Here is a 45,082-nt window from a genome sequence, read left to right on the forward strand (position 1 = left end):
CCAGTGGCCGCCACCATGCCAGCCGCCGCCACCATGCCAGCCGCCACCACCATGCCAACCGCTACCACCATGCCAACCGCTACCACCATGCCAACCGGTGGTACGCCAGCCACGACCATACCAATTGTTGCCCCATCCACCACCCCATCCTGAGTAGTAGTAGTTTGGATAATAACCCGAATAACCACTATAGTAGTAGCCTCCTGGATAGGAGCTGACATAGCAACCATTTAAGAGTAGAGTGGGTACAAGTACTAAAACTGCGATTATCGTTTTTTTCATGCTCGTTCCCTCGGTCAATTATTGTACTTTAATTATAAGGCATGAATTAAAAATGTACAAAAAGATTATTTTTTGTCGATCTGTGGATTGGGAACTAAGGAATCATATACGATGGAGGGTTGCTAGAGAGGGGTTTTCTGCAATAGGATAACCAAGGAAATAGTAATTTTGAATTACTGTAAAACTCGAAGTTTGAAGTTTATTAGGTATGGGTTTATAATTTATAAAAAATTTACAAAGCCCCAGAAATGAAAAGGATTTTCTGTATTCTCTTAATTTTTTTTACCATTCATCTTCCTGTGAAGGCTGCCGTTATAATTGGTACGCCTATTTATGATCCACCTTATGCAGTTGATGATAAAATTGTTGGTGTTACAGGCCTTGATGTTGATGTAATGAATATTATCTGTAGCCGTCTCAAATGGGATTGTCGTTATGTGTCCATGCACTATTATGATTTATTTTCGGCCTTAGATGCAGGAAAAATTGATTTTGCAATCGGTGCCTTAGTTATTACTCCGGACAGAGAAGGAAAATATCTTTTTACTTTACCTTACATGATTTCTGAGGGTGGGTTTATACTGAAAATTGATAATCCAATTAACAGTATCAATGAATTAGAGGATAAACGCATTGGAGTATTACAAGGAAGAGAGTATCTTAATTATTTGTCTCAAAATGAGTTAGGTAAATATACTATTGTTGGTTATAAACGACCTGTTGAATTAGTAAATGCCTTATATAATAACGAAATAGATGCCCTATTTGGAAACTATTTGACAGTGCTGTATCTCCATTCTCAATATCCAGAATATACCAAGGTATTAAAAAACCACTTTAAAATAGGTAATGGGCTGGGCATTGCTACACTTCCTGCTAATAAATCGAAGGTGGCGCAAATCAATACAGTAATATTGCAGTTTTGGTCAGATGGTACATTTAATAAATTATATAAATATAATTTTCAATTTATTTCTTATTAGATAACGTCCTTAATTTTTTGTGGATTCTCTTCGTATCTGATTTCCAATTTTCCTAGAGAACGTATTTAGTTATTGACTCAAAGAGTTGAAAATTAGAATTGATTTTATCAGAATATCTATTTTGTCAGATTTGATGTAGCATTAAGTGTTTCGATGAAATTTGAAGTTAAAATGTTGTGATGGACATTACAATCAGCCTGCGTTCACAAAAGTGGATAAAAAAATATTTACTTGCCAGCGGCGTACGACGAAATGAAATCTTGCCTCCTACTGCTATAAAGTTCAAAACTTTAATTTCTTGGTTAAGTACCGATCCCAGCAAATTTTTTGAAAAGTCTAAAAAGAGTCAAAAGATAAAATTTATCCTTGTTTCTTTACAAACAGCGCTCTTGCGGGATTTAGGCCTTTCTATGAAAGGCGAGTATGAAAAAATAGAGAAAAAAAACAATAGCGATTCTTCAGGAATGAGCAAGATCAAATTTCTTTTTCTTACGTCTGCCGGAATTTTAGTTACTGCGTGCCAAGGATTCGATGGTGTTGTAACAATGTTAAGTGTGTTTGCTTTATCACCTTCAATTATGCTTGGGGTAGGATTTGCTTTTATTTTGCTTTCCGTTATTGTTTTTTTTGGAGTTGATTTAGTTAAAGTATCTAATGCTTTAGGCGTTAAATTAAGTGAATATAAATTATTAGATGCTTATCTATTGCAATTACAAAATATCAAGACGATTAGGAAGAAAATCAATGATTATACTCTTGTCACTATGTCAAAAGAAGATTTGCAACGGTTGGAATTGATACTTTCCATGTTGCAGAAACGTTTTATGTTTCTTGCAGTAGCCAGTAAGCAATTTGATGAGGCCTTAAATAGCAAGAATATGCAAATGATCAAGACTGCTATTTCTGGAGTATCCGCACTGTTTTTTTTTGGTGGCGGTTTTTTTGCAGGCCAATCTGTTGCTCTTTTTATTTCAAGCCTTGTTTTGGATTCAGTACTCCCCACTTTTTGGCCAATAATTGTTTTTAGTGCGCTTGTGGGATTATCAGCACTCAGTATTTATTGGTATGTTGAGCGTCCTGGATTAGAAAAATTAGTGGCTAATTGGTTTGGATTGAATGAGGAAAATGTACAACAATTATGTGATAAAAATTCATTAGATAAAGAGACAAAAAAATTAGCAAGTTTAAAAGAAAAAGTGATTAGCACCACAAGACTTACTAAAAAACTTGTTCAATTAGAGTATGAAATCAATGGAAACGAACAATCACTGACTTCAGAGACAATTCGTAACGTTATGGCTGATCTACGCGTAAGTACCAATTTTTATTCCTTCCTTAAATCGCCTGTTTCAGCAATTGCTCGTGAAAATCAAGAGTTGAATAAAGCGATGACTTGTGGTGTTATGTAGTTTGAAAATTCATCTTATGAGCAAATTCATTAAATATTTAACGTATCCTTTACAAAGGGAATCGTTATTTTTCGCTGTGCGACAAGAGAGGCATCATCCAGACGATTAAGTATGTGATGTAGATCATGCATGTTTCTCGAGCATCTATTAAGCAAAAATTGGCCAACACTATCTGGTAAATCAAATCCTCGTTTTAATGCATGATGTTTTAACGTATTAATTTTATCTTCATCATTAAGCTCCATTAATTGAATGACTAAGCCCCAACTTAATCTGGAACGTAAGTCCGCGAGTGTAATAGGAATGGTTGTTGGTGATTGGTTTCCAGAAATAATTAAAATACTTCTCTCTGTATCTTTGATTTTATTATATAAATGAAATAAAGCTTCCTCCCAAATCGGATCTGTAGCAATAATATTAATGTCATCAATACAGATTAATGTTTGCTCTTCGATACCTTCTATAGTTTGTGGTCCCCACTCTTTAAGGAGCGTCAAGGGGAGATAGATTGCTGATTGCGTTGAGTTGACTTCTTGACAGCATGCTTGTAGTAAATGTGATTTTCCACTTCCAGAAACACCCCAGAGATAAAGTAATCGATTTTCTCTGTAATTTAGTATGTTTTCTAATTGTTGTTGCAACAGCTTATTATTTCCCCAATTAAAATCTTCTAGGCTTGCTTGAGTGTTTAATTTTATAGCTAAAGCTAACTGCTTATTCATTTTGACAGTTCTTTTTTGGGCCATGCTTTTCTGCCCCAGGTCCAAAGATAATCAATATAGGTAATTACTGTGGTTATTGTTGTCAAACAGATTAATGTGGTCAATAGATAAGTAGGAAAAGCAAAGTAAGCCAATTCAAAGAGGCATGATGTCACTAAAGTGAGTTGCAATGCAGTATTGATTTTGCTCAAAACTGTAGGCTGAAAATCTAGTTTTTGGCGAATAAATTGGTACCATGCTACGACCCCTAGAGAAATCGTTAAATCTCTGAGAAAAACTAATGCAACTAACCACCAAGGCAATACGCCTATTAAAGCTAATGAAATAAAGCTGGAAGCGATTAATAATTTATCGGCTAAGGGATCGACAAAGGATCCAAAAAAACTTTGCCAGTTAAAGCTTCTTGCTAAAAAACCATCTAAACCGTCACTAAGACCAGCCAGAATAAATAAGTAAAAAGCGGTAACATATTCATGACTGTATAAATAGAATAAAAAAGGAACGATTAATATTAAGCGCAATAATGTGAGCGCATTTGGTATGTATTTTAATATCATAGGCCATACGATAATTTAATTATCCCTTATGTCGTCTAGTACCTGTTCCTAAATAAATAAAAGGATTGACTCTTGAAGGGAATATGTTATTTGCCAAATAGTAAGGTCTAGTGTATACAATACTTAGAGTCCTGTCACTTATGTTTCTCTTCATTTTTACGATACATAATGACCGTGTTACCGATCATCTGTATGAGTTCGGCTTGCAATTGATGACATAGTTCATGAGCCATGACAAGTCGGTCTTCTTTTTCTGCGCCATTTATTTTTACTTTGATGAGCTCATGTGAAAGTAAGGCAACATTCGTTTCCGCAATTACTGCTTCAGTTAAACCCTTGGCACCAAGAAGGACAACTGGTTTTAGATGATGAGCTTTGGCTTTAAGTGATTTTTTATGTGAAATATCCACTGTAATAATCCTAAATAATCTCCCAATTAACCTAAGTTATTTGGAGGTTAAATGATAAAATGGCAAATTATTGCACGTTTTGCTGGGAAAAGGTAGTGAAATTCAGTATGATAAGACATATTGAAATCGATATAAAAATTTATGAAGCGTACTAAAAGCAGTAAACGCTGGCTGCAAGAACACTTTGATGATGTTTATGTGAAGAAAGCACAAGCAGAGGGTTATCGCAGTCGTGCTGTGTATAAGTTAAAAGAAGTAGATGATAAGGAGTCATTACTTAAACCGGGAATGACTGTAGTTGATCTTGGCGCTGCTCCAGGAGGATGGACTCAATATATTTCTGAGCAATTGAAAGGTTGTGGACATATTATCGCTTTAGATATCTTACCTATGGATGCTCTGCCTGATGTGGATTTTATTCTTGGTGATTTTCGAGAAGAAGAGGTATTGCAAAAGTTAATAAATTTGATTCCTGAACATAGCGTGGACTTGTTATTATCGGATATGGCCCCAAATATGAGTGGAAGTAAAGCGATTGATATTCCGCGTGCAATGTATTTGGTTGAGCTTGCTTTTGATTTTGCTGAAAAAATGTTAAAACCCGGTGGTGCTATGTTAATTAAAGTTTTTCATGGTTCAGGTTTTGATGATTTAGTCAAACAAGCGAGATCTTCTTTTGAAAAAGTAGTTATTCGTAAGCCATCGGCTTCACGTGCGCGTTCAAAAGAAACCTATTTGCTGGCAAAGGGATACAATTTATAGTAACTTTATGATCTAATAATTTCGATTGCAGAATATAAAGCAGTTCGTCACTAACGAGGTTAATACTTTGAACGACATGGTTAAGAATTTATTTTTATGGCTGATTATAGCAATAGTGCTTGTTTCAGTTTTCAGTAATTTCGGCCCTCGAAACTCAGTTGCTGAGAAGCTTTCTTACAGCCAGTTTTTGAAAGAAGTTGATCAAGGTATGGTCAATTCAGTCACAATTGAAGATGATAAAATCATCAAAGGAATCACTAAAAATAATAAGCGTTTTGTAACTTATATGCCTATGCAAGATAACGCGCTGCTTGGTGAGCTGTTAAAAAGTAAAGTGGATGTAAGTGGCCAGGAAAAGCAGCAAGAAAGCTTCCTTCTGCATTTATTTATCAACTGGTTTCCGATGTTGCTTCTCATTGGTGTTTGGGTCTTTTTTATGCGCCAAATGCAAGGAGGCGGGGGCCGAGGCGCCATGTCTTTTGGGCGATCGCGCGCGCGCCTGCTTGGTGAAGATCAAGTTAAAGTCACTTTTGCAGATGTTGCGGGAGTTGATGAAGCAAAAGAAGAAGTTAAAGAATTGGTTGATTTTTTGCGTGACCCTACCAAATTTCAAAATCTTGGTGGACGTATTCCACGTGGCGTACTACTGGTTGGTTCTCCCGGAACTGGTAAAACGCTCTTAGCGAGGGCCGTTGCGGGTGAAGCCAAAGTTCCTTTTTTCACTATTTCAGGTTCTGATTTTGTCGAGATGTTTGTTGGGGTAGGGGCTTCTCGTGTTCGCGATATGTTTGAGCAAGCAAAAAAACATGCTCCTTGTATTATTTTCATCGATGAAATCGACGCCGTAGGGCGTCATAGAGGAGCAGGGCTCGGTGGGGGGCATGATGAGCGTGAGCAAACACTGAACCAATTGCTTGTTGAAATGGATGGTTTTGAAGGCAATGAAGGTGTGATTGTTGTTGCTGCTACTAACCGTCCGGATGTTTTGGACCCTGCGCTATTGCGTCCAGGTCGTTTTGACCGCCAAGTGGTAGTCCCTTTGCCTGATATACGAGGACGAGAGCAAATATTAAGAGTACATTTGCAAAAAACTCCCGTAGACACCAATGTTGATGTAATGGCCATTGCCCGAGGAACTCCTGGATTTTCTGGTGCTGATCTAGCAAATCTTGTCAATGAAGCCGCTTTATTTGCTGCACGAGCTAATAAGCGTAAAGTCAGTATGGTGCAGTTGGATAAAGCTAAAGATAAAATCATGATGGGAGCTGAACGACGTTCCATGGTGATGGATGATAATGAGAAAAAGTTAACTGCATACCACGAAGCAGGACATGCAATTGTAGGTCTATGTGTACCAGAACATGACCCTGTTTATAAGGTATCTATTATTCCTCGTGGACGTGCACTGGGTGTGACTATGTTTCTACCAGAGCAAGACAGATACAGTCATAGTAAACGTCGACTGGAAAGCCAATTATCTAGCCTATTTGGCGGACGAATTGCTGAAGAACTTATTTTTGGTCCAGAGAGTGTGACTACAGGTGCTTCAAATGACATTATGCGTTCTACTGAAATAGCACGTAAAATGGTTACTACATGGGGGTTATCGACTTTGGGACCGCTCACTTTTGGTGAAGAGGAAGAAGAAGTATTCTTAGGTCGCTCTATGAATAAACATAAAGAAATGTCAGATAGGACAGCGCAACAGATTGATGATGAAGTACGGGCAATTATTGATAGAAACTATAAGCGAGCCAAGGAAATTCTGGTTACTAATATGGATAAACTTCATTTAATGGCTCAAAGCTTAATAAAATATGAAACTATAGATTTTCAACAAATCCAAGAAATTATGTCGGGTAAAGAGCCTTCACCACCACAAGACTGGGATTCATCAAAACCCTTAGATGGTTCTGAGGTAACGAATAATAATAAATTATCCGAAAAACCAACCGATCCGGAAGTAATAGTAAATCCTGCGGAAGAACACTGAAATTACTAATCATAGGTGAGAAAAGCAGGTGAATTCAAAGCAATTTATGAGTTGGCTTCAGCATCAACGCCAACTCATACCAGATAGCCCTCCTGAAGATCCATTAATTATGGGTATATTAAATGTCACGCCAGATTCTTTTTCTGACGGAGGTCAGTTTTTATCAGTGAACCATGCATGTGAACATGCATTTCAATTAATTACCCAAGGGGTAGATATAATTGATATTGGAGGACAATCTACGCGGCCTGGTGCACAGCAAGTTTCAGTAGATGTTGAATTAAAGAGAGTTATTCCTGTAATTGAACAAATTCGTTTGGGTTCAGACATTTGTATTTCTATTGATACAAATAAGCCAGAAGTGATGGAAGCCGCTGTAAATGCTGGTGCTAATCTGATTAATGATGTTTATGCGCTACGTACCGATGGTGCACTTTCAATGGCAGCTAAACTCGCAGTTCCTGTTTGCTTAATGCATATGCAGGGAGAACCACAAAATATGCAGAATGAGCCTTATTATTCAGAGGGAGTACTTACTGCAATACTGCATTTTTTTAAAGAGCGTATCACCGAGTGTGAACGTCAAGGGATTAATCGCCAAAATATCATTTTGGATCCTGGTTTTGGTTTCGGAAAGAGTGTACAAGATAATTTGCTCTTAGTTAAAAAGCTTGATATTTTTGCTCCATTTGGATTGCCGTTGCTTTTAGGTGCATCGCGTAAAAGTACTATTGGGGCGATACTTGGAAAAGAGGTAAATGATCGTTTAATAGGTAGCATTACAGTAGCTGTTTATGCTGCATTGAAAGGCGTTGGAATTATAAGAACGCATGATGTCGATGAAACAAAACAAGCGTTACATATGATCAATATGATCTGTCGTGCGGATATTACATTCCCTGGCAGTATCGATTAAATGAGAGGTAAGTAAGGATGAATCAGCGGAAATATTTTGGTACGGATGGTATTCGTGGACATGTGGGACTATCAAATATTAATCCTGAATTCGTATTAAAGTTAGGTTGGGCAATTGGACAGGTATTGGTCAATGGTCATCGTAAAAAAGTAGTTATAGGAAAAGACACTAGAGTGTCTGGCTATATGCTGGAGTCCGCTTTAGAAGCTGGTTTATCCGCAGCTGGAGTTGATGTAGCTTTATTAGGTCCGATGCCAACTCCAGGCATTGCTTATTTAACACAAACACTAAGAGCTAACGCCGGTATTGTGATCAGCGCTTCACATAATCTTTTTGAAGATAATGGAATTAAATTTTTTTCTGCGGAAGGTGGAAAATTACCTGATAGCGTTGAATTAGCTATAGAAGAAGAACTGGAGAAAAAGATGCAAACAGTATCTTCTGAAAAATTGGGTAAGGCAACACGAATCAATGATGCAACGGGACGTTATATAGAATTTTGCAAATCCACTATTCCCTCTCTAACGCGATTATCCGGTTTAAAAATTGTTGTTGATTGCGCCAATGGTGCGACTTACCATGTTGCTCCCAACGTATTTGCTGAACTTGGAGCTCAAGTTATCTCTATAGGCAATCGTCCAGATGGTTTTAATATCAATGAAAATTGCGGCTCAACAGCCCCCGAGTTATTAAGGCAAAAAGTAATTAGTACTGGGGCGGATATTGGCATTGGCCTTGATGGTGACGGAGATCGCGCTATATTAATTGATTCAGAAGGTAACATTGTTAATGGTGATCAAATTTTATATCTTATAGCCAAAGATAGACACCAACGTGGAGTATTGCATGGGGGAGTAGTTGGAACACTGATGAGTAATTATGGCTTGGAGCGAGCTTTTAACGATCTAGGGATCCCATTTATTCGTTCAAAGGTTGGTGATCGATATGTTTTAGAGGCTTTACACAAAAATGATTGGAAAATTGGCGGCGAACCCTCAGGCCATATCGTGTGCTTGGATAAGACTACAACGGGAGACGGAATAGTTGCTGCGTTACAAGTATTATCTATTATGGTCAAGCAAGGTAAAACGTTACAGCAATTAACACAAGGTCTGACCTTATTACCACAAAGTCTTGTAAATTTTAAAACCAATCATGCCGAGCTTTTAGCTAAAAATCCCCAGGTAATTGAACGAGTTAGGGCTTTAGAAGAAAGTTTAAAAGGCGAAGGAAGGGTTCTTCTTAGGCCATCAGGAACCGAACCTCTGCTACGGGTTATGGTAGAAGGTATTAATGAGGCTTTAGTGAAACAATACGCACAAAAGCTTTGTGATTACATAAATCAAATTGATGAGCATGAATTCATTAAGTAGATTTTTGGATCAGTGTCGTTTGCGATAAGAAAAGCTTTTAATAAAAAAAATGCAATAAGACTACACATCTTGTCTGAGTTTGGGTATAGTCCGCAGTGGAGAATAAGAGGGTCATTTAATGAGACAGAAAATAGTCGCTGGCAATTGGAAAATGAATGGTCAGCTACATCAGGTAGTTCAATTAACTAATGAGCTTAAAGAACTCCTTCAGTCTGTTAAAAATACTCGTATTGTAATTATGCCTCCATCAATTTATATACCGCAAGTAAGAGACTTAGTTGCGGAATGTAATATTGCTCTAGGGGCGCAGAATGTATATCCAAAAGATTTTGGCGCATATACAGGGGAGATATCCGCTCCTATGTTAAAAGATTTTAACTGCCGTTATATCTTAGTAGGTCATTCTGAGAGAAGACATGGATTTCATGAAGATGAAAATTTTGTCGCACAAAAATTCCACCATGTAAAAGAACATGGTATGATACCTGTTCTTTGTGTCGGCGAAACTCTAATTGAGCGCGAAAAGGGACATACGGAACAAGTAATAGCAAATCAATTACTGGCAGTAAGTGAACAAGATAAAAATTGCTTTCGTGATTGTGTAGTGGCTTACGAGCCTGTGTGGGCAATAGGTACAGGAAAAACTGCATCACCAGAACAGGCCCAGGAAGTTCATAAATTCATTAGAAAGCTGGTTGCAGAAATAAATGATAGCGATGCGGGACAACTACCCGTCCTTTATGGCGGTAGTGTCAATGAAAATAATGCTAAGGCACTATTTTCAATGCCAGATGTTGATGGTGGTCTGGTAGGAGGAGCATCGTTGAACGCGAAACAGTTTGTGGAAATTGTGAAATGTATCAATTGATATTAATGATTCATGTAATCGTTGCGGTAGTCTTAATCGGCTTAGTACTTATCCAGCATGGCAAGGGTGCTGATGTAGGTGCAGCTTTCGGATCAGGCGCTTCGAATACGTTATTTGGTAGCCAAGGAACGGGAGGTTTTTTGTTTAAACTAACTGGTGCTTTAGCGATGACTTTTTTTGTTACCAGTTTATTGTTATCTTATTTAGTATCTACGCAATATCAAAAAACGGAACAACAAGTAATTCCTCAGCAAACAAGTGTACCGGTGAATTCAATTCCAGTTCCGATTGATGGCAATGATAAAAAAAATAAATAAATCTTTTTACTTCGTTTTATAAAGTAAAAGAAAAATGGTTAAAAGTAATAATAAATAGAAAAATATGCCGAAGTGGTGAAATTGGTAGACACGCCGTCTTGAGGGGGCGGTGGCGTAAGCCGTGCCGGTTCGAGTCCGGCCTTCGGCACCACATTTTAATCCGTGCAAGGTACAAAAATGCTATCTCAATATTTTCCAGTTCTCATTTTCATAATTATTGGAGTCGCGTTAGGTTTAGCGATGATAGGTGCAGGTAGCCTGTTTTCAAAACATATGCCCGATAATGCCAAAAACGCACCTTATGAATGTGGATTTGGTGCTTTTGAAAATGCGCATATCCCTTTTGATGTTCGCTTTTATCTTGTAGCCATACTTTTCATTATCTTTGATTTGGAAACGGCTTTCTTTTTTCCTTGGGCTTTGGTTCTACGTAAGATAGGGTGGTTTGGTTTTGCAGGAATGATGTTATTCCTAGGGTTGTTAGTTATTGGCTTTATTTATGAATGGAAACGCGGCGCACTTGAGTGGGAATAATTTTAAGTGCAAGCATGTTCACTTCTGATCGCTTTCTACAAGTAGAAGCACAAGATTAGAAGTACTCTTTTTTTATTAATATTTAACTGCTTAGAGGCTAGCTATGGCGGTTGCTGAATTGCAAAAAAGTGGTTTTGTGACGACTTCTGTCGAAAAACTTGTTGGATGGGCGCGTAGTGGTTCTATGTGGCCTATGACATTTGGTTTAGCATGTTGTGCAGTAGAAATGATGCATGCTGGTGCTGCTCGTTATGATTTGGACCGGTTTGGAATTATTTTTCGTCCAAGTCCACGTCAATCTGATGTGATGATAGTTGCTGGCACATTGTGTAATAAAATGGCTCCTGCTTTGCGCAAAGTGTATGACCAAATGCCTGAACCCAGGTGGGTGGTTTCTATGGGATCATGTGCTAATGGCGGTGGATATTATCATTATTCCTACTCAGTGGTGCGTGGGTGTGATCGTATTGTTCCTGTAGATGTTTATGTACCAGGGTGCCCTCCAACTGCTGAAGCACTACTTTATGGAATTATTCAATTACAAAACAAAATCAGGCATAAAAAAATCTTAGAAGCTTAAGATTATCAAGGGTGCAATTAGATGACAAAAAATGATTATTTGGTTGAACAACTCAAGAGTGAATTGGTAAGTTACATTAGCACTATATCTGTCGCTTATGATGAGGTAACCATTGAAGTTGATGCATCAAATCTAAAGGCCGTAATGCTTGAATTACGTGATTTAGAAGCTTTTTGTTTTGATCAGCTTATTGATCTTTGTGCGGTAGACTATTTACTTTATGGTCAATATGATTGGGAAACAGATGCAGCAACGGAAAAAGGTTTTTCTCGAGGTGTTGAACGCCAAGAAACCAAAGCATACACATTCGATAAACCTCGCTTTGCAGTAGTTTATCACCTGCTTTCAACTAAAAAAAATCATCGCATACGAGTTAAAGTATTTGCTGATGAGTCACACTTAATTGTTCCATCAGTACATGATTTATGGAAAGGAGCAAATTGGTTTGAGCGTGAAGCTTATGATTTATATGGTGTTTTATTTGATGGACATCCAGATTTAAGACGTATTTTGACGGATTATGGTTTTATTGGATACCCATTTCGTAAAGATTTTCCACTAAGTGGTCATGTTGAAATGCGCTATGATGCAAAATCAGAAAAAGTCATTTATGCTCCAGTAGATATTGAGCCTAGAGTTTTAGTGCCCAAGGTTATTCGTAATGATAACCGTTATATTGGTAACAAAGGTGGCGAAAATGATTGAATTGAAAAACTATACTTTAAATTTTGGTCCACAACACCCAGCGGCACATGGTGTGTTACGTTTAGTTCTTGAGCTTGAAGGCGAAACAATCATACGCGCAGATCCTCACATCGGTTTATTACATAGAGCAACAGAAAAATTAGCAGAAACAAAACCCTATATTCAAACTATTGGTTATATGGATAGGCTCGATTATGTCTCTATGATGTGTAATGAACACGCATATGTGCGAGCAATCGAAAAGTTATTAGGTATAGAAATTCCCTTACGTGCTCAATACATTCGAACTATGTTTGATGAAGTAACACGTATTTTGAATCATCTTTTATGGCTGGGCGCTATTGCGCTTGATATAGGAGCTATGACTGTCTTTTTATATTGCTTTAGAGAGCGTGAAGATTTATTTGACTGTTATGAGGCTGTATCTGGAGCGCGAATGCATGCTACTTACTATAGACCTGGGGGGGTAGCACGAGACTTACCCGATGCCATGCCTAAGTATCAAACCTCAAAATGGCATAATGATCGCGAAGTTGAAAAACTAAATGAAGATCGAAATGGCAGCTTGCTTGATTTTCTCTGGGCATTTACTGAGCGTTTTCCGCGCTGTGTCGATGAGTATGAAACATTATTAACCGATAATCGCATTTGGAAGCAGCGCACCGTTGATATTGGTGTTGTTTCACCCGAAGATGCGCTTCAATGGGGTTTTACAGGTCCTATGCTTCGGGGTTCAGGAATTGCCTGGGATTTACGAAAAAAACAAAGTTATGCTGCTTATGATCGTGTAGATTTTGATATCCCTGTAGGAAAAACAGGTGATTGTTATGATCGCTATTTAGTCCGTGTAGAAGAACTAAGACAATCAAATCGCATAGTGAGACAATGTATTGAGTGGTTGAAGGCAAATCCTGGGCCAGTTCGAGTAGATGATCATAAAGTTACTCCTCCCCGACGTGTAGAAATGAAAGCAGACATGGAAGAGTTAATCCATCACTTTAAGTTATTTACTGAAGGTTTTTGTTTACCTGCGGGTGAGGTATACAGCGCTGTTGAAGCGCCTAAAGGCGAGTTTGGTATTTATATGGTGTCGGATGGTGCTAACAAACCCTATAGGATGAAAATTCGTGCTCCTGGGTTTGCTCATCTGTCCAGTTATGATGAAATGACTCGAGGACATATGATCGCTGATGGCGTCGCTATTTTAGCAAGCCAGGATATAGTATTTGGTGAAATAGATCGTTAATTCTTATGGATTTATTGCAAAATTTTTGCGATGAACTTGTTTGTGTTTAATTAAAGATCGTAGAAATTTATATGATTTGTGCTTGAATTGCTATCGAATTGACATGTTTGATGATGCGCAGGCGCATATTGATGTAGTACATGAAGCATTTTGCAAATGAAATGTCAAGATGATGGTTAGATATGATGTGAGTCATGTAATTTTTTGCACGACTCCCTAAATAAAAGGTTTAGAAATGTCTGATAATTCAGCAAAAATATTGCGTCAACTAGTCTCGGCCGAGAGAATGAAAGAAATTGACCATTGGATAGCAAAATATCCAATAGATCAAAAACAATCTGCTGTTATGAGTGCTTTAAGACTTGTTCAAGAAGAGCATGGTTACTTAACTACGGAATTAATGGATGCAATCGCCAATTATCTTGATATGCCTCCAATTTCGGTTTATGAAGTGGCCAGTTTTTATACGATGTATGAGCACAAGCAAGTTGGTAGACATTTGATAAATGTATGTACCAATATTTCATGTATGCTCTGTGATTCAGCCGCAGTTGTAAAACATCTAGAAAAAAAATTAAACATAAAATTGGGTGAAACTACGGATGATGGGCGCTTTACCTTACGAGCAGTGGAATGTTTGGGTGCTTGTGTTAATGCACCAATGATGCAGGTGGATAAGGACTATCATGAAAATTTGACTCCTGAATCAATAGACAAAGTGTTGGAACAATACCAATAAAAGATAGAGGTGGTTGCCGTGGTTGAATTAAATCAAGTTTGCTATCGAACATTTCATCTACCAGAGCCTTGGACACTATCTGCATATGAAAGTGTTGGTGGATACAGTGCTTGGAGAAAAATTTTAAAAGAACAAACTTCTCCTCAACATATTATTGACGAACTTAAAACTTCTGCATTACGAGGTCGGGGTGGCGCTGGGTTCCCTACTGGATTGAAGTGGAGCTTTATGAACCGCAATAATCCAGTACAAAAATACGTTGTATGTAACTCTGATGAAGGCGAACCAGGTACTTGTAAAGATCGAGATATACTAAGATTTAACCCGCATCAACTTATAGAAGGCATGGCTATAGCTGGATACACCATGGGGGCAACTGTAGGTTATAACTACATTCGTGGTGAATTTTGGCTGCCTTATGAACATACAGAGATGGCCATAAAAGAAGCTTATGCAGCGGGTTTATTGGGTAAAAATATTTTAGGCTCTGGTATTGATTTTGATCTATACAATCACTTAGGTGCAGGTGCTTATATTTGCGGCGAAGAAACTGCTTTGCTCAATTCTCTTGAGGGAAAAAAAGGTCAACCGCGATTTAAACCACCATTTCCTGCAAACTATGGTTTATACGGTAAACCCACGACAATAAACAATACTGAAACTTTTGCTTCCGTTCCCGTTATTATGGAAAAAGGCGGGGAATGGTTTTTAAAACTAGGTAAACCCAACAATGGAGGCGCTAAGTGCTTCAGTGTCAGTGGACATGTAAATAAGCCAGGAAATTTTGAAATTCCATTGGGCACACCTTTTAAAATGCTCGTAGAGTTAGCAGGTGGGGTTCGCGAAGGTCGAAAGATAAAAGCAGTAATTCCTGGGGGAACATCGATGCCTGTTTTGCCAGGTGATGTTATGATGGGTCTAGATATGGATTATGACTGCATACAGAAAGCCGGTTCAGGATTAGGATCAGGGGCGGTAATCATCATGGATGAAACTACTTGTATGGTAGATGCGTTGTATCGTATTGCAGAGTTCTATATGGATGAGTCTTGTGGCCAATGTACTCCATGTCGAGAAGGTACGGGTTGGATGGTTCGTTTATTACACCGTATCAAAGAGGGTCATGGTGAACCTGGGGATGTAGAGAGATTAGTCAATGTCGCGAATAATATCGAAGGACGCACTATTTGTGCATTAGGTGAGGCAGCTGCTTGGCCTGTACAAAGTTTTATTAAGCATTTCCGCGATGAATTTGAATATTTCGTGAAACATAAACGCTCAATCGTCGCAGCATAAATAAAAGGTTTGACTATGACTACTACTATTGAAATCGACGGTAAAGTATTTGAAGCAGAAAATGGTCAAATGATCATTGAAGTGGCAGATGAGGCAGGTATCCATATTCCACGCTTTTGCTATCATAAAAAGTTATCAGTGGCAGCAAACTGCCGCATGTGTTTAGTTGAAGTTGAAAATGGCAGAAAGCCAGTTCCTGCTTGCGCAACGCCAATTACAAATGGGATGAAAGTATTTACTAAATCAAAAGAAGCATTACATTCTCAAAAAGCAGTTATGGAGTTTCTACTCATTAATCACCCATTGGATTGTCCAATATGTGATCAAGGAGGGGAGTGTGAATTACAAGATAACTCTATGGGATTTGGGTCAGGCTCATCAGAATATAAAGAAACAAAACGTTCGGTGGACGACGATAATTTAGGTCCACTTATTTCTACTGAAATGACACGATGCATCCATTGTACTCGTTGTGTTCGATTTGGCGAAGAAATAGCAGGATTAAGAGAGTTAGGTGCAACAGGACGTGGTGAACATATGCAAATTGGCACGTACGTTCAACATAGTATGAAGTCAGAAGTCTCTGGCAACATCATTGATTTATGTCCTGTCGGAGCTTTAACCTCTAAACCTTTTCGTTTCACAGCACGAGCTTGGGAGTTGACACAACATGAAGGTGTTGCGCCACATGATTGTTTGGGATCAAATGTTTATTTGCATACACGTCGCAATGAGTTGATGCGTATTGTTCCTAAAGAAAATGAAGTCATTAATGAAACCTGGCTCTCTGATCGTGATCGATTCAGTTACTTAGGATTAAAAAGCGAAGCAAGAGCTTCTCAGCCACAAATTAAACGCAATGGTCAGTGGGAAACGGTGGATTGGGAAACCGCTTTAAAATTTACGGCAGATGGGTTAGCCCGTGTTATAAAAAACAATGGACCTGAGCAAGTAGCTGCATTTGCATCGAGCTCTTCTACTTTAGAAGAGTTATTTTTACTGCAAAAACTTATGCGCGAAATTGGCGTGCACAATCTCGATCATCGAGTGCAACAAGTTGATTTTAAAGACCAAGAAAATCAAACAACAACTCCTAAAAGCTCTTTACCCTATGCCGACATAGAGCATCAAAACGCTATATTGCTCGTTGGATGCAATATAGATCGTGAAGTTCCCTTGGCGGGTGTTCGAATTCGTAAGGCTTTTCGTAATGGAGCCAAAATTTATGCAATTAATCCGGTAGATTTTGAATACCGTTTTGATTTAAGTGAGCGTTTTATAATTCCACCCCTGGAAATGCCAATGCAATTGGCCAAACTTATTTTAGCGCTTACTGATAATACGAAAAGTTTGCCTGAAGAAATACAAAAATTATTAATAGGCTTAGAGCCAGACGAAGCAATTCGCAGTGTTGCCAAGGCATTAAAAGAAGGCAAGGCATGCCTGGTTACCGGTGCTCTTTGCGAAAATCATCCAGAGGCTGCTTTATTACGTACATTTGTTTTCTTGATCGAAAAGTTAAGCGGCGCAAAGGTACTCAGACTTACTCACGGTGCTAATACTGCCGGAGCATGGATGGCAGGGATGGTTCCCCATAGAACAACGGCAGGAAAATCTGTTTCTACTTCAGGAATGGATGTCCAGTCAGCGATCAATGCGAAGCTGAAAGCATATTTTTTAATGGGAGTTGAGCCAGGTTTTGATTTTGCTAATCCTTTTGGTGCAAGACAAGCGATGCTTGCAGCAGAATTTGTTGTGCTACTCTCAGCCTATAATCATGATGCAATGTGTGATTATGCGGATGTAATCTTACCTATAGCTCCTTATGCAGAAACTTCAGGGACCTATATCAACGTTGATAATACTTGGCAAACAGTAAAAGGAGCTTTGTCTCCTCATGGGGATTCTCGGCCCGCATGGAAGATTTTAAGAGTATTGGGTAATTTGCTCCACTGCCATGATTTTGAATATATGTCGACTGAGGATGTCTTAGCAGAAATAAAAAATACTATTGCAATTACAATGGAGCATGAATATAAACCGTATTATCCTGAATGTTTACCACTCATGAATCAATCTCTAGCTCGGGTGGGCGAGTGGCCTCTATACCGTAGCGATGCAATTGTTAGAAATACTAAAGAGTTACAATTATGTGCTGCAGCTGAGTCGGCATGTATACGCATCAATCCTGAAACAGCAGATAGATTAAATTTAGATGATGTTGCTACTGTATCTCAGGGAGATATTGAGATAACATTGCCGCTTAAACGTGATGAGCGCATTGCGGCCGATGTTGTATGGGTAGCAAACGCGATGCCTGAGACGGTTGACTTAGGTCATTCATTTGCTGCAATAACTATTAAGCGCTAGGCAGGTAAAAAAATGCTGCAAGATATTAGCATATTAATTTGGGTCATTATTAAAATATTAGTGATAGTAATACCTTTATTACTTTGTGTTGCCTATTTAATTTACGCTGAGCGTAAAGTAATAGGATACATCCAAGCCCGGATAGGTCCAAACCGGGTTGGTGTCAAAGGTTTACTTCAGCCTATTGCTGATTTAATTAAATTGATTACAAAAGAAATTATTATTCCCACGAAATCAAATAGATACCTCTTTATTGCCGCACCATTGTTTGCTTTGGTACCTGCTTTAGTCGGTTGGGCTATTATTCCTTTTCAAGAAGGGGTTGTTCTAGCAAACATTAATGCAGGTGTGCTCTATATTTTTGCAATGAGCTCCTTAGGTGTATATGGAGTATTAATTGCAGGTTGGGCGTCTAATTCTAAATATGCTATGTTTGGTGCCTTAAGAAGTACTGCTCAGACTGTCTCTTATGAGATAGCGATGGGTTTTGCGTTAGTAGGAGTACTGCTTGCAGCAGGAAGCATGAACTTAACCGATATCGTTAATTCACAAAGAGGCGGCATTTTACATTGGTGGTTTATTCCATTACTGCCACTCTTTTTTGTCTTTTGGATCGCAGGCATTGCCGAAACAAATAGAGCCCCCTTTGATTTGGCTGAAGGAGAGTCTGAAATTGTTGCAGGATTCCATGTTGAATACTCTGGGATAGGGTTTGCACTGTTTTTCTTGTCCGAATATGCGAGCATGATTCTCATTTCTGTATTACTCAGTATCTTGTTTCTCGGGGGGTGGATGTCTCCATTTGAGGGGATGCCGATTTTAGGAGACATCTTTTTTGTTGTTCCTGGTTTTGTTTGGTTGCTCGTAAAAGTATGCTTTTTCCTTTACGTGTATTTGTGGATAAGGGCAACTTTTCCTCGTTATCGTTATGACCAGCTTATGCGCTTAGGTTGGAAAGTACTTATTCCAGTCACCATCGTTTGGATTATTGTAACTGCCTTAATGGTTATAACACATCTTAAACCTTGGTTTTGATGATTAATAGAGAAGCCGATGAAAAAAGCATATCAAAATATAAAATATTATTTACGTAGTTTTCTTTTAGTAGAATTATTATTGGGTTTAAAGCTAACCGGTAAATATTTCTTTAAGAAAAAAGTAACTGTACAATTCCCTGAAGAAAAAACACCCATTTCACCTCGTTTTAGAGGATTACTAGCGCTGCGCCGTTATCCAAATGGTGAAGAGCGTTGTATTGCATGTAAGCTATGTGAGGCGGTTTGCCCAGCTTTGGCCATAACAATTGAAGCAGAGCCACGCGAAGATGGTACTCGTCGCACAACACGATATGATATTGATATGTTTAAATGCATTAATTGTGGTTTATGCGAGGAGTCATGCCCAGTGGATTCTATAGTTGTTACCCCAATACATCATTATCATGTGAGTGAGCGAGGGCAAAACATTATGACTAAAGAAAAGTTATTGGCGCTTGGTGATTTGATGGAACCAAAACTTGCAGCAGATCGAGCTGCTGACGAAAAATACCGATGAAGAGGTAATTTTTATGCATGATTTATTAGTTCAAGTGATTTTTTATATCTTTGCGGCATTAGCAATTGGTGCCGCTTTTATGGTAATTATTCAAGATAACCCAGTACGTAGTGTTTTATTTCTTGTACTTACTTTTTTTGCTAGTGCTGCATTATGGATACTTGCGGAAGCAGAGTTTCTCGCACTTATTCTTATACTCGTTTATGTTGGCGCAGTGATGACCTTGTTCTTATTTGTCGTCATGATGCTCAATATTGATGTTGAAATAATGAAGAGTCATTATAAACGCTATTTGCCATTTGGACTAATTCTTGTCGCATTGTTCATTGGACTTTTAATGGTGTCTATTCCTTCTGGGACCTTTAAGAAAAATGTAGAAGTCCAAGGTTATGCAATAAGCTCACAATTGCTCGATGCAAAACAAAATGACTCTGAAGAACAACGACCATTGTCGAATACTGAAGCTTTAGGCATGGTGTTGTATACAGATTATTTATTGGCTTTTGAAATTGCAGCTGCTTTATTGTTAATAGCAATCATTTCCGCAATAACTTTGGTACATAGAGGCCCGAGAAAATCGAAAAGACAAAATGTGAAACAACAGATTCTAACGCATAAAAATCAGCGAGTAGAATTAATTAATATGAAAGTAGAAAAATAAATATTGGGGAATTCTAGATGATACCTGTTAATCATTACCTAATTTTAGGAGCCATTTTATTTGGTTTTGGTCTTATTGGCATTATGATGAATCGGAGAAACATCATTTTATTGCTAGTATGCATCGAATTAATGTTGCTCGCAGTGAACACAAATTTTGTTGCATTTTCACATTATTATAGTGAGATTAGTGGACAAGTCTTTGTCTTTTTTATATTAACTGTTGCTGCTGCAGAAGCGGCTATAGGTTTAGCCATAGTGATGTTGCTTTTTAGAAATAGAGGTAACATTAACGTTGATAAGATGAATCATTTAAAAGGTTAACATTGTGAGTATCCAACAACTTTGTCTAATAATTGTTCTAGCGCCTCTTGCAGGTTCTATGATTGCCGGTTTTTTTCGTAATCAAATAGGACGAGCTGGAGCTCATACAGTCACTATTTTGGGCGTTGCGATTTCTTTCGCAACATCAGTATATTTGGCATGTCAGCTTTTCTCAGGCCATATTCCAACGGAGAGTACTGTTGTTTATCATTGGGCGAGTGGTGGATTAATTCTTCCATTCGAGTTCAATATAGGATTTTTAATCGATCCGTTAAGTACGGTTATGTTGGTTATCGTTAACTTTGTCTCTTTACTCGTGCATATATACAGTATTGGATATATGGCAGACGATGATGGGTATCAACGTTTTTTTAGTTATATTTCTTTATTTACTTTTATGATGTTGATGTTGGTAACCGCCAACAATTTCTTACAACTATTCTTTGGCTGGGAAGGTGTGGGACTCGTATCTTATTTGCTTATCGGTTTTTGGTATCAGAAAGAATCAGCTAATGAAGGCAGCCTGAAAGCATTTATTGTAAACCGAGTTGGTGATTTTGGGTTTCTATTAGGTATCGCTCTCGTTTTTGCATATACAGGAAGTATTGATTATGCAACTGTATTCCAAAATGCAAACTACTTGGCTACTCAAAATATAGAGTTATTTCAAGGACATCCTTGGTCTTTGATGACTGTAATTTGTTTGGCTTTATATGTGGGAGCTATGGGGAAATCAGCACAAATACCTTTACATGTGTGGTTACCTGAATCTATGGAAGGTCCAACACCAATTTCAGCACTCATCCATGCGGCAACAATGGTTACCGCAGGGGTATTTATGATAGCGCGTATCTCTCCACTTATTGAGTATTCCACTACAGCATTAAGTGTTGTCTTGGTGATTGGTGCGAGTGGCGCACTCTTTACGGGAATTTTAGCTTTGGTCATGAATGACATTAAACGAGTTGTTGCTTATTCGACTCTGTCACAACTGGGTTATATGATGGTAGCAATGGGGGCGTCAGCCTATAGTGCGGGTATTTTTCATCTGCTTACGCACGCATGTTTTAAAGCTTTATTATTCCTCGGTGCGGGTTCAGTCATTATTGGTATGCATCACGAACAAGATATGAGGAAAATGGGTGGTTTGTGGAATAAAATGCCCATTACCTATGTCACCTATTTTATAGGCTCTTTGGCTTTATGTGCGTTTCCACCTTTCGCAGGATTTTATTCAAAAGATACAATTATTGAAGCAGCACAATTATCACAGATCCCAGGAAGCAGTTATGCCTATTTTTGTGTAGTTCTTGGAGCTGGTGTAACAGCACTTTATACCTTTAGATCTTTATTTATGACTTTTCATGGCAAGCCGCGTATGGATAAGCATACGTTAAGTCATATTCATGAATCGCCATGGGTAGTATGGGTCCCACTTGTTCTACTCGCCATACCTTCTGTTATTTTAGGCTATGTACTTTATATGCCCATGCTTTATGATAACCCAAGTCTAATTGGTTCCTCATTGTTTATTCTACCGCAACATAATGTTTTGGCAGAACTAGCCCATGAGATTACTTCTCCTTTTGAAAGCATGCTGCATTCAGTGTACTCCTTGACGCTTTGGATTACTTTAGCTGGCGCAGCTATTGCATGGGTTTGTTATATTGCTGTTCCATCGCTCCCGGGACAATTAGCACGTCGCTTTTCACTCATTTATAAAATGCTTGTTAATAAGTATGGCTTTGATGCGTTTAACAATTTATTTTTTGTAAAAGGCTCGAAGGGAATTGGGCGAATATTTTATAACGTGGGTGATCAAAAATTAATTGATGGAATGGTTGTAAATGGCAGTAGTCGACTTATTAGATGGTTTTCAGCTAAAGGTCGCGCGATACAAAGTGGTTATCTGTATCATTATGCGGCAGTAATGGTATTGGGATTATTTGGATTTTTATGCTGGTTGATACTCGGCTGAATATAGGGTGAAGGTATGCATTATTTGCTCAATTTACTAATTTGGTTGCCCATAATAGGCGGTGTTTTTGTTCTTCTCGTCGGAGATGATCGTAACCCGAATATTTCACGCTACTTAGCTTTATTCACGGTAATACTTTGCTTGTTGCTTTGTATTCCTCTTGTTGCAGGTTTTGATACCAAAACCCTGGGGATGCAATATTTAGAAGAGTTTCCGTGGATGCCAGCGTTAGGAATTAGTTATAGCTTAGGCATTGATGGTTTGTCTTTGCTTCTTATTGTACTTAGTATTTTTACTAACCTAATTGTGATTTTAGCTACTTGGGAAAGCATCACCAATAGGGTTTCTCAATATCTAGCTGCATTTTTAATTATGCAAGGTCTGTTAGTTGGGGTATTTTCTGCGTTAGATGCCATTTTATTCTATGTGTTTTGGGAAGCAACACTGATTCCCATGTATCTGATTATCGGTATCTGGGGCTCTGATAATCGAGTCTATGCCGCTATTAAATTTTTCTTGTATACCTTTTTAGGCTCGGTGTTAATGTTGGCGAGCTTTTTGTACATGGGATATATCGCTGGTACATTCAATATTGAAGCTTTTTATGCAATTAAACTGGGAATGACTGCACAAACATTGATTTTTATAGCTTTTTTCCTAGGCTTTGCAATAAAAATTCCTATGTTCCCTGTTCATACTTGGTTACCTGATGCGCATACGGAAGCACCCGCAGGCGGCTCTGTAGTTTTAGCAGCAATTTTACTGAAGCTAGGAGCTTACGGATTTATTCGTTTTTCTTTGCCTATAGTTCCTGATGCATGTAATCGATATGCAGGGGTAATGATTGCTCTATCTTTAATTGCGATTGTTTATATTGCCTTGGTTGCAATTATTCAAAAGGATATGAAACGACTTATTGCGTATTCGTCGATTTCGCATATGGGATTCGTAACACTAGGCTCCTTTGCTATTTTTGCTATTGCGAAACAATCAGGACTAAGTGGAGCAGGTTTAATATTAGAAGGTGCAATCGTTGTAATGATTTCACATGCATTTGTCTCCAGTGGCCTTTTTGCGGGTGTTGGATTCATTTATGATCGGATGCACACACGAAAATTAGCGGATTTCGGTGGAATCGTAAATACAATGCCTATGTTTGCCTCGTTCTTTATGCTCTTTTGTATGGCAAATGCAGGACTACCAGGAACCTCAGGATTTGTTGGAGAGTTTATGGTAATTTTAGGTTCGCTTAAAGCTGGCTTCTGGGTTGCATTTTGGGCTGCAACTACGTTAATTACTTCAGCAGGCTATAACCTCTGGATGTATAAACGGGTCATTTTTGGTCCTATAGCTAATGAAAAGGTTGCAGCGCTAAAAGACCTCACGGGCTTTGAGTTAAGTGCTTATATCTTGCTTGCTTTAGCAGTAATTGTTATGGGTGTTTATCCTAAGCCATTGTTAGAGTATATCCATCAAACAGTAAGTCATACTCTAGCATTAGCAAGCCAATCAAAACTGTAATCAAGGTTAATCAATATGACAGCATTACTAGAAAATATTCATGTAGCCCTTCCTGAAATGGTTGTACTGGCTACAGCCTGTATCGCATTGCTTGCCGACTTATTTTTAAGGCATCGGTATAAGTCAATTGCTTATTTTATATCCTGCATAGGATTGATTATAGCTGCTTTGATTAGCTTCTTTTATATTGGGATGTATAAAGTTATTACTTTGAGTGGTTTATTTATTAGTGATGATGTAGCTCATATAATGAAGTTTTTTATTTACCTTACTGTTTTGCTTAGCTTCATCTATTCCAGAAACTACATTGATGAGCGTCAAATGCCATCTGGTGATTATTATGTATTAGGAATGTTTTCTGCACTAGGTATGATGCTCCTTGTTTCAGCTCATTCAATGTTAACCATATTTCTAGGTTTAGAATTATTGTCTTTACCTTTGTATGCTATGACAGCTATTCGTAGAACAGATGGCGATTCTTCTGAAGCAGCAATGAAATATTTTGTAATGGGATCCATAGCATCGGCTATGCTTTTATACGGCATGTCTTTAATTTATGGTGCTACCGGGAAATTAGATCTCTTAGATGTTGCTAATGCAATTGCTGCAAATTGGCAACAGCAAAATGCATTATTATCTTTTGCCTTAGTATTCATTTTGGCAGGGGTTGCTTTTAAATTAGCTGCAGTACCTTTCCATATGTGGGCTCCTGATGTATACCAAGGAGCGCCTAGTTCTGTCACTTTATTCATCAGTGCAGCACCAAAAATAGCCGCGGTTGGAATGGCATTCAGACTTCTTACCATTGGATTGGTAGATATTAGTTCACAATGGCAACAAATTTTGCTAGTAATCACGCTGCTTTCTACTGGACTAGGGAATCTATTTGCTGTAGTTCAAAGTAGTATTAAACGCTTACTGGCATATTCTGCGATATCACATATAGGATATGCTCTGTTTGGTATTCTAGCTGCAAGCGCATCAGGATATTCAGCAGCTCTTTATTACATTGTAGTTTATTCGATTACATCAGCAGCAGCTTTTGGATTGATTGTTTTAATGTCCAATCAAGGAATGGAAATTGATAATGTTGATGATTTAAAAGGGCTTAGCAAAAGAAGCCCTTGGCTAGCATTTATGATGTTAATCATTATGTTTTCGATGGCAGGTGTTCCTCCTACAGTTGGATTTCTTACCAAATTACTCGTACTTAAAGCTCTAGTCGATGCACAAATGACTTGGGTTGCAGTACTCGGTTTATTCTTTACAGTTATCGGGGCTTATTACTATTTGCGTATCGTTAAATTAATGTACTTCGATAAACCTGTTCATAATGAACCCGTTATTGTAAATAAAGGTAATGTTCTAATTTTTTCATTCAACTGCTTATCATTGCTTTACTTGGGTATTTTTCCCGGGGCATTAATTGTAGCGTGTATCAACGCTTTTGCTTCTTAATTCATAATATCTGCGTCATAAGTTGCCCTTTTTTGATGCAGAACAAATTTTATTGATAAACTTGAACGAAAGTACTTGCTAAGAAAGAAGAGTCTCAGTATACTTGCCTTCAGTTGACGCGGGGTGGAGCAGCCTGGTAGCTCGTCGGGCTCATAACCCGAAGGTCGTAGGTTCAAATCCTGCCCCCGCTACCACTTATTAGAACCCCATTTATGGGGTTTTTTATTATCTTAAAAAACGTAGTTGAATGGCGGTGAAAAGGTTAACGTACAATCATTCACCGTAAATCAAATTTTTAAGATATGTTTAATTTGTAACTGCACCAAGAAGATAGTAGCCCTGGAGAATAAAGCGATTCTGCGAAATTTCTGTTTCTAGAAGATTTCCAAATAGATGCTTTATCTTTAGTTAGGTTACTGTACTGTATTTGTATTAGGCGAATATGCCTTTTGAAATTTATAAATATTATGATAGAAGATGAATTGGAACATATATTAGCTCCTACAATTGCTGATATGGGCTATGAACTTTGGGGGTGTGAATATCTTTCACAAGGTAGGCATTCTTTATTGCGAATATACATCGATAAATCTGATGGAATAACAATTGATGATTGTGAAGCAGTAAGCCATCAAGTAAGTGCCTTACTTGATGTAGAGGATCCAATTCATGGGAATTATAGTTTAGAAGTATCCTCCCCTGGTATCCCTAGACCTTTATTTAAAAGTTGGCAATATCAACGATATTTAGGTCATGAGATTCAGGTGAAAACTTTTAAGCCAGTTGGCGGTAAACGTAAATTGATTGGTACCCTAGTTTCAGCATCTGAAACTTCAATAGTGCTTAATCTAGGCAATGAAGATCAAGAATTACTTTTTTCAAATATTGTGAAAGCAAGTTTGACAGTATAGAGAGGCGAACAATGAGCAAAGAATTGTTACTGGTTGCAGAGGCGTTATCAAACGAAAGAGGTGTAAGTAAGGACGTTATTATACTTGCCATTCAGGCCGCATTAGAGTCTGCAACTCGCAAGATCTTTGGGCTAGACATAGGTGTAAGAATTAAATTAGATCCTCGTACAGGGGACTATGAAACTTTCAGATATTGGGATGTCGTTAATGATGATGATCTTGAACATTCGGATCGCCAACTCACTTTAGAACAAGCAAGGACTCGTAACCCCTCAGTAAATATAGGTGATCGTATCGAAGAATCAATTCCTTCTATTGAGTTTGGTCGGATTGAAGCTCAAGCAGCTCGCCAAGTCATTATGCAAAAGGTCAGAGAAGCGGAGCGTGAGTTAGTAATTGATCAATTTAGAGGCAAATTAGGACAGTTGATTTATGGTACTGTAAAAAAAGTAACTCGAGACAACATTATTATTGACCTAGGTGGAAAAGCAGAAGCATTCTTACCGCGAACAGAAATGCTTCCTCATGAAATGTTTCGTCCCAATGATAGAGTACGTGCCTATTTATATGAGATAACACCACAAGCACGTGGCCCTCAGTTATTTGTTAGTCGTACACGTAATGAAATGCTGATCGAACTTTTCCGCATTGAAGTGCCAGAAATTGGTGAAAATGTTATTGAGGTTAAAACCGCCGCTCGTGATCCAGGAAATAGAGCAAAAATCGCAGTTAAAACAAATGATGGTCGTATTGATCCAGTAGGTGCTTGTGTTGGTATGCGTGGTGCCCGTGTTCAAGCAGTTTCTAGTGAGCTTGGTGGGGAGCGAGTTGATATTATCCTATGGGATGATAATCCAGCTCAATTAGTTATAAATGCCATGGCGCCAGCAGATATATCCTCTATTGTTGTTGATGAAGATACGCATACTATGGATCTTGCTGTAGAAAAGGATCAGTTATCGCAAGCAATTGGTAGAAATGGTCAAAATGTTCGCTTAGCAAGCCAATTAACAGGTTGGACTTTGAATGTTATGACTACAGACGAGTTTGAAAATAAGAATTTGGAAGAGTCAAGCAAAATTATTAAATTATTTACTTCAGCACTGGAAATTGATGAAGAAATAGCTACATTATTAGTAGCACATGGTTTTTCTTCACTCGAAGAGATTGCATATGTACCCAAAGAAGAGCTCTTAGCTATAGAAGAATTTGATGAAGAAATCGTTGAAGAATTGAGAAATAGAGCCAACGATAACTTACTTACTATGGCTCTTTCTTCCAATAAAGATTTATCTGGTCTACCTGACGATTCTTTGCTCACAATGGAAGGGATGACTCACGATCTCGCTAATCAATTAGCTACTCGAGGAATTATATCTATGGAAGATTTAGCAGAGCAATCTGTAGATGAGTTATTAGAACTTGATGGCATGACAGAACAAAAGGCCGCTGCTTTAATTATGAAGGCTAGAGAGCCATGGTTTTTATAGAGCCATGGATATTTTGATAATATTGTAGTACAAATGATACGCAGATAATAAAGTTACTGCAGAAAGGGGATTAAAATATGGCGGATGTGACGGTTAAGCAATTAGCTCAAGTTGTGGGTATTCCGGTTGAGCGCCTATTGAACCAGTTACAGGAAGCAGGATTGTCTTTTAAAGATGATCAACAAACTGTGAATGAAGAGCAAAAGCGAATTCTTCTCAATCACTTGAAGAGAACTTCTTTGCGCGATACGAATGTTTCGCCTGAAAGAATTACTTTAAGACGAAAAAGCTTATCGCAGGTTACTATTGGTCATGATGCTTATAGTGGAAAGACCGTTAATATTGAAGTTCGTAAAAAGAAAGTTTTTGTGAAGCGAAGTTCTGTCATAGAGCAGCCCGAACCTGAAGAGCCTATAGTTGAAGAGAATGTGCCCGAACAACAACCTGCGGAGATTGTGCTTGAAACTCCTTCTATAGAAGAATCTACAGAGTCATCTCTAGAACCAGTAGAGACGCTACCTGAAACAAATGCTGAGCAGAATCAAGAAGCAAAAGATGAAGTGCCTGTCAGTGAAGAAGAAAAAGTAGAACAATCTTCAGAAAAATTGGCCGCAGATACACTGGAAGAGACCTCTGCACTTGAAGAAATAGCTGAGCTGTCGCTAAAAGAAGATCATAAAACTGAAAAACCTATTAAGAAGAAACACACAGAACAGGGGCCTGAATCTGATTCATCTGATTTTAGAAAAGCTAAGAAAAAACCTAAATATCAAACTTACGATCGTGATGAAGAAGAACAAGACACTCATAGACGCGGTAGTGGGCGTAGTAAATTTAAAAAACGTAAGGGTACTGAAAAATCAGATAAATATAGAGAAGCAGAGGAATCATTAAAACATGGTTTTGCTTTACCGACTGCACCAGTAGTCAGAGAGGTTTTACTTCCGGAAACGATTACAGTTGCTGAGTTGGCGAAAAGAATGTCTGTAAAAGCCGCAGAAGTGATAAAAGTGATGATGTCACTTGGTGCAATGGCTACTATAAACCAAGTAATTGATCAAGAAACAGCAGTGATTGTTATTGAGGAAATGGGTCATAAAGCTCGTATTATTAAAGAAGACGCAATTGAAGCAGGTTTAGGCGAGTCTATTACTGAAGGAAGCCATCATGAATCTAGAGCTCCTGTTGTGACGATTATGGGGCATGTTGATCATGGAAAAACATCTTTACTTGACTATATTCGTCGTACAAAAGTTGCTTCAGGCGAAGCAGGCGGTATTACCCAACATATAGGTGCTTACCATGTGAGTACTCCTAAAGGCGATATTACATTCCTAGATACACCCGGTCATGCTGCATTTACAGCAATGCGAGCTCGTGGAGCTAAAGTGACAGATATTGTAATCTTGATTGTTGCCGCAGATGATGGAGTTAAGCCCCAAACTATTGAGGCTATCCAGCATGCAAAAGCAGCAAAAGTACCTATCATAGTTGCTATTAATAAAATGGATAAACCAGATGCTGATCCTGAACGAGTGATGAATGAATTGACGGTACATGAAGTGATTCCAGAAGCATGGGGTGGAGACACCATGTTTGTTAACATTTCAGCTAAATCTGGAATGGGAATTGATGATTTACTCGATTCAATATTACTGCAATCAGAAGTTTTAGAGCTAACTGCAGTTATAGATGGTGCTGCAAAAGGCGTGGTGATTGAATCTCGTTTGGATAAAGGGAGAGGCCCAGTTGCTACTGTATTAGTACAAAGTGGCACTTTACGTAAAGGAGATATTCTCCTGGCCGGTTTCCAATATGGCCGTGTGCGGGCTTTAGTAAGCGATAATGGCGATATGGTAGAAAGTGCTGGTCCCTCAATCCCAGTAGAGGTACTTGGTTTATCAGCAATTCCTCATGCAGGAGATGAAGCTGTAGTTGTTTCTGATGAGAAAAGGGCTAGGGAAGTAGCTTTATTCCGTCAAGGTAAATTCCGTGATGTGAAACTAGCGAGACGTCAGAAGTCAACTCTTGAAGGTATCATGGAGAATATGGCCGCCGGAGAATCTAAAGCACTTAATGTTGTCCTCAAGGCAGATGTGCAGGGTTCTCTTGAAGCAATTTCAGATGCTTTAGTGAAGTTATCTACTGATGAAGTTAAAGTTGCCGTTATTTCTAGCGGGGTAGGTGGTATTACTGAATCTGACGTCCACCTTGCTATTGCATCTGATGCAATTTTAGTAGGTTTTAATGTTAGGGCAGATAGTAGCGCCAAAAAGCTTGCCGAACACGAATCAGTGCCAATACATTATTACAGTGTTATTTATGATATCGTTGATCAAATCAAAGGTGCTTTAACCGGTATGCTTGCACCACAATTTAAAGAAGAAATTATTGGTATTGCTGAAGTTCGAGATGTATTTAAGTCGCCTAAAATTGGCGCAATTGCCGGTTGCATGGTTGTAGAAGGAGTGATTAAGCGTAACAATCCTATTCGTGTATTGCGGGCAAATGTGGTTATTTACGAAGGTACTTTGGAGTCTTTACGTCGATTTAAAGATGATGTTGTTGAAGTTCGCCAAGGATTTGAATGTGGTATTGGTGTGAAAAACTACAATGACGTGAAACCAGGTGATCTAATCGAAGTATATGAAACAGTTGAAATTAAGCGTGATTTATAAAGATGAGTCATAATTTTAAACGTACAGACAGAGTTGCTGAAATGATTCAGCGAAAGTTGGCTCAGATTATACCGAAGGAAGTTAAAGATCCTCGACTAACTGGATTTGTGACTATATCAGCAGTGAAAGTCGCTGCTGATTTGGGACATGCTAAAGTGTATTTTACTGTGCTTAATGATGACCGTAAAATGGTTGCATCTATTTTAAATGCAGCTTCAAGCTATTTACGTAGCGTTTTAGCACGCAGCATTACTTTGCGTACAGTACCTCAACTCCATTTTGTCTATGATGAATCAATAGAGTATGGGCAACGATTGAGTCGGTTAATTGATAAAGTTGCTCCCCCTGATGACCTTGACAATGACTAGTTCATCATCAACAAAAATTGATGGAATTCTTTTGCTTAATAAATCGCAAGGAATGACTTCTAATTATGCGTTACAAAAAGCAAAAAGATTATTAGGCGCTAAAAAAGCCGGACATACTGGGAGCCTGGACCCTCTCGCTACAGGCATGTTACCAATTTGTTTTGGTGAGGCAACGAAGATATGTCAATTTTTGCTTGATGCAGACAAGTGTTATCAAACCACGGGTTTATTAGGCATTAAAACAAATACTGCGGATGCAACAGGAGAGGTGATTGCACGAACAGATGAGTTTACAATTTCTAAGCAGCAATTAATTGAGGTATTAGAAAAGCATAAGGGAGTTATAAAACAGATCCCATCTATGTTTTCTGCCTTAAAGCACCAGGGTACTCCGCTTTATTGTTTCGCTCGAAAAGGAATAAATATTGAGCGTACGGCACGTGAAATTTTAATTAGTGAGTTGGTACTGAATGCATTTGATGGAGCGCACTTCTCCTTGACAGTAACTTGTAGTAAAGGGACCTATATTCGAAATTTAGTAGAAGATATCGGTGATGTATTAGGTGTAGGAGCGCATGTGACACGTCTACATCGAGTATATACTGCTGGCTTAAATGATATGCCTATGTATTCTCTTGATGAATTAGAGGCAATGTCTTTGACCGAAAGAAAAGCTTGTTTAATTTCTATAGATAGAGCTGTTAATTATCTTGAGCAAGTGACACTTTTGGACGATGAGGTGATTGCTATCCGCCAGGGTAGAGCAATCGCAAGTAAAACAGATGTTGAACTGGCTAATTGTGTTCGTCTTTATGATATGAGAGCACAATTTATTGGATTGGGCGAACGAAATACCCATGGCACTATTAAAGCGAAACGGTTACTTTCTTTTTAAAATTTTCATTTTAGTTCACAAGTGAGTCGAATTAATATGAAATTTTTGCACAAAATTAATTTGTAGTACTTGTTTCGTTGACTTTGCCTTGGTAGAATGTTTGCCTTTGAATGAACACATAGTAGTTCCGGGAGTGTATAATGTCGCTAAACAGCGCGGATAAAGCAACAATTGTAAAAGAATACCAACGTTCTGAGAAAGATACTGGTTCACCAGAAGTTCAGGTTTCTATTATTACAAGCCGTATCAAATATTTAACAGAGCATTTTAAAGAACACAAAAAAGATTTTCATTCTCGACGTGGACTACAAGAGCTAGTAAATAAGCGTCGTAAATTATTAAAATATTTAAAGTGCAAAAATGAAGCACGTTATCAAACATTAATCAAATCGTTAGAATTGAGAGATTCTTATTGATTAATGAGCAAAACATTTCTTTAGAAATGTGCTTTATAAAAACAAATACTTTGAATAAAGGCGCAATTTTCTGCGCCTTTTTTTCGTTATAATTACTTAATGAGGGAGCTTACGTGGCTAAGTTTACAAAAGAAATTGCATTTGGTGACCACACTCTTATATTAGAAACTGGTGAGGTAGCGCGACAAGCTGATGGAGCAGTTTTTGCCAGTATGAATGGTACCCAAGTGTTAGCTACTGTAGTAGGAAAAAAAGATGGTGGCGAAGGCAGTGGATTTTTTCCTCTGACAGTAAATTACCAGGAAAAATTTTATGCAGTAGGAAAAATACCAGGAGGATTTAACAAACGAGAAGGTAGACCTACAGAACTTGAAACATTAATTTCTAGGCTCATTGATCGCCCTATCCGACCTCTTTTTCCTGAGGGCTTTTGTAACGAAGTGCAAGTAATTGTTACAGTTCTTTCATTAAATCCTGAAGTATCTCCAGACATTGTAGCAATGATAGCTTCATCTGCTGCTTTAGCGCTTTCTGGGGTTCCATTTAATGGGCCAATTGGAGCTGCACGTGTTGGTTATAAAGATGGTATTTATTTATTAAACCCAAGCCGAAAAGATCTAGAACAATCTAAATTAGATTTAGTTGTTGCTGGAACTAAAAATGCTATTTTGATGGTTGAATCAGAAGCTAAAGAATTAAGTGAAGACATCATGCGCGGAGCGATCATGTTCGGTCATGAAATGATGAAGAGCGTGATTAAAGGAATAGAAGAGCTGGCTGCTCAAGGAGGTAAAACACGCTGGGACTGGGCCCCTCGTGAGGTAGACGTTAATTTGCAGTCACGTGTGTCTGATATGATAAAACATGAAGTTGAAAGTGCTTATCTTATTAAAGATAAACAAGAGCGCTATCAACGCTTGGCGGAATTAAAAGACCAAACTATTACAGCGTTACAAGCTGAAAATGAAGAATTAAATGCAGATATTATTAGTAATCTATTTGTTGAGCTAGAAAGCGCCACAGTGCGTAATCGTATACTTGATGGAGAGCCTCGCATTGATGGTCGTGATTGTAAAACAGTACGACCTATAGCGATTCGCACGAAGTTACTGGAAAGAGCACATGGTTCTGTTTTATTCACCCGTGGCGAGACCCAAGCTATAGTTGTTGCTACCTTAGGAAATGAGAGGGATGCGCAAATACTTGATAACATTACTGGAGAAACAAAAGACCGATTTATGCTCCATTACAATTTCCCTCCTTATTCAGTAGGAGAAACGGGTATGATTGGCAGCCCTAAGCGTAGGGAAATCGGACATGGTCGTTTAGCAAAGCGTGCGATTATGGCAGTTCTGCCAGAGTCAAGTGAATTCCCTTATGTGCTTAGAGTTGTTTCAGAAATTACTGAATCGAATGGTTCAAGCTCTATGGCTACAGTTTGTGGTACAAGTTTGGCACTTATGGATGCCGGTGTTCCTCTCAAGGCACCTGTTGCTGGAGTTGCAATGGGTTTGATTAAAGAAGGCGATCGTTATGCCGTTCTTACAGATATATTGGGAGATGAAGATCATTTAGGTGACATGGATTTCAAAGTGGCGGGTACAGAGCATGGAATCACAGCGTTACAAATGGATATCAAAATTCAGGGAATCACCAGTGAAATTATGGAACAAGCTCTAGATCAAGCTTTGGAAGGACGTATGCATATTCTTGGAGTAATGAACAATGCATTAGCAGAACACCGAGAAGAATTATCACAACATGCTCCTAGAATTAGTACCATGAAGGTTGCTGAAGATAAAATTCGCACAATCATTGGGAAAGGTGGTGCAACGATTAAAGGTCTTATCGATAGTACAGGAGTTTCTATTGATATAGATGATACAGGTATCGTTCAATTATTTTCACCTGACCTGAAGGCATTAGAAGAAGCACAAAAGCAAATTAAATCTTTAATCGCTGAAATTGAAGTGGGTCAAACTTACCAAGGAAAAGTGAGTAAAATAGTTGATTTTGGTGCTTTCATTAATCTCTTACCTGGCAAAGATGGATTGCTTCACATTTCGCAAATCTGTAATGATAGAACCCAAAAGGTCGAGGCGGTTTTACACGAAGGGCAAGAAATAGAAGTTTTTGTTGCTGGTATTGATAAACAAGGCCGGGTAAAGCTTGAGTGGAAAGATAAACCACAACAGAGTGAAGAAGCAGTAACTCTCGTTCAAGAAAACAATCATGAGACAGCAAGTGTAGAGAGCTCCCAGGAAGGTAATGAGGAAGAATAGTTCTAAGTGATGTTATCATAATGCTCATTGGACGTGAGCTCGATATAAAAATCATTTTATTTTTTATGTCGGGCTCACGTTTTTTTAAGTAATGTTCCTAAAATTTTTAATCTATTGATCCAGTTTTCAGTTTGAGCTGATCGAGGAAAGTTGGAGGTACATCAATTAAAACTAGGCAGCCCTCAAAAAACTTTAGGATCTAGTATGTGCCCTAATCTTGTTAGAAATTTTATCTTGCAGCATCCCTCTAATGATTTCCTGCTCTTTCAGAGGACGATGCTTTTTGGATATTTAAAAAAGTTGAATAGCAACGTCAAATAATTATTGATATCTTGGATATACAAGTGACATCTCATTCATACATTTGGCTTTGAGTTATCTTGAGTGTGAAACAAATCCCGACATTTCAATGTTTATTTTCCATGAATTAAAGTCAAAAACTCAGCCCTACTTGTTGGGTTATTACGCATGTCTCCAAGCATTACTGAAGTTGTCATTACTGAATTTTGCTTTTCTACACCTCGCATCATCATACAAAGGTGTTTTGCTTCAATAACTACGGCTACGCCACGTGCTCCAGTAATTGATTCAATACAATTTGCTATTTCTGTGGTTAAGCGTTCTTGAATTTGTAAGCGCCTTGCAAAATAATCAACAATACGTGCAATTTTAGACAAGCCAATTACTTTTCCATGAGGAAGGTACCCAACATGACATTTACCAAGGAATGGGAGTAGATGGTGTTCACACATAGAGTACATTTCTATATCTTTAACTATAACCATTTCGCTCATATCTGATTCAAATAGAGCTCCATTGATAATGTCTTCAAGATTTTCTTGATAGCCTTTGGTCAAGTAATGCATCGCATTTGCTGCGCGTGTTGGTGTGTCCACCAACCCCTCACGGGTTACATCTTCACCAATTAGTTTTAATAGTTCTGTATATAATTGTTCCATAGTAATTCCTAACCTGGTGGCCAAGTCATGTGACGTCCGCCCAGTAAATGTAAATGAATATGATATACTGTTTGACCTCCGTCGGGATTGATGTTTAGAACTAATCGATAGCCTGAATCACTAATTCCTTCAGCGTGAGCAATTTTTTTTGCCCCTAACATCATTTTTCCCAACAGGGCTTGGTGTTCATCGCTGGTATCATTCAACGTAGAAATATGCTGCTTTGGTATTACCAGCACGTGTTTAGGAGCTTGCGGATTCAGATCATGAAACGCCATTATTTCATCATCTTCAAAAACTACTGATGCAGGGATCGTACTTTGTGCGATTTTGCAAAACAAGCAATTCATAAGCAATCTCATTATTAAGTAAAATAGGTTATTATACATTGCTAACTTATATTACAACAGCTGATCTTTGCCTTTTGGGATGATTTTTCGCATAATAGCCGCCTTATGTACCCCTTACAATTTTAGAGTAAATCTATTAGTGAGGGCTTGTTCATGTTTATTCGATTATTAAAGGGAGAGGAATCAATGAGTTTAATGAAAATCAGTAGTGGTCGGGATTTACCAAAAGAAATTAATGTGGTTATTGAAATCCCTATGCACAGTGAACCTGTAAAATATGAAATGAATAAAGAATCTGGAGTATTATTCGTTGATCGTTTTTTAACAACGCCCATGTTTTATCCCGCTAATTATGGCTACATTCCCCAGACTTTATCTGAAGATGGAGATCCTGTTGATGTGTTAGTTGTAACTCCAGTGCCTTTAGTGGGTGGGTCTGTTATTCCATGCCGAGCGGTGGGAATGTTGAAAATGACCGATGAATCAGGTATCGATGCTAAGATTCTGGCTGTGCCAACAAACAAGTTGACTAAAATTTACGAGCCTATTCAATCTTATGAAGACTTACCTCAGCATTTATTACGCTCAGTTGAACATTTTTTTAGTCATTACAAAGACTTAGAAGAAGGTAAGTGGGTGAAGCTTAATGGTTGGGTTGGTCCTGACGAGGCGTTCAAGGAAATTTTATCCAGCATCGCACGTTTTAATGAGAAAAAATAACATTGTAAGATAAACTGCTTTGCTTTCAATAACAGAAACATCATTGATTTAAGCAACACAGCGTTACCTGAATATTTAACATGTAATGTTATAAGAAATCAGGTAAATGCTGTGCTTTTGCTTAGACATTATTGATGTGAATACAATAAAAAATGACGCATATCTTAGATATTATCTCCGTTTTGCAAATCAAATAATTTTATCCCATTCATTCTCAACCGGTGATCTCAGTAAAGTGCTCAGGGGGATATAAGCTCCATCATTATTCAAAATTTTCATATGGTATATAAATATAATCAATTGCACAAATAATGATCTGCATGATTAAATGTTGTTTATAACAGCTTTATGGAGTTAAAAATGCAGCTCAAACAAATTAGGGTTTTAGAGTACGAGTATGGCTATGAAGAATTAATAAAAAAGATTTTATATAACTCAAAAGAACCTATTTTAATAAAAATAAAAAACTTCCCAGATAAATTTTCTTTGGATTATTTTATTGAACGTTTTAATGGAGAAACAATATACAGTATTTTTGAAAATAATATATGTGTGAATCATCAAAGCAGCGAATTGAAAGCGGCTCTCACTGCAATAAAAAAGAATAAGCCATATCGAATTTTTTCTCAAATTTTCCCTAGAAATAAATCGGAAAAAATAGAATATCACGTGCCTCTTTGGCAAAAATTTCCTTTAAGACCAAGATTTTTTAATAAAGATTATAAAGTAGGATATTATTTTGGTGGAAATGGTGCACATACAGAGATGCATTATGATCGAGAACATTGTTGTAACCTTCATTTATGTTTAAGTGGGAAAAAAGAGCTCTTATTATTCACCCAAGACTAAAGCGATTATATTTATAAACTTCCTTTTATAAGTAATAGCTTTGTTGATTTTGGCCATTCAATGGATTTTCTAAGTAAAATATTTCCCAGAATAAATAAAGCTGAAGGATATAAAGTACTTCTTGAGAAAGGGGATATGTTATTTATGCCGAGAAATTGTTGGCACTATACAACTTATCTTGAGCCCTCAACTTCTGCTACGTATGTTTTTTATCCCAATAAATTTTTTCATCTTTATGGATATTTAACTGGGCACTTCTTTTGTGGTTTTAAAGATAATTTTAGAGTTTCTGAGTGGGCTTGGTTTAAGAAATTCAGTCAGCATTATGCCTTAGCAACAGGATGGAAAAAAATGGGCTTTAAGGCGATTGAAAAAATGCTACTGACTTGTATGTTTTTACCCATCAGTATTTTTAATATGATATCTAAATAATTAAATCACTGAATTTCCCCTAAGTGCACCTGCAGCCTAATTGTTCAAAATTATTAAGGCGCACATACCTAAAATAGGAACGGAGCCGATAACGTTGTGTCTTACCTCTAGGCAATGCAGTTGAGTGTGCAGTAGTACTCAACTGTTTTTTCTAGGATTATATAACTAACTTGATTTTCGGGCTTACACCTCATCTCGCTTTCTTTCAAACCATGTGATACTTTATTTCCTGTTCTAAAAGCTTAAGGAAACTCAGTGGAACTTCAACTTTCTACTCTATCCATCCTATTATTATTTTTAATCATATTGGCTGCTTTTTTTGCCGGTACTGAAATCGGGATGATGTCTATTAATCGATATAAATTAAAACATCTAGTTAAGAAAGGAAATAAACAAGCCATTAGAGTGAATCAGATCCTTGCGCGTCCTGATCGATTACTTAGCGTTGTATTAATCGGTAATACATTGGCTAATATTTTTGCATCAACAATCGCAACTTTGATTGGACAACGACTTTACGGTGATGTTGGAATCGCTGTGGCAACGGCTCTTTTAACATTAGTCATATTAGTGTTTTCTGAAATGATTCCTAAGACATTTGCCGCAATTCATCCACAGCAGGTTGCATTTGTAACGTCTCTGCCATTAAGAATTTTGCAATGGATTTTTGCACCGTTAGTCTATGTAAGTAGTTCAATGTCTAATGGTGTCTTACACTTATTTCATGTTTCTGTGGATAAAATGCAAAAAGAAGCATTAACAGGCGAAGAGTTACGTTCAGTGGTTCATGAAGCGGGGGGATTATTGCCTGTTGAGCATAAAAGCATGTTAATTAGTCTCTTAGATTTAGAAACAGCCACAGTGGAAGATATTATGATTCCCAAATCAGAGATTGTTGGGATCGATATCGAAAAACCTTGGTCAGAAATATTGGAGCAATTGGAAACTGCAAAGCATACCAGACTTCCTTTATATCGTGATTCAGTAGATGATTTAGTAGGAATGATTCATATGCGTGATGCCTTAAACCTGGCTATAGAAGATAAATTAGATCTTAATAGTTTATTACATGCAGCTGATGAACCCTATTATATTCCGGAGGCTACTCCATTAAATGTCCAGCTCTTAAATTTTAGAAAAATAAAAAAGCGCAGTTCTTTTGTAGTTGATGAGTATGGAGACATTCAAGGATTAGTCACTATGGAAGATATTCTTGAAGAAATTGTAGGTGAGTTTACTACAGATGTAGCGGCATTAAGTCGAGATATCACTCCTCAAAATGATGGTTCAGTTATTGTGGATGCGGGTTTAACTTTACGTCATTTAAATCGATTAATGGGATGGCAATTACCGCATATCGGCCCCAAAACTCTAAGTGGCCTAATTGTTGAATATCTTGGCTACATTCCACCAGCGGAATCATGTTTAACCATAGAAAATTATCGTATTGAAATATTAAAAGTAGGGGATAATACGATTAAAAGTGTGAAAATGTTTAAAATAGGTAAAAAGCCACAAATTGCAGCACTTTTTGCAACAAAAAAATAGTAGTCATTCAGAGAAAAAACAGAGTATATAAGCATGCAATGCTTTTTGCCAACCGCTATAAAAAGATTAAGGTCTTATATCACTCTTTTAAAGCTATGACTTGCGCGGTAAACATATAACCACCATTGCGAATAGTTTTAATTAATGCTGGTTTTTTTGCATCAACCTCTATTTTTTGACGAAGTCTGCTTATTTGTACATCAATTCTTCGATCGAAAGGATTCAGATCGCTGTTTTTAGTAATTTGCAATAAAAGCTCTCGATCTAAAACTCGTTGGGGTTGTTGAACAAAAGTTAGTAATAAATCGTATTCACCTGCACTTAATGACAATTCCTGGTGGTCATCACGAAAAACTTGTCTGGATGCAGGATAAAGTCTCCAGTTGGAAAAAATAAGCACTTCTTTTTCATGTTCAATGTGATGCTGCGCTCTTAAAACGCGCCGATTAATAGCACTTATTCGTGCATGAAGTTCTCTTGGATAAAGAGGTTTTATTATGAAATCATCAGCACCTGCTTCGAGTACCTTAATACATGCATCTTCATCTGCAGTATCATTTATCACTAATAAAGGCACTGGATAGTTTGTATAAAACTGATGAATTATCTGAGGATCATTTTTTAAAATCGACCAATGAATTAGAATCGCTGCAGGTATTCCTGATATATTTTGCATCGGATCAAGTTGTTTTTTTTGAACTATCTTTATATTAAATTGTGCAAAATAATTTTTTAGAGCGTCACTGACCGGATCTTCATCAATAAATAGCAGATAGCTTGATTGTGGCATTAAATTCTCTAGGTTTAGGCATGATAGTGATGCATAATTTTGGCAAGTTTATTGCCTACTTGCAATTATTTTCGATACCTGTAAATTTAAAGCTCCATTTTGCTATCAAATTAGAGTCTGTTGATAATTGATTTCCATTATCTATGTTGGCTTTATTTCTGACACCCAACGTTATGTGAACCTAATGTTCAAATAGATTCACATCGTTTGGAAGCCAACAACCCTATTGTTTTTTCTTTTTTTCCAATAAAATAGTACGTAATAACTGAATAATAAATGCACCTAATTTCCTTTGTCTGCCTGATTGAGTTAGCGGGATGCCAATCTTTCTTGAGATTTTAGCTTTCAGAGCAGAGATACCAACAAGCCTTTTCCAGGAAAAGCCGCCACGATTCATTTTTACTCCCTTACATCAAATTAACAAATCCTATTATCCTAAAAAAAATAAAGAAGTTCTACTGAGTATCTTTAAATATGCTCGTTACAAATATTTTTTCTATAGCGCTATCCGCTAAGTTCTATACGTCGTTGCAAGCTCCTTTGGCTCAATCATGTACAAAAAAGTCTGATTTGGACGAAATTAAGTCGTTATTGCGCACCACGGGAGTAGAGAAACTCGATACATCTTTTGTTTATTTTGTAGATGCAGAAAATCGAGGATTGTCGCGGATAGATCAATTAATGCAACACGCGTATCAATTTTGTCATCTTGCGTGATTATTTGCTCATTTTTATAAATTCCGAAAGCCAATGCATTATGATACTGTTTAGGGGCTTACGGCTATTTATATGTCAATATATAGATCTTTAAATTAAAATAGGACAAACCTACACATTTTTTTCATTAAAGATCAGCTGTAGGACTATTAATATGCCAATTATAAATATAACCATCAATGCTATTAATATGTTTCAGTTGACTTTGTAAAGGCTCATTAGCAAATATTAATAAATGAAAAACCACATCTTGTTTCGTGCCGCCAAAATCTTCTTCATACCATTCATAGATCTTAGAGGTGATGAGCTTTCCTTCGACAACATGTACTCCTCTAAGAGAATTGATATAGGTTGTCGCTGCTTGATTCAATTGCTCCTCTAACTTATTGCCCTGATAGGCTTTTCTACTTAAGTTTGGAGCACCGATGGTGGCGTTATTTAAAGCATAATGGGTACGAGGATCGTTCCAAATTGCTCTAATAATACGATTATTGATATCATCCAAGGTCAAAGGAGTATTTTTAATAGTGATTAAACTTGCTCCCCAAGGACCTACACTGAATAAACCTGGAGAAATATTAATTTCTTGAATTGTAGTAATAGGGTAGTAGTTAGCAACAATTTGCACTGTCAAAGCATTATAAACATTAATCCAATAAGCGAGTTGTTCATTACGGTTGTAATTATCAATATTGATTTCTGACATGCTTTTTAAATAATTTTTTAATAGATTTAAATCTATTTGCGTCATATGGTTATAATCAACGAGATTGATATTTTCGTCATTAGTAATGACACGACGGTTTAGAAAAGTTTGCCAAAGTTGATGATTAATCACTTTATACGATAATGGATTATTCACTTCCCATCTAGGCCATAAACTTTTATAAAACGATGCATTTGCTAGCCCTGTAAAGAGGAGCATCAATAAGAGGATGAGAGATTTCTTTATAAACGTTACTAAAGAGAAATATTGATTTGTCGACTGGGCACTTGAACCCACATGCGATTGCGTGTACGCGCACTTAGAACTCTCTGGCATCTTTCTCTCTGTTGTGAGTTTCCAAAAGAGTCTCATATACTTGTTACGGCATACTGTTTTAAACATGAATTATTGCTCTGTTACGAAGAGCGTTTCCTATAGTGTTACCATCCAAAAACTCTAATTCTCCGCCTGATGGTATACCATGTGCCAATTGAGTCATATTTACTGGCTGATCACGCAAGAGCTGATGAATAAAATGAATGGTGGTTTGTCCTTCTACACTAGGACTCAACGCTAATATTACTTCTTTAATATTTTCTTGAATGATAAGCCTTTTAAGTCGTGGTAATCCTATGTCATCTGGTCCTAATCCATCAAGTGGAGAGATTTTCCCCATAAGGACGAAATATTTACCTTGAAAGGCATTACTTTGCTCTATAGCAGATACATCAGCTGGACTTTCTACTACACAAAGTAAAGAGGCATCTCTATCTGTGTTTTGGCAGATTGCACAAAGATTTTTCTCTGTGTAATTAGCACACCGTTCGCAGTGCTGTATTTGATTCATTGCTTGCTCCAAGCAAGAAGCAAGGAGCAATCCTCGCTGTCGTTGATGTTGGAGCAAGTGAAAAACCATACGCTGCGCAGATTTTGGGCCTACGCCTGGAAGACAGCGGAGTGCTTCGACCAAGCGGGTTAAAATATCCATGCTTAGGATTATTCCTTATCGCCCTTATCGCCACCCATTAAGTCAGTAGGAATATTAAGGCCCGCAGTTAATTGGCTGATTTTTTCTTTAGATGCTTTTTCAATTTTTCGTACGGCATCGTTAATAGCTGCAGCTACTAAATCTTCGAGCATTTCTACATCCTCTTCCATCATGGATGGTTTAATTTTCACTTCAGTTGCATCATGTCGGCCATTCATTTTAATTACTACCATGCCACCGCCAGCTTCACCGGTAACTACTAATTGGCTTAATTGCTGTTGCGCTTCTTGCATACGTTGTTGCATTTTTTGCGCTTCTTTCATTAGGTTACCAAGATTTTGATTCATATCCATTTGTTAGGACCTCATATGTTTAGGGTTAAATCGCATATATTATAAGTCATCTTTTAATGAGACAATAGAATTTTTGACCAATTCAGCTGAAAATTCTTGCTGAAGTTGCTGGAAAATAGGGTCATTAAGTAATGCATTCTCAGCATTTTTCTGTTTTTGTTGCATTATTTGTTCTTTTTGTTGAGCAGGGGATGCCTGAACTGACTCATCACTGTTTAGATTTATTTTTACTTGATCTTTATAATATTGGCTTAATGCATTTTCAATCCGAGTAAGTACTGTTGGTGTAAAAAGAGATTGATGCCCTTTAGCTACACGTAAAGTGATTTCGCGACCTTCTTTTGCAATGAGTTCAGCGTTTTCAACAGCGTTAAGTGCTAAACCAGTCAGTTTAAGATCTGGAATAATACTCGACCAACTTCTAGTTTCTTGATGAGTCACTTGCAGGTTCTCATCACTATTTTTCATAGTCGAACTAATAGCCTTGGGTGCTTTCTCTTCAGCATCTATCTTAGGAGGATTTATCGCTGCTTGCGTATTTGCAGCAGGCGTTTGTTGCTGAGGTAAACTATTCTGGCAGGAAGCTAAAGGAGGGCGGGCTACTTTAGAAACAGGCCTAAATGTTTGCATACGCAAAAGTGTCATGTTAAAACCAATGCCTAATTCTGGAGCAAGATGCATTTCTTCTCGCCCTTTTAGTCCAATTTGATAAAATAATTGAATATCTTCAGCTGAAATATGATGAGTAAGATTTATTATTTCTGAGGAGGGATTAATTAAAGGATTATTGTCACCAACGTTTTGGTAGATGGCTATTTGATGGAGATAATTAAGAAGTTCATCCAAAACATATTGAAAATGCCCTCCTTCAAGAGAAATTTGGTGGCTAATTTTTAAGAGCATGGAAGCATTTTGATCTGCCAGTGCTTGAAGTAATTGCAGGGCATAATCCTGTTGGGTATAGCCTAAGAGCATCTTAACATCGTTTGCGCATAATTGAGTGTCGCAGCCAGCAATGGCTTGATCTAAAAGACTTAATGCATCACGCATACTGCCCCGGGCTGCTTGAGCTAATATCTCTACCGCCTGGGCTTCAAAATCTAATTGCTCCTCTTTAAGAATTAGCTGCAGCTGTTGACTAATTAGTTCAGAAGTTAAATGCTTCAAATGAAATTGCAGGCAACGAGACAAGACTGTAATTGGTAATTTTTGTGGATCTGTGGTCGCTAAAATAAATTTAACATGTTCTGGCGGTTCCTCTAGGGTTTTTAGCAGTGCATTAAAACTATGTTGCGATAGCATGTGTACTTCGTCGATTAAATAAATTTTAAAGCGACCGCTAGTAGGAAGGTATTGTACGTTATCCAGTAAATCACGCGTATCTTCAACACGAGTTTTTGAGGCTCCATCAATTTCAATCAGGTCAATAAAGCGACCTTGTTCAATTGCGTAGCATGTTTCACATTGTAAACAGGGCTTAGAGTTAATACCTTGTTCACAATTTAGTGATTTAGCAAAAATTCGCGCGATACTTGTTTTTCCTACACCACGTGTTCCTGTAAATAAATAGGCATGGTGTAAACGTTGCTGATTGAGCGCATTAATTAAGGCGCTTTTAATATGATCTTGTCCAACCAGCTGAGAAAATGTACGTGGTCTCCATTTACGGGCAAGTGCCAGATAGCTCATATTAATGTTTCATATGTTGGGTGGCAGCTCTAAGAGCCGCACTTCGGCGCTCGAATCAATCGTTACCGCTGCTCCCTTCCGGGCCTGACGGGGTTCACAATCTATCGCCGCGAAGGGACCAATAGAGCCACCATAGTTGAATCGCGAAGATTAGCAAAAAAAAAGGGGAATAGCCAGCCCTATAAAAAATTATTTAAGTATCAAGCTTGCATTTTCAACATTATGTACTACATTAATATACGTTGTCTTATTGAAAATTAAAAATTAAACGTAAAATATTTTATAAAAAAATGCAGAAAGTGTTTGACACTGAGCCTGAAATGAGTAGAATACGCAGCACACCTTGAGGGTGAAGTTCATTAAGAAGAGAGAAGACAAACTGTG

The 45,082-nt window shown here is 37.8% G+C and carries 45 protein-coding genes, 2 tRNA genes, 1 other RNA gene and 2 pseudogenes; 37 read left to right on the plus strand and 13 right to left on the minus strand.

Going from position 1 to position 45,082, the window contains the following annotated elements:
- A partial coding sequence (locus Lsan_RS03960) for a hypothetical protein (RefSeq protein WP_083505075.1) occupies positions 1-282 on the minus strand: 282 nt, incomplete at its 3' end.
- Positions 283-530: 248 nt separating this feature from the next.
- Here Lsan_RS03960 and Lsan_RS03965 point away from each other — a divergent pair.
- Together Lsan_RS03965 and Lsan_RS03970 are read left to right on the plus strand one after the other, a co-directional pair.
- Positions 531-1,265, plus strand: coding sequence for a transporter substrate-binding domain-containing protein (locus Lsan_RS03965; RefSeq protein WP_083505074.1), 735 nt, complete (start codon positions 531-533; stop codon positions 1,263-1,265).
- Positions 1,266-1,444: 179 nt separating this feature from the next.
- A complete protein-coding gene (locus Lsan_RS03970; RefSeq protein WP_165482581.1) occupies positions 1,445-2,674 on the plus strand; it encodes a hypothetical protein in 1,230 nt (409 codons plus the stop codon).
- Positions 2,675-2,703: 29 nt separating this feature from the next.
- Here Lsan_RS03970 and hda read toward each other — a convergent pair whose 3' ends face one another.
- From hda to yhbY, 3 genes are all read right to left on the minus strand, one after another.
- Positions 2,704-3,396: a DnaA regulatory inactivator Hda gene (hda, locus tag Lsan_RS03975; RefSeq protein ID WP_058513268.1), complete on the minus strand. Its 693-nt coding sequence runs from the start codon at positions 3,394-3,396 to the stop codon at positions 2,704-2,706.
- Entirely contained in the window at positions 3,393-3,953 is a 561-nt protein-coding gene (locus Lsan_RS03980) for a CDP-alcohol phosphatidyltransferase family protein (protein ID WP_058513232.1), read from the minus strand. Before Lsan_RS03980 ends, hda begins: the two co-directional genes overlap by 4 nt.
- Positions 3,954-4,087: 134 nt before the next feature.
- Positions 4,088-4,363 (minus strand): ribosome assembly RNA-binding protein YhbY, encoded by a 276-nt coding sequence (gene yhbY, locus Lsan_RS03985; protein WP_058513233.1) that lies wholly within the window; start codon positions 4,361-4,363, stop codon positions 4,088-4,090.
- Between the two features lie 141 nt (positions 4,364-4,504).
- Here yhbY and rlmE point away from each other — a divergent pair, with 141 nt between their 5' ends.
- The 30 genes and pseudogenes from rlmE (at position 4,505) to pnp (ending at position 34,597) form a co-directional block, all read left to right on the plus strand.
- Complete coding sequence (rlmE, locus tag Lsan_RS03990) at positions 4,505-5,125, plus strand: 23S rRNA (uridine(2552)-2'-O)-methyltransferase RlmE (protein WP_058513234.1); 621 nt, start codon at positions 4,505-4,507, stop codon at positions 5,123-5,125.
- Positions 5,126-5,201: 76 nt separating this feature from the next.
- Positions 5,202-7,118 (plus strand): ATP-dependent zinc metalloprotease FtsH, encoded by a 1,917-nt coding sequence (gene ftsH, locus Lsan_RS03995; RefSeq protein ID WP_058513235.1) that lies wholly within the window; start codon positions 5,202-5,204, stop codon positions 7,116-7,118.
- Between the two features lie 28 nt (positions 7,119-7,146).
- Positions 7,147-8,034 (plus strand): dihydropteroate synthase, encoded by an 888-nt coding sequence (gene folP, locus Lsan_RS04000; protein ID WP_058513236.1) that lies wholly within the window; start codon positions 7,147-7,149, stop codon positions 8,032-8,034.
- 17 nt (positions 8,035-8,051) lie between these two features.
- On the plus strand, positions 8,052-9,407 hold the full coding sequence (gene glmM / locus Lsan_RS04005; RefSeq protein ID WP_058513237.1) for a phosphoglucosamine mutase: 1,356 nt from the start codon (positions 8,052-8,054) through the stop codon (positions 9,405-9,407).
- A 118-nt stretch (positions 9,408-9,525) separates the two neighbouring features.
- Positions 9,526-10,275, plus strand: coding sequence for a triose-phosphate isomerase (gene tpiA, locus Lsan_RS04010; protein WP_058513238.1), 750 nt, complete (start codon positions 9,526-9,528; stop codon positions 10,273-10,275).
- Positions 10,263-10,592, plus strand: coding sequence for a preprotein translocase subunit SecG (gene secG, locus Lsan_RS04015; RefSeq protein ID WP_058513239.1), 330 nt, complete (start codon positions 10,263-10,265; stop codon positions 10,590-10,592). The genes tpiA and secG overlap by 13 nt, the downstream gene beginning before the upstream one ends.
- Positions 10,593-10,658: 66 nt before the next feature.
- Positions 10,659-10,743: transfer RNA gene (locus tag Lsan_RS04020), tRNA-Leu, on the plus strand.
- Positions 10,744-10,769: 26 nt separating this feature from the next.
- Positions 10,770-11,126 carry an NADH-quinone oxidoreductase subunit A gene (locus Lsan_RS04025; RefSeq protein WP_003633369.1) on the plus strand — a complete coding sequence of 119 codons (357 nt, stop codon included), beginning with the start codon at positions 10,770-10,772 and terminating at the stop codon, positions 11,124-11,126.
- Positions 11,127-11,229: 103 nt separating this feature from the next.
- A complete protein-coding gene (locus tag Lsan_RS04030; RefSeq protein WP_003633367.1) occupies positions 11,230-11,706 on the plus strand; it encodes a NuoB/complex I 20 kDa subunit family protein in 477 nt (158 codons plus the stop codon).
- A 21-nt stretch (positions 11,707-11,727) separates the two neighbouring features.
- Positions 11,728-12,411 (plus strand): NADH-quinone oxidoreductase subunit C, encoded by a 684-nt coding sequence (locus Lsan_RS04035; RefSeq protein ID WP_058513240.1) that lies wholly within the window; start codon positions 11,728-11,730, stop codon positions 12,409-12,411.
- The gene (locus tag Lsan_RS04040; RefSeq protein WP_058513241.1) at positions 12,404-13,657 is read left to right on the plus strand and encodes an NADH-quinone oxidoreductase subunit D; all 1,254 of its coding nucleotides are present in this window, start codon (positions 12,404-12,406) and stop codon (positions 13,655-13,657) included. Before Lsan_RS04035 ends, Lsan_RS04040 begins: the two co-directional genes overlap by 8 nt.
- Positions 13,658-13,892: 235 nt before the next feature.
- Positions 13,893-14,396, plus strand: a complete 504-nt coding sequence (nuoE, locus tag Lsan_RS04045) for an NADH-quinone oxidoreductase subunit NuoE (RefSeq protein WP_058513242.1) — start codon at positions 13,893-13,895, stop codon at positions 14,394-14,396.
- Positions 14,397-14,414: 18 nt separating this feature from the next.
- Entirely contained in the window at positions 14,415-15,692 is a 1,278-nt protein-coding gene (nuoF, locus tag Lsan_RS04050) for an NADH-quinone oxidoreductase subunit NuoF (protein ID WP_058513243.1), read from the plus strand.
- Between the two features lie 15 nt (positions 15,693-15,707).
- Positions 15,708-18,062 carry an NADH-quinone oxidoreductase subunit NuoG gene (nuoG, locus tag Lsan_RS04055; RefSeq protein WP_058513244.1) on the plus strand — a complete coding sequence of 785 codons (2,355 nt, stop codon included), beginning with the start codon at positions 15,708-15,710 and terminating at the stop codon, positions 18,060-18,062.
- Between the two features lie 12 nt (positions 18,063-18,074).
- Positions 18,075-19,097: an NADH-quinone oxidoreductase subunit NuoH gene (gene nuoH / locus Lsan_RS04060; protein ID WP_058513245.1), complete on the plus strand. Its 1,023-nt coding sequence runs from the start codon at positions 18,075-18,077 to the stop codon at positions 19,095-19,097.
- Positions 19,098-19,115: 18 nt separating this feature from the next.
- Complete coding sequence (nuoI, locus tag Lsan_RS04065) at positions 19,116-19,616, plus strand: NADH-quinone oxidoreductase subunit NuoI (RefSeq protein ID WP_058513246.1); 501 nt, start codon at positions 19,116-19,118, stop codon at positions 19,614-19,616.
- Between the two features lie 13 nt (positions 19,617-19,629).
- Complete coding sequence (locus Lsan_RS04070) at positions 19,630-20,277, plus strand: NADH-quinone oxidoreductase subunit J (protein ID WP_058513247.1); 648 nt, start codon at positions 19,630-19,632, stop codon at positions 20,275-20,277.
- Between the two features lie 17 nt (positions 20,278-20,294).
- A complete protein-coding gene (gene nuoK, locus Lsan_RS04075) occupies positions 20,295-20,600 on the plus strand; it encodes an NADH-quinone oxidoreductase subunit NuoK (RefSeq protein WP_027272536.1) in 306 nt (101 codons plus the stop codon).
- A 4-nt stretch (positions 20,601-20,604) separates the two neighbouring features.
- Entirely contained in the window at positions 20,605-22,578 is a 1,974-nt protein-coding gene (nuoL, locus tag Lsan_RS04080) for an NADH-quinone oxidoreductase subunit L (protein WP_058513248.1), read from the plus strand.
- A gap of 15 nt (positions 22,579-22,593) precedes the next feature.
- Positions 22,594-24,099 carry an NADH-quinone oxidoreductase subunit M gene (locus tag Lsan_RS04085; protein WP_058513249.1) on the plus strand — a complete coding sequence of 502 codons (1,506 nt, stop codon included), beginning with the start codon at positions 22,594-22,596 and terminating at the stop codon, positions 24,097-24,099.
- A 15-nt stretch (positions 24,100-24,114) separates the two neighbouring features.
- Positions 24,115-25,557: an NADH-quinone oxidoreductase subunit NuoN gene (gene nuoN / locus Lsan_RS04090; protein WP_058513250.1), complete on the plus strand. Its 1,443-nt coding sequence runs from the start codon at positions 24,115-24,117 to the stop codon at positions 25,555-25,557.
- 117 nt (positions 25,558-25,674) lie between these two features.
- Positions 25,675-25,751: transfer RNA gene (locus tag Lsan_RS04095), tRNA-Met, on the plus strand.
- A gap of 273 nt (positions 25,752-26,024) precedes the next feature.
- Positions 26,025-26,468: a ribosome maturation factor RimP gene (gene rimP, locus Lsan_RS04100; protein ID WP_058513251.1), complete on the plus strand. Its 444-nt coding sequence runs from the start codon at positions 26,025-26,027 to the stop codon at positions 26,466-26,468.
- Positions 26,469-26,479: 11 nt separating this feature from the next.
- A complete protein-coding gene (gene nusA, locus Lsan_RS04105) occupies positions 26,480-27,958 on the plus strand; it encodes a transcription termination factor NusA (RefSeq protein ID WP_058513252.1) in 1,479 nt (492 codons plus the stop codon).
- 77 nt (positions 27,959-28,035) lie between these two features.
- Positions 28,036-28,485 (plus strand): annotated as a pseudogene (locus Lsan_RS23480) (translation initiation factor IF-2 associated domain-containing protein); the annotation flags it as partial.
- A 132-nt stretch (positions 28,486-28,617) separates the two neighbouring features.
- Positions 28,618-30,636, plus strand: a pseudogene (gene infB / locus Lsan_RS04110) (translation initiation factor IF-2); the annotation flags it as partial.
- 2 nt (positions 30,637-30,638) lie between these two features.
- Complete coding sequence (gene rbfA, locus Lsan_RS04115; RefSeq protein WP_058513254.1) at positions 30,639-31,004, plus strand: 30S ribosome-binding factor RbfA; 366 nt, start codon at positions 30,639-30,641, stop codon at positions 31,002-31,004.
- The gene (gene truB / locus Lsan_RS04120; protein WP_058513255.1) at positions 30,997-31,899 is read left to right on the plus strand and encodes a tRNA pseudouridine(55) synthase TruB; all 903 of its coding nucleotides are present in this window, start codon (positions 30,997-30,999) and stop codon (positions 31,897-31,899) included. Before rbfA ends, truB begins: the two co-directional genes overlap by 8 nt.
- A gap of 140 nt (positions 31,900-32,039) precedes the next feature.
- On the plus strand, positions 32,040-32,315 hold the full coding sequence (rpsO, locus tag Lsan_RS04125) for a 30S ribosomal protein S15 (protein ID WP_058513256.1): 276 nt from the start codon (positions 32,040-32,042) through the stop codon (positions 32,313-32,315).
- A 113-nt stretch (positions 32,316-32,428) separates the two neighbouring features.
- Complete coding sequence (pnp, locus tag Lsan_RS04130) at positions 32,429-34,597, plus strand: polyribonucleotide nucleotidyltransferase (RefSeq protein ID WP_058513257.1); 2,169 nt, start codon at positions 32,429-32,431, stop codon at positions 34,595-34,597.
- A gap of 413 nt (positions 34,598-35,010) precedes the next feature.
- On the opposite strand, the gene folE is transcribed toward pnp, so the two are convergent.
- Together folE and Lsan_RS04140 are read right to left on the minus strand one after the other, a co-directional pair.
- Positions 35,011-35,556 (minus strand): GTP cyclohydrolase I FolE, encoded by a 546-nt coding sequence (gene folE, locus Lsan_RS04135; protein ID WP_058513258.1) that lies wholly within the window; start codon positions 35,554-35,556, stop codon positions 35,011-35,013.
- Positions 35,557-35,564: 8 nt separating this feature from the next.
- Positions 35,565-35,906 carry a histidine triad nucleotide-binding protein gene (locus Lsan_RS04140; protein ID WP_058513259.1) on the minus strand — a complete coding sequence of 114 codons (342 nt, stop codon included), beginning with the start codon at positions 35,904-35,906 and terminating at the stop codon, positions 35,565-35,567.
- A 186-nt stretch (positions 35,907-36,092) separates the two neighbouring features.
- Between Lsan_RS04140 and ppa the strand changes: the two genes are divergently transcribed.
- From ppa to Lsan_RS04155, 4 genes are all read left to right on the plus strand, one after another.
- The gene (gene ppa / locus Lsan_RS04145) at positions 36,093-36,626 is read left to right on the plus strand and encodes an inorganic diphosphatase (protein ID WP_058513269.1); all 534 of its coding nucleotides are present in this window, start codon (positions 36,093-36,095) and stop codon (positions 36,624-36,626) included.
- 360 nt (positions 36,627-36,986) lie between these two features.
- Positions 36,987-37,475 carry a hypothetical protein gene (locus tag Lsan_RS22830; protein ID WP_237762029.1) on the plus strand — a complete coding sequence of 163 codons (489 nt, stop codon included), beginning with the start codon at positions 36,987-36,989 and terminating at the stop codon, positions 37,473-37,475.
- A gap of 27 nt (positions 37,476-37,502) precedes the next feature.
- Positions 37,503-37,907, plus strand: a complete 405-nt coding sequence (locus Lsan_RS22835) for a cupin-like domain-containing protein (RefSeq protein WP_337589270.1) — start codon at positions 37,503-37,505, stop codon at positions 37,905-37,907.
- Between the two features lie 255 nt (positions 37,908-38,162).
- Positions 38,163-39,455 carry an HlyC/CorC family transporter gene (locus Lsan_RS04155; protein WP_058513260.1) on the plus strand — a complete coding sequence of 431 codons (1,293 nt, stop codon included), beginning with the start codon at positions 38,163-38,165 and terminating at the stop codon, positions 39,453-39,455.
- A 79-nt stretch (positions 39,456-39,534) separates the two neighbouring features.
- On the opposite strand, the gene Lsan_RS04160 is transcribed toward Lsan_RS04155, so the two are convergent.
- Together Lsan_RS04160 and Lsan_RS22445 are read right to left on the minus strand one after the other, a co-directional pair.
- Positions 39,535-40,245 (minus strand): winged helix-turn-helix domain-containing protein, encoded by a 711-nt coding sequence (locus Lsan_RS04160; protein ID WP_058513261.1) that lies wholly within the window; start codon positions 40,243-40,245, stop codon positions 39,535-39,537.
- A 223-nt stretch (positions 40,246-40,468) separates the two neighbouring features.
- A complete protein-coding gene (locus tag Lsan_RS22445; RefSeq protein ID WP_165482579.1) occupies positions 40,469-40,642 on the minus strand; it encodes a hypothetical protein in 174 nt (57 codons plus the stop codon).
- A 77-nt stretch (positions 40,643-40,719) separates the two neighbouring features.
- Here Lsan_RS22445 and Lsan_RS04165 point away from each other — a divergent pair, with 77 nt between their 5' ends.
- Positions 40,720-40,962 carry a hypothetical protein gene (locus Lsan_RS04165; RefSeq protein WP_058513262.1) on the plus strand — a complete coding sequence of 81 codons (243 nt, stop codon included), beginning with the start codon at positions 40,720-40,722 and terminating at the stop codon, positions 40,960-40,962.
- 127 nt (positions 40,963-41,089) lie between these two features.
- Here Lsan_RS04165 and Lsan_RS04170 read toward each other — a convergent pair whose 3' ends face one another.
- From Lsan_RS04170 to ffs, 5 genes are all read right to left on the minus strand, one after another.
- Positions 41,090-41,887: a DUF547 domain-containing protein gene (locus tag Lsan_RS04170; RefSeq protein WP_058513263.1), complete on the minus strand. Its 798-nt coding sequence runs from the start codon at positions 41,885-41,887 to the stop codon at positions 41,090-41,092.
- A 175-nt stretch (positions 41,888-42,062) separates the two neighbouring features.
- Positions 42,063-42,656, minus strand: coding sequence for a recombination mediator RecR (recR, locus tag Lsan_RS04175; RefSeq protein ID WP_058513264.1), 594 nt, complete (start codon positions 42,654-42,656; stop codon positions 42,063-42,065).
- An 8-nt stretch (positions 42,657-42,664) separates the two neighbouring features.
- Positions 42,665-43,009 carry a YbaB/EbfC family nucleoid-associated protein gene (locus Lsan_RS04180; RefSeq protein ID WP_003633327.1) on the minus strand — a complete coding sequence of 115 codons (345 nt, stop codon included), beginning with the start codon at positions 43,007-43,009 and terminating at the stop codon, positions 42,665-42,667.
- A 39-nt stretch (positions 43,010-43,048) separates the two neighbouring features.
- The gene (gene dnaX / locus Lsan_RS04185; protein WP_058513265.1) at positions 43,049-44,698 is read right to left on the minus strand and encodes a DNA polymerase III subunit gamma/tau; all 1,650 of its coding nucleotides are present in this window, start codon (positions 44,696-44,698) and stop codon (positions 43,049-43,051) included.
- A gap of 27 nt (positions 44,699-44,725) precedes the next feature.
- Positions 44,726-44,822: signal recognition particle sRNA small type (gene ffs / locus Lsan_RS21210), an RNA gene on the minus strand.
- Between the last annotated feature and the right edge of the window lie 260 nt (positions 44,823-45,082).

This window comes from Legionella santicrucis (assembly GCF_001468135.1).
GTDB classification, from domain to species: domain Bacteria; phylum Pseudomonadota; class Gammaproteobacteria; order Legionellales; family Legionellaceae; genus Legionella; species Legionella santicrucis.

Coding starts and splice junctions, on each gene's coding strand:
- ppa (WP_058513269.1), top strand. CDS start 36,093: ATGAGTTTAATGAAAATCAGTAGTGGTCGGGATTTACCAAAAGAAATT.
- Lsan_RS04170 (WP_058513263.1), bottom strand. CDS start 41,887: ATGCTCCTCTTTACAGGGCTAGCAAATGCATCGTTTTATAAAAGTTTA.
- secG (WP_058513239.1), top strand. CDS start 10,263: ATGTATCAATTGATATTAATGATTCATGTAATCGTTGCGGTAGTCTTA.
- rbfA (WP_058513254.1), top strand. CDS start 30,639: ATGAGTCATAATTTTAAACGTACAGACAGAGTTGCTGAAATGATTCAG.
- Lsan_RS03970 (WP_165482581.1), top strand. CDS start 1,445: ATGGACATTACAATCAGCCTGCGTTCACAAAAGTGGATAAAAAAATAT.
- glmM (WP_058513237.1), top strand. CDS start 8,052: ATGAATCAGCGGAAATATTTTGGTACGGATGGTATTCGTGGACATGTG.
- Lsan_RS22445 (WP_165482579.1), bottom strand. CDS start 40,642: ATGAATCGTGGCGGCTTTTCCTGGAAAAGGCTTGTTGGTATCTCTGCT.
- Lsan_RS04030 (WP_003633367.1), top strand. CDS start 11,230: ATGGCGGTTGCTGAATTGCAAAAAAGTGGTTTTGTGACGACTTCTGTC.
- nuoE (WP_058513242.1), top strand. CDS start 13,893: ATGTCTGATAATTCAGCAAAAATATTGCGTCAACTAGTCTCGGCCGAG.
- folE (WP_058513258.1), bottom strand. CDS start 35,556: ATGGAACAATTATATACAGAACTATTAAAACTAATTGGTGAAGATGTA.
- nuoH (WP_058513245.1), top strand. CDS start 18,075: ATGCTGCAAGATATTAGCATATTAATTTGGGTCATTATTAAAATATTA.
- ftsH (WP_058513235.1), top strand. CDS start 5,202: ATGGTTAAGAATTTATTTTTATGGCTGATTATAGCAATAGTGCTTGTT.
- Lsan_RS04160 (WP_058513261.1), bottom strand. CDS start 40,245: ATGCCACAATCAAGCTATCTGCTATTTATTGATGAAGATCCGGTCAGT.
- nuoG (WP_058513244.1), top strand. CDS start 15,708: ATGACTACTACTATTGAAATCGACGGTAAAGTATTTGAAGCAGAAAAT.
- Lsan_RS04040 (WP_058513241.1), top strand. CDS start 12,404: ATGATTGAATTGAAAAACTATACTTTAAATTTTGGTCCACAACACCCA.
- Lsan_RS03980 (WP_058513232.1), bottom strand. CDS start 3,953: ATGATATTAAAATACATACCAAATGCGCTCACATTATTGCGCTTAATA.
- rpsO (WP_058513256.1), top strand. CDS start 32,040: ATGTCGCTAAACAGCGCGGATAAAGCAACAATTGTAAAAGAATACCAA.
- hda (WP_058513268.1), bottom strand. CDS start 3,396: ATGAATAAGCAGTTAGCTTTAGCTATAAAATTAAACACTCAAGCAAGC.
- nuoI (WP_058513246.1), top strand. CDS start 19,116: ATGAAAAAAGCATATCAAAATATAAAATATTATTTACGTAGTTTTCTT.
- recR (WP_058513264.1), bottom strand. CDS start 42,656: ATGGATATTTTAACCCGCTTGGTCGAAGCACTCCGCTGTCTTCCAGGC.
- Lsan_RS04140 (WP_058513259.1), bottom strand. CDS start 35,906: ATGAATTGCTTGTTTTGCAAAATCGCACAAAGTACGATCCCTGCATCA.
- dnaX (WP_058513265.1), bottom strand. CDS start 44,698: ATGAGCTATCTGGCACTTGCCCGTAAATGGAGACCACGTACATTTTCT.
- nuoK (WP_027272536.1), top strand. CDS start 20,295: ATGATACCTGTTAATCATTACCTAATTTTAGGAGCCATTTTATTTGGT.
- rimP (WP_058513251.1), top strand. CDS start 26,025: ATGATAGAAGATGAATTGGAACATATATTAGCTCCTACAATTGCTGAT.
- Lsan_RS04165 (WP_058513262.1), top strand. CDS start 40,720: ATGCTCGTTACAAATATTTTTTCTATAGCGCTATCCGCTAAGTTCTAT.
- nuoN (WP_058513250.1), top strand. CDS start 24,115: ATGACAGCATTACTAGAAAATATTCATGTAGCCCTTCCTGAAATGGTT.
- nusA (WP_058513252.1), top strand. CDS start 26,480: ATGAGCAAAGAATTGTTACTGGTTGCAGAGGCGTTATCAAACGAAAGA.
- Lsan_RS04180 (WP_003633327.1), bottom strand. CDS start 43,009: ATGGATATGAATCAAAATCTTGGTAACCTAATGAAAGAAGCGCAAAAA.
- Lsan_RS04085 (WP_058513249.1), top strand. CDS start 22,594: ATGCATTATTTGCTCAATTTACTAATTTGGTTGCCCATAATAGGCGGT.
- tpiA (WP_058513238.1), top strand. CDS start 9,526: ATGAGACAGAAAATAGTCGCTGGCAATTGGAAAATGAATGGTCAGCTA.
- Lsan_RS03965 (WP_083505074.1), top strand. CDS start 531: ATGAAAAGGATTTTCTGTATTCTCTTAATTTTTTTTACCATTCATCTT.
- Lsan_RS22830 (WP_237762029.1), top strand. CDS start 36,987: ATGCAGCTCAAACAAATTAGGGTTTTAGAGTACGAGTATGGCTATGAA.
- Lsan_RS04025 (WP_003633369.1), top strand. CDS start 10,770: ATGCTATCTCAATATTTTCCAGTTCTCATTTTCATAATTATTGGAGTC.
- Lsan_RS04035 (WP_058513240.1), top strand. CDS start 11,728: ATGACAAAAAATGATTATTTGGTTGAACAACTCAAGAGTGAATTGGTA.
- truB (WP_058513255.1), top strand. CDS start 30,997: ATGACTAGTTCATCATCAACAAAAATTGATGGAATTCTTTTGCTTAAT.
- Lsan_RS04070 (WP_058513247.1), top strand. CDS start 19,630: ATGCATGATTTATTAGTTCAAGTGATTTTTTATATCTTTGCGGCATTA.
- rlmE (WP_058513234.1), top strand. CDS start 4,505: ATGAAGCGTACTAAAAGCAGTAAACGCTGGCTGCAAGAACACTTTGAT.